The organism is Hydrogenophaga sp. GW823-FHT04C09 (assembly GCF_058796355.1).
In genome coordinates this window covers 54460-109218 of the sequence record NZ_JBXAIO010000003.1, presented here as the reverse complement: position 1 = coordinate 109218, position 54759 = coordinate 54460, and the positions used below count along the sequence as shown (strand labels likewise).

Genomic DNA, 54759 nt, shown 5'->3' with positions numbered 1-54759 from the left:
ACGGGGACGACTACTACGCGCAGTCGCCAGTGGACGACCCGACGGGCCCGGCCGATGGCGTGGTGAAGGTGCGCCGGGGCGGCTCCTGGCACACCTGGCCCTTGTACACGCGGTGCGCGTTCCGCAACTGGAACACGGTGCAGACGCGCTACACACTGGTGGGCATCCGCCTGGTGCGCGAAGCTTCGCGTTGAACGGCGTTACTTTCGATCGCCGGCCAGCTTGTCGGTGATGAGCCTCCAATGCTCAGGGCTCACCGGTGTGATCGAGAGCCGGTTGCCGCGCTTGAGCACCACCAAGTCGGCCAGCTCGGGCGTGTCGCGCAACTCGGGCAGTCCGATCAGCCGCGTCTTGCGCAGGGCCTGCACGTCCAGCAGCAGCCAGCGTGGCGCGTCGGGTTTCGACGCAGCGTCGAAATAGGGCGACTTCGCGTCGAACTGCGTGGGATCAGGCCGCGTGGTGGAGGCCACGCGCGCGATGCCGGCGATGCCTGGCTCGGGGCAGCTGGAGTGGTAGAACAGCACGCCGTCGCCGACTTGCATGGCATCGCGCATGAAGTTGCGGGCCTGGTAGTTGCGCACCCCGGTCCAGGGCACGGTGGCTTTCGGGGCGGCAAGCGCGTCGTCGATCGAACACTCGTCGGGCTCGGATTTCATCAGCCAGTATTGGGTCATGGTGGTGTCCTCTCTCTCTCGGTCTCAATGCAGCTTCACCAGCGGCGTGGCCCGCTTCACCAGAAAACGCGCCACCGCCAGCACGCCGGTGCGCAGCGTGCCAAGCACAGCCTGGTGGTGCATCAGGTGCAGGCTCACGTACATCATGCGGGCGAACATGCCTTGCACGTACCAGGTGGAGCGGAACAGGTTGCCCATGAGGTTGCCGACCGAGGTCTGCGTGCCCAGCGAGACCAGCGAGCCGTGGTCCTTGTAGACGTAGGGCCTGGTGCTCGCGGGCCGGTCGTTGGCGCGGCGCAGCAGCGCGTCAACGAGGTAGCTGGCCTGCTGGTGCGCGGCCTGCGCGCGTGGGGGAACGACGCCACCATCGGCCGTGGGGCAGGCGGCGCAATCACCCAGCGCGTAGAGGTCGGACTGGCCTTTCACCAGCAGGTTGCCTTCCACCTCCAGCAGGCCGGCGCGGGTGGTGGGCAGGCCGAGGGTGCCCAGCACGTCGGGGGCCTTGATGCCGGCGGCCCAGACCACGATGTCGGCCGCGAACACGCGGCCGGTGGCGTCTTCCACCTGCTCGGGCGTGATGCGCGCGACGCGGCAGTCGGTTTCGATGGTGACGTGGCGCTCCCGCAGCAACTGCGCGGCGGCGGCGGAGACCTTTTCCGGCAGCGGCGCCAGGATGCGGGCCGCGCCTTCGAGCAGGGTGATCTGCACGTCGCGGTGCGGGTCGAGCCGGCGAAAGCCGTAGCGCGAGTGCACCACGCTGGCTTCGCGCAGCTCGGCCGCGAGTTCCACGCCGGTGGCGCCGCCGCCGATGATGACCACGCGCACCTGGGCTTGCGAGCCCGCGCTCTTGCGCAGTTCGGCCGCGGTGAGCAGCTTGAGCATGCGCAGGCGGAAGTGTTCGGCGTCGGCCGGGCGGTTGAGCGAGAGCGTGTGTTCGGCCGCGCCGGGCACGTTGAAGTGGTTGGCCGTGCTGCCGACCGCGATCACCAGCTGGTCGAAGGGCAGGGTGCGCTCGGGGATGAGTTCCTCGCCGGTTTCGTCGGTGATGGGCGCCACGGTGAGGGTCTTGCCGGTGGCATCGAGCGCGGTCATGGCGCCGAAGCAGAAGGTGAAGCGGTTGTCGTGCGCGAGCATTTCGTACGACAGGCCTTCCTGGTGGATGTCCAGCGTGCCGGCGGCGACTTCGTGCAGCGAGGGTTTCCAGATGTGGAAGAGCTGCTGGTCGACCAGGGTGACCTGCTCCGCGCCGAGCTTGCGCCCGAGTTTGCAGGCCAGTTCCAGGCCGCCCGCGCCGCCGCCCACGATCACGATTCTTGTGTGCATTCTTTTCGTCCCAGTGGAAGATCGGCTTCCACTGTAGACGACGCGGCCCTCCCTCAGCTTCGCTCGGGCTTGTGGCCGGTCACGAGCACGAACTCGGCCGGCACCGCGTAGCCGGCGCCGCTGCGCCAGGGCGCGAGCGCGTCGAGGTAGCGGGCGAAGGCCCGCGCGCGCGCTTCGTCGCCAAAGCGCGACCAGGCGAGCGCCACCGGGCCACCGGCGAAGGCGGCGCTGCAGGCTTCGTCGCCGCTGGCGTAGTGAAGGCTGGTGTTCAGGCGCTCGGTCCGCAGCCCGGTCGCGCCGGCCTGGCCGCACAGCCGCGCCAGCGCGTCGCCCTGGCCGAGGCGGAAGAACAGCGGGCAGACCTCGGTGGTCACTTCGGCATCGACGATGGGAAACAGCGCCGACCAGCCGCAGCGCGCTCGCTCGCCCCACACCGCCAACCCCAGGCGGCCCCCCGGGCGCAGCACGCGCACCAGTTCTTTCAGGGCCTGCTCGGGTTCGGGCAGGTACATGAGTCCGAAGGCGCACAGCGCGGCGTCGAGGCTGGCATCGGCCAGCGCCAGCTGTTCGGCGTCCATGCGCTCCCAGCGCACGTGGCGCTGCCCGCTGGCCCGCGCGCGGCGCTCGGCGGCCTGCACCATGCGTTCCGAGAGGTCGACCCCGATCGCCTGGCCCTGCGGCCCCACGCTGTGCGCGGCGCGCAGGGTGACCAGGCCGGTGCCGCAGGCCACATCGAGCACGTGTTCACCGGTTTGCAGCGCCATGCGCTCCAGCAGGCGGGCCTGGGCGGGCGCCAACTGGTCCTGCCACAGCGCCTCGTAGTCGTCCGCGGCGAGGTCCCAGCCGTAGCGCTGCACGCGGCGTTGAAGGCGCGCGTCCATGGTGGGCCCTTTCGTCAGCGGCGGGTGATGACGATTTCGAGGTACTCGCTGGGCACCACCAGCGCGGTGGGGCCGCCCCGGTTGAGGCGGTTGAGCAGTTCGGTGAGGTCGCTCTCCAGCGCCTGGGCCTTGTCGGGCGGCAGCGCGGCGAAGGCCTTGTGCACCGGGCCGTACCAGGTGCGGAACACGTCGATGAAGTGCGCGGCCGAGCGGTAACGGAAATTGAACAGCCGGGGCGTGGCGTCGATCTTCGCGGCGGTGGACCCGAAGAGCTCGCGCAGATGTGTCTCCGTGCCCCAGAGCGAGGGCGGCTGCACGCCGGCCGGTGGTGGCAGCTGGCGCCCCAGGGTCTTGAACAGATGGCCGATGAAGCCTTCGGGCGTCCAGTTGGCCAGGCCGATGCGCCCGCCGGGGCGGCAGACGCGCGCCATCTCGGCCGCGCTGCGGGCGTGGTCGGGCGCGAACATCACGCCGAAGGTGGAGAGCACCACGTCGAAGCTGGCATCGTCGAAGGGCAGTTCTTCCACGTCTGCGACCTGGAATTGCACGTCCAGCCGCTCGGCCTGCGCGCGTTCGGCGCCGCGTTCGAGCAGGGTGGGCACGTAGTCGGTGGAGGTGACGCGGGTGCCCCGGCGCGCCGCGGCCAGGGTGGCGTTGCCGTTGCCGGCGGCCACGTCGAGCACGCGCTCGTCCCAGCGCAGGTCGCAGGCCTCGGCGAGCGATTCGCCGACGAGCTGCAGGGTGGTGCCGATGACGGCGTAGTCGCCGCTGGCCCAGGCGGCCTGCTGGCGGGTTTTCAGGGCAATGAAGTCGGTCGGTGCGTTCATGGTGTTTGTCTCGCTGAAGGGTGGCTGGCGTGCGGGCCGCGGTGATCGATGGCCCGGCATGCAGTGGAACGCGAGGGGGTGTGTGGTGTCCTGCCCGAGGCGCGCTCAGGGCTGCCCGATCGTCCGGATCTGACCCCGGGGCGCTGGCGCGGCTGACCGCACGTCCGGAAATGCTGTCCCAGCGTCCGGCCCGGGTGCATGAGCCGACGTGCTGCCTTGGTGCCTGGGGGTAGGGCGCCCATAATGCCTCGGCCCGGAGGTGCACCGTGACGCAACAACACATCGCAGAGGCCCTGCAGCGCGTGCAAGCCGTGCTGCTGCGCCGGCCCGAGAGCGGCTTGCACGAGGACGGCCCGGCCACCGCGCGCTGGACCGGCGGCACGCGCGTGGTGGCCAGCCACGCCAACGGCACCCAGGTGCCTTCCGACATGCCGAGCGAACTCGGCGGTACCGGCGATCTGGTGACGCCGGGCTGGCTGTTCCGCGCGGGACTGGCCTCCTGCGCGACCACCTCCATCGTGATGGCGGCGGCGGCCGAGGGTGTCGAACTCACCAGCCTGGAGGTGAAGGCGACCAGCCGCTCCGACACGCGCGGCCTGCTCGGCATGCGCGATGCCGACGGACAGGCGGTGAACGCCGGGCCAGGGGATGTGCAGTTGGCCGTGCACGTTCAGGCGAACGGGGTGCCACCCGAACGCCTGCGCGCGCTGGTGCAGGCAGCGGTGGGCCGCTCGCCGATTCCCAACGCGTTGCAGGCCGCGACGCCGCTGGCCTTGCGCATCGATGCTGGCTGAGAAGGCATGGACGCCCTGTCCGAAACCCTGCGCGTGGTGCAACTGGTGGGCGCCATCTTTCTCCAGGGCCGCTTCACCGCGCCCTGGTGTTACCAGTCGCCGCGCGCCGACGCGGCCGCGCCGCTGCTGGAGCCGGACGCCGAGCGGGTGGTGATCTTTCACCTGGTCACCGAGGGCGAGTGTTTCGTGGAGCTGGACCACCAGCCGCCGGTGCGGCTGGGTGCGGGGGATGTGATCGTGTTCTCGCAGGGCGATGCGCACCGCATGGGATCGGCCCCCGGCCTCACACCCGCGCCCGCCACGCCGTTGAAGGAACTGCTGCAGCGCCGGCCCCGGCAACTGATGTACGGCGGGGGCGGCGCGCCGACCCGGCTGCTGTGCGGCTACCTGGCCTGCGACGCGCGGCTGGCCCGCCTGCTGCTGGCCGGGCTGCCGCCGCTGGTGCGGGTGAACGTGCGCGGATCGAACGCGGGCACCTGGCTGGAAGCCTCGGTGCGCTACGCGCTGGCCGAGGCGCGCTCGCCCCGGCCGGGCGGTGCGGGCGTGTTGTCCAAGCTGGCCGAGGTGCTGTTCATCGAGGTGCTGCGGCTCTACATCAACGAGCAGAGCGCGGGCCGCACCGGCTGGCTCGCGGGCCTGGGCGACCGCGTGGTGGGCGCCGCGCTCAACGCGCTGCACCAGCGCCCGGCGCACGCCTGGACGCTGGAGGAACTCGCGCGCGAGGCGGGCACTTCGCGCTCGGTGCTGGCCGAACGCTTCCAGCACCTGGTGGGCAGCTCGCCCATGCAGTACCTGATCCAGTGGCGCATGATGCTCGCGGCCAACCTGCTGTGCCGCAGCAAGGCACCGCTCTCGCGCATCGCCGAGGACGTGGGCTACCAGACCGACACGGCGTTCATCCGCGCGTTCCGGCGCGAGTACGGTGTGCCACCGGCCACCTGGCGGCGCCGGCGCGCGGCGCAGGAGGAGTTGACCGAACCGACCTGATCGGCGCGGTTTTCCGCCGGGCGCGGTTCTGGCTACGATGGGCCATGAACATGGTTGACTGGCTCCCCGAAGGTTTCCCCCCGTTTCTCGCCGCCTGGCTGCCCACCCTGGTGCTCGTGCTGCCGCTGTGTCTGCTGGCCGAGCTCGTGTTCCGGGTCGGCCGCCGCGTGGTGCGGCGCGCCGCGCAGCGCGCCCCCATGGTGGCCAGCGTGGGGCGCGCCATCGAGGCGCCGGCGCACCTGGCGCTGCAGCTGCTGGCCCTCAATCTGGCCTGGCAGCAGGGCCCTGAAGGCCTGCCGGGGGTGGATCGCCTGCTCACGCTGCTGCTCATCGGCGTGTTCACCTGGCTGCTGGCGCGCGTGGTGCAGGGCGTGGCGCGGGGCGTGAACGAGGCCAACCCGCTGGCGGTGTCGGACAACCTCTCGGCGCGCCGCATCCAGACCCAGACCATGGTGCTCTCGCGCACCGTGCAGGGGCTGGTGGTGCTGATCGGCGTGTCGCTGATGCTCATGACCTTCCCGGCCGTGCGCCAGATCGGCACCAGCCTGCTGGCTTCGGCGGGCGTGGTGGGCATCGTGGCGGGTTTCGCGGCGCGGCCGGTGCTGGGCAACCTGATCGCGGGCCTGCAGATCGGCCTGAGCCAGCCGATCCGCATCGACGACGTGGTGATCGTGGAGAACGAGTGGGGCGTGATCGAGGAGATCACCGGCACCTACGTGGTGGTGCGCATCTGGGATCAGCGGCGCCTGGTGGTGCCGCTGCAGTACTGGATCGAGAAACCGTTCCAGAACTGGACGCGCCGCACCTCGGAGCTCATCGGCACGGTGTTTCTCTGGGTGGACTACCGCATGCCGCTGGCGCCGCTGCGCGAGGCCTTGCAGGCGGCCTGCGAGAAGTCGCCCCACTGGGACAGGCGCTTCGCGCTGCTGCAGGTGACCGAAGCGGGCGAGAAGGCGATGCAGCTGCGCTGCCTCGTCACGGCCGCCTCGGCCCCCGCGGCGTGGGACCTGCGCTGCCACGTGCGCGAGCACCTGATCGATTTCATCCAGCGCGAGTACCCGGGCTATCTGCCGCGCCACCGGGCCGAGCTCGACCCGCCCGAGCCGGCGGCATCGGGCCCCGTGGTCAACGGACCGCCGCCGGTGGAGGGTGGCGCGGCCGAAATGGAGACGCCCAGCACGCCCAGCCCGCCACCGGGCCGTGGCTGAACACGATTTTTTTGAAAGGAAACCCCATGGACCCGTTCATGCAAGCCGCCATCGACGAAGCCCGGCTGGGCCGCGAGGAAGGGGGCATCCCGATCGGCTCGGTGCTCGTGCACCAGGGCCGCATCATCGGGCGCGGCCACAACCGGCGGGTGCAGCAGGGCAGCGCCATCCTGCACGGCGAGATGGACGCGCTGGAAAACGCAGGCCGGCAGCCCGCGCGGGTCTACCAGGAATCGGTGATCTACACCACGCTCTCGCCGTGCCCGATGTGCAGCGGCGCGATCGCGCTCTACGGCATCCCGAAGGTGGTGGTGGGCGAGAACCAGACCTTCCTGGGCGAGGAAGACTGGCTGCGCGGCCGGGGCGTGGAGGTGCAGGTGCTGCAGGAACCGAGCTGCGTGCACCTGATGCGGGACTTCATCGCCGCCGAGCCCGGGCTCTGGAACGAGGACATTGGCGAGCCCTGAGGCGGCGCGGGGTCAGGGGCTGGCCGTGGCCTCGCCGGTGCCGCGCGGCCTGACCACTTCGCAGTGCCAGCGGTCGTGCCGCAGGATGTGGCCGGCCGCCTCCAGCTGGCGCAGCGAACGCGCGATGGTCTCGCGCGTGGTGGAGAGCAGGGCGGCCAGCGCCACGTGGCTGGGCAGGCGGATCGCCTGGCTGCGCTGCTCGCGCGCGTACAGCTGCAGCGTGGCGAGCAGCTTCTGCTGCAAGCCCTTGATGCGCATGACGCGCGACCAGTCGGCCAGCTGGCCGTGCGCGTCCACGATGTGCGCCTGGATGCAGGCGTGGAACTGGCGGTCCACCACGCCCAGGCGGTAGAAGTCGGGCACGTCCACGCTGCAGACCCGGCCGGTGGAGAGGGCCTGGGCGCCGATCTGCTCCTGGTGCCCATAGACCGCGTAGCCCCCGAGGGTCTTGCCCCGGCCGAGCAGGGCCACCGGGTGCGGCTGCCCGTCCTCGCCCTGTCGGGTGGCCATCACGGCGCCGATCTTGATGATGGAGATGCGCTGCGCCACCACGCCTTCGAGCTGGAGCGCATCGCCCTTGCCGAAGGCCGATTCCTCGATGCACGAGGCCAGCAGCTCGCGCGAGGCGTCCGGCAGACCGCCCATGAGGCAGACCTGCAGCGTGGCGCAATGGCCGCAACGCGTCCGGCAGCGGGGCGGCGGGACAGGCGTGGCATCGGTGGGCGCGGTCGGCTGTTTCATAGGGGCCCCGGGATTTAAACAAGGGTTCCTCCCCAGTAGACGCGAAACAGGGGCCTGGAAACGCGTGCTGCGTCACATCCGTTGCAGATTCCCGGTTTTCTGCTGCGTTTTTTGAGATGCCTCAAGGCCCTTGTGTGCCGAAATGGGGTCACATGCGGTCCTCTGCGGACCGCGGTGCGAGACCCCCACCTCCTTGAGAGCGAGACACTTGCCCATGCGAAACAACCAGCCCGTGACGCAGCAGGAATACGAGTTCGATGAGCGCAGCACCCTGCTGTCGACCACGGACACGCAGAGCCACATCGTTCATGCCAACGCGGCGTTCGTGGAGGTCAGCGGCTTCACCGCCGAAGAGCTCATCGGCCAGCCCCACAACCTGGTGCGCCACCCCGACATGCCGGCCCAGGCCTTCGCCGACATGTGGGCCACGCTGCGCCAGGGCATGCCCTGGTCGGCCCTGGTGAAGAACCGGCGCAAGAACGGCGACCACTACTGGGTGCGCGCCAACGCCGCGCCGGTGATGCGCAACGGCATGCTCACGGGTTACCTCTCGGTGCGCACCAAGCCGGGCCGCGAGGAGGTGCAGGGCGCCGAGGCGCTGTACCGGCGCTTTCGCGAAGGCCGGGCGCAGGGCTGGCGCTTCTTTCGCGGGCTGGTGGTGCGCAGTGGCCCGCTGGCCTGGCTGTCCTGGAACGGCTGGCTCGGCGTGAGCGGGCGCATCCGCCTGGCGCTGCTGCTGCCCGGCCTGGGCATGGCCGCCGCCCTGGCGTTCTCGGGCCTGCCGGCCGGGCGCGCCGCGTGGACCGTGGGCCTCCTGGTGCTGCTGCTGGCGGGGAGCGCGCTGTGGTTGCAGCGGCAACTGGCCGCGCCGCTCAAGCTGGTGCTGCGGCAGGCCCAGCGCGTGGCCAGCGGGCACGCTGGTGGGCTGGCCAGCCTGAACCGGGTGGACGAGATCGGCATGCTGTTGTTGACCGTGAACCAGTCGGCGCTGAACCTGCGCTCGCTGCTGGCCGACATGTCGTCCCAGGCCACCGGGGTCTCGGTGGCCAGCGGCGAGATCGCGCATGGCAACGACGACCTGAGCAGCCGCACCGAACAGACCGCCGCCAACCTGCAGCAGACCGCGTCGTCCATGGAGCAGCTGGTGGCGACCATGCGGCAGAACGCGAGCGCGGCCCAGGACGCGGCCACACTGGCGCGCCAGACCAGCGAGGTGGCGAGCTCGGGCGGCGATGCCATGCGGGCGATGGCGCGCACCATGGAGCAGATCACGCGCTCGAGCCACCGCATCGCCGAGTTCGTGGACGTCGTGGACGGCATCGCCTTCCAGACCAACATCCTGGCGCTCAACGCCGCCGTGGAGGCCGCGCGCGCGGGCGAGCAGGGGCGGGGTTTCGCGGTGGTCTCCACCGAGGTGCGCACGCTGGCGCAGCGCAGCGCGAACGCGGCCAGGGAGATCCGCGAACTGATCGACGGCAGCCTGGCCGGCATCCGCGAGGGCGCCACCCAGGTCGAGGCCACGGGGGCGCGCATGAACGAGATCGTGGCGCAGGTGAGCGACCTCACGCGGCTGATCACCACCGTCAACGCGGCCTCGGTGCAGCAGACCCGCGAGATGGAGCAGCTCAACACCGCCGTGGGGCGGCTCGATGAAATGACGCAGCAGAACGCGGCGCTGGTGGAGCAGAGCGCCGCCGCGGCCAACGCCCTGAACCACCAGTCGCAGAGCATGAAGAGCGCGGTGGGCATCTTTGCCTGAGGAGCAGACCATGTCCCCGACGCCCATGCCCGCCGCCGAAGATGTGATGCGGCGCTTCCAGATGCTGGAGATGATCGTGGAGAACACCTCCAACATGGTGGTGGTGACCGACGAGGAGCGCCGCATCACCTGGGTCAACGCCGCGTATTCGCGCATCACCGGTTGGCGGTTGGACGAATGCGTGGGCCGCCGCCCGGCCGAACTGCTGCACGGGCCGCAGACCAGCGCCCTGTCGCTCTCCCGCCTGGGTGCGATGGTGCGGCAGGGGCAGGCGGTGCGGGACTTCGAGTTGCTGAACTACAAGCGCTCGGGTGAGCCGTACTGGGTGGCGCTCAACATCGAGCCGATCCGGGACGCGGCGGGCCGGCTGACCAGCTACGTGTCGATCCAGACCGACATCACCGAGCGCAAGAAGCGCGAGCTGCTCACCGCCGACCTGCAGCACCGGCTGGAGCTGGCGCAGCGGCTGGCGCGGCTGGGCCGCATCGAACACGACGAGGACACCGGCCGCTCGCGCTGGACCTCGGAGATCTACCGCATCCTCGGTTGCGAACGCGACGAGGAGGCGCGCGGCGTGCAGGCGTTCATGGCGCACGCCCACGAGCAGGACCGGCCGATGCTGCAGGCCGCGCTGGACGCGGCCCTGCGTTCGGGCGACGAGATCGACGTGGAGTTCCGCGTGGTCACCGCCACCGGCGCCTGCCGCTGGGTGCGCTGCCGGGGCGTGCCGCACGTGGGGCCGAACGCGGTCGAGCTGCCGCTCACGTTTTCGGTGCAGGACGTCACGCTGTACAAGAACCTGATCGAGCAGCGCCACCGCCGCAACGAAGACCTGAACCAGCAGGTGCTGATGCGCACGCGCCAGCTGGAGGAGGCCTACGGCTCACTGGAGGAGTTCTCGTACGCGCTTTCGCACGACCTGCGCACGCCGCTGCGCCACATCGCCGGGTTCGCCGAGCTGCTCAAGGAAGAGGTGAGCGCGGGCGACGTGCAGGGCAGCCTGCCGTACTGCGACAAGATCATCCGCGCCGCGGTGCAGATGCGGCACCTCATCGACGGCATGCTGTCGTTCGCGCGCCTGGGTCGCAAGGGCATGAAAGTGGGGGCGGTCGACATGGCCGCGCTGGTGGACGAGACCGTGGCGGCGCTGGCGATCGACGCCGGCATGAAGAAGCTGCGCTGGCGCATTCAGCCCGGCCTGCCCACGGTGCAGGGCGACCCGGTGTTGCTGCGCGAGGTGTGGGTCAACCTGCTGGACAACGCGGTGAAGTACGCGTCCCACCGCGAGGTGATCGAGATCGAGGTGGGCTGGCGCGCGCTGCCCGACGGCACCAAGTTCCACGTGAGCGACAACGGCGTGGGTTTCGAGCCGGGGCAGGCGGAGCGGCTGTTCGGCATGTTCCAGCGCCTGCACAGCGACCCGCGCTTCGAGGGCGCGGGCATCGGGCTGGCGCTGGTGCGCCGCATCGTGGAGTACCACGGCGGGCGCATCTGGGCCGACGCCTGCCCCGACCAGGGGGCCAGCTTCCATGTGTTCCTGCCCTTGACGGTGGCGCCGGACGCCCCCGACGAGGCCCACGGGCGGCCCGAGGACGCGCCGCCCGTGGGCCGCAGCGCCTGAAAAGCGCCTGAACAGGCCTACATCCAGAGCGCGCGCCAGGCCAGCCGGGGCAGGTCGCTCTTGTGCAGCGTCACGCGGGTCTGCCAGCTGCGGTGGTGCTGGGCGGCAATGCCGTCGAGGATGCGCAGGCCGCCTTGCACCACCAGGCGCAGCTCCCAGCCGGCGCGGCCCGGCACGCGGTGCACCAGGGGCGCGCCCTGCTGCATGAGGCCACGCGCGTAGGCGCAGAGCTCGGCCACCACGGCCTGCATGGCCTGTTCCTTGCTGCCATGGTTCGATTCGAAGTCGGCCACGGCCACGCCCTGGCGCCGCAAGGTGTCGGCCGGCAGGTAGCAGCGCCCGCGCGGCAGGTCCACGCTGATGTCCTGCCAGAAGTTGATGAGTTGCAAGGCGCTGCAGATCTGGTCGCTCTGGCGCAGCGAAGCCTCGTCGCGCACCCCATACAGGTGCAGCAGCAGGCGGCCCACCGGGTTGGCCGACAGCCGGCAGTAGGCCAGCAGCTCGGGGGTGTCGGCGTAGCGGTGACCGCTCGCGGTGTGGCGCACGTCTTGCTCGAAGGCGCTGAGCAGGTCGTGCAGGCACGGGGCGGGCAGGGCATGGCGGCGCGCGGCCTTGCCCAGCGCGCGGAAGATGCCGGGCCAGCGCGCTTCGGGCATGTCCAGCGTGGAGCGCGAGGTGGGTTGCAGGCAGCGGTGCAGTTCGGCGCGGTAGGCGGCCAGGTCGGCCAGGCGCTGCGCCGCTTGGGCATCGCCTTCGTCGGCAATGTCGTCGGCCGTGCGGGCGAAGTGATAGATGGCGCCCACGGCCGGACGCAGCGCCGGCGGGCACAGCCAGGAGGCGACGGGGAAGTTCTCGTAGTGCCCGACACCCGAGCCCAGCGGCGTCGCGTCAGCCCCGTTGGATGACGTTTTTGTCATGAAGAAAGTTCATGGATTTGATCTACAATTTTGATTACTAACCGGTCAGTCATTAGTGTAGGGCGCCATGAGCGCTCTTTCACGCTCTCTGTGTTTCCACCCCCGCACCCGCCTGCAACACCATGAAAACACCGCATTTTGTCCTGATCGTGACCGCCGCCCTGGTGCTGTCCGCCTGCTCCCGCCCGCCCGCGCCGCAGGAGCCGATCCGCTCGGTCAAGCTGCTCACCGTGGGCACGGGCAATGTGGTGGCGCGCAGCGAGTACGCCGGTGAGGTCAGGGCGCGCACCGAGTCGCGCCTGGGCTTCCGGGTGGGGGGCAAGCTGGTGCAGCGCCCGGCCGAGGTGGGGCAGCGGGTGAAGCCGGGCCAGTTGCTGGCGCAACTGGACGCGCAGGACCTCGCGCTCTCCAGCCAGGCCGCGCAGGCCCAGGTGAGCGCCGCGCAGACCCAGCGCGACCTCGCCGCCGCCGACCTCAAGCGTTACCAGGACCTGCAGGCCCAGGGCTTCGTGAGCGGCGCCGAGATCGAGCGCCGCCAGGCCACGCTGCAATCGGCCGAGGCCACGCTGCGCCAGGCCAAGGCCCAGGGCGCGGTGCAGGGCAACCAGGCCGGCTACGCGCGCCTGCTGGCCGATGGCGCGGGTGTGGTGCTGTCGGTGGACGCCGAAGTGGGGCAGGTGGTGGCCGCCGGCACGCCGGTGGTGCGGGTGGCGCGCGATGGCGCGCGCGACGTGGTCATTGCCGTGCCCGAAGACCGGGTGGCCCAGATGCGGCCCGGTGCCACGGCGCAGGTGCGGCTGTGGGCCGGCGCGGGCGCGGCCCCCGGTGCCGCGGCGCCGCTGGAGGCGACGGTGCGCGAAGTGGCGGCCAGTGCCGACGTGGCCACGCGCACCTACCAGGTCAAGCTCTCGCTGCCCGATGGAGCGGCCGTGCCGCTGGGCGCCACGGCCTATGTGACGCTGGGCGGCGCGAGCGACGCGCCCGCCGTGATCAAGCTGCCCACCAGCGCGTTGGCGCGTTCCGACCAGGGCGACCGCCAGGGCTCGGCCGTGTGGGTGTTCGACGCCGCCGCCAGCACGGTGCAGCCGCGCCCGGTGCAAGTGGCTGGCGCCGATGGCAACGAGATGGTCATCGTGGCCGGGCTCAAGCCCGGTGAGGAAGTGGTGGCCACCGGGGTGCATGTGCTCTCGCCGGGGCAGAAGGTCACGCGTTTCACCGCCGCCGCCACGCAGTGAGGCCCGGCATGAACGACGCCTCACCGACGACGAACAACGCCGGCGAACCCGCCGGCTCCTGGGTCTCGCGCTTCAACCTGTCGCAATGGGCGCTGGACCACCAGGCCTTCACCCGCTACCTGATGATCGTGCTGATGGTGCTGGGCGTGGCGGCCTACTTCCAGCTCGGCCAGGACGAGGACCCGCCGTTCACCTTCCGCGCCATGGTGGTGCGCGCCTACTGGCCTGGCGCCACCGCCGAGCAGGTCGCCGAGCAAGTGGCCGACCGCATCGAGAAGACGCTGCAGGAAGTGCCCTACGCGGACAAGATCCGCAGCTACTCCAAGCCGGGCGAGACGCTGATCATCTTCCAGCTCAAGGACTCCTCGCCGCCGCAGGAGGTGCCGCAGATCTGGTACACGGCGCGCAAGAAGGTGGGCGACATGCGCGCCACCTTGCCACAGGGTGTGGTGGGCCCGTTCTTCAACGACGAATTCGGCGACGTGTACGGCGTGATCTACGCGCTGCAGGGCGAAGGTTTTTCGCCGGCCGACAAGAAGCAGGTGGCCGACGACGTGCGCCAGCGCCTGCTGCGCGTGAAAGACGTGAGCAAGGTCGAGCTGTTCGGCGTGCAGGACGAGAAGCTCTACATCGAGATCTCGCAGAAGCGCCTGGCCACGCTGGGCCTGAACCTGCAGCAGGTGCTGGACGCGCTGGGGCAGCAGAACGCGGTGGAATCGGCCGGCACGGTGCAGACGCCGCAGGACGTGGTGCAGGTGCGCGTGGCCGGTGCCTTCAACTCGGTGGAGCAGTTGCGCGCCATGCCGATCCGCGCGGCCAACGGCACGCAGATCCGCCTGGGCGACATCGCCAAGATCGGCCTGGGTTACGTGGACCCGCCGCAGGTGCTGGTGCGCCACGAAGGGCAGGACAGCATCGCGCTGGGCATCTCCATGGCCAAGGGGGGTGACATCATCGCCCTGGGCAGGGCGCTCAAGACCACCGTGGCCGGCATCGAGGCCACGCTGCCCGCGGGCATGACGCTGGCCCAGGTGCAGGACCAGCCCAGCGCGGTGACCAATTCGGTCAACGAGTTCGTGAAGGTGCTGATCGAGGCGGTGGTGATCGTGCTCGCGGTGAGTTTCCTGGCGCTGGGCCTGCACCGGCGCCCGGGCGGCCGGGGGCTCAAGCGCTACGTGCTGGACATGCGGCCCGGCCTGGTGGTGTTCATCACCATCCCGCTGGTGCTGGCCATCACCTTCCTGGCCATGAACTACTGGGGCATCGGCCTGCACAAGATTTCGCTGGGCTCGCTCATCATCGCGCTGGGCCTGCTGGTGGACGACGCCATCATCGCGGTGGAGATGATGGTGCGAAAGCTCGAAGAGGGCTACGACATGATGCGCGCGGCCACCTTCACCTGGGACGCCACGGCCATGCCCATGCTGACGGGCACGCTGATCACGGCCGCGGGCTTTCTGCCGATCGGCCTGGCCAATTCCACCACCGGTGAGTACACCTTCGCGATCTTCGCGGTGACGGTGCTGGCGCTGGTGATCTCCTGGGTGGTGGCGGTGCTGTTCGTGCCCTACCTGGGCGTGGTGCTGCTCAAGGTGAAGCCGCACGCCGAGGGCGAGCCGCACGAGGTCTTCGACGGACCGTTCTACGTGCGTTTCCGCGCCGTGGTGGACTGGTGCGTGCAGCACCGCTGGCTGACCATTGGTGCGACCATCCTGACCTTCGTGCTCGGCATCGTCGGCATGGGCTCGGTGCAGCAGCAGTTCTTCCCCGATTCGAGCCGGCCCGAGATCCTGGTGGACATCTGGCTGCCCGAGGGCAGCAGCATGCCCGCCATGGACGAGGTGACGCGCCGCGTGGAAGACCGGTTGGCCAAGGAAGAGGGCGTGCGCAGCGTGACCACCTGGGTGGGCTCGGGCGTGCCGCGCTTCTACCTGCCGCTGGACCAGATCTTCCCGCAGACCAACGTGTCGCAGATGATCGTGCTGCCCCAGGACCTGAAGACGCGCGAGCACCTGCGCAAGGCCTTGCCGGCCTTGCTGGCGACCGAATTCCCCGAGGTGCGCGGCCGCGTGAAGCTGCTGCCCAACGGCCCGCCCGTGCCGTACCCGGTGCAGTTCCGCGTGGTGGGCACCGACCCGCAGGTGCTGCGCGGCCTGGCCGACGAGGTGAAGCAGGCGATGCGCGAGAACCCGAACATGCGCGGCGTGAACGACAACTGGAACGAGTCGGTGAAGAAGCTGCGGCTGGAGGTGGACCAGGCCAAGGCGCGCGCGCTGGGCGTGTCGAGCCAGTCGATCGCGCAGGCCTCGCGCACCTTGCTTTCGGGCACCACGGTGGGCCAGTACCGCGAGGGCGACAAGCTGATCGACATCGTGCTGCGACAGCCGCTGGACGAGCGCGACGCGATCACCAGCCTGGCCAATGCGTATCTGCCCACGGCGAGTGGCCAAGCGATTCCGCTGTTGCAGATCGCCAAGCCGGTGTTCGACTGGGAGCCGGGTGTGTTGTGGCGCGAGAACCGCGACTATGCGATCACGGTGCAGGGTGACGTGGTCGAGGGCTTGCAGGGCGCGACGGTGACGGCCGAGCTGCAGCCGAAGCTCAAGGCGATCAGCGACGGCTGGGCCGCGCGGGGTCTGAGCGCGTACCACATCGAGGTGGCGGGCGCGGTGGAGGAGAGCAGCAAGGGCTCGGCTTCGATCGTGGTGGGCGTGCCTTTGATGTTGTTCATCGTGTTCACGTTGCTGATGCTGCAGTTGCAGAGTTTCAGCCGGTCGATGCTGGTGTTCCTGACCGGTCCGTTGGGCATGGCGGGGGTGGCGGGGGCTTTGTTGTTGTTGAACCGGCCGTTTGGTTTCGTGGCTTTGCTGGGGGTGATTGCCTTGATGGGGATGATCCAGCGCAACTCGGTGATCCTGATCGATCAGATCGAGCAGGATAGGGCGCGCGGTGTGCCGGCCTGGGACGCGATCGTGGAAGCGGCTGTTCGGCGGATGCGGCCCATCGTGTTGACGGCGGCGGCGGCGGTGCTGGCGATGATTCCGCTGTCCCGCAGTGTGTTCTGGGGGCCGATGGCTGTCGCGATCATGGGGGGGCTGATTGTGGCGACGGTGCTGACCTTGCTGGCTTTGCCGGCGATGTACGCGGCCTGGTTCCGGGTTCGACGGCCTGTCTGAGTTTCGTTTCTCTCTCTGAGACCTCGCGGGCCCGGAGGCGGGCGGCGCTCTGCTCCGCGGGTGTCCCCCGGCGGCTGGTGCCGCCTCCTCCTTTACCCCGCTGCGCAGAACGCCACCCACCTCCGGGCTACAAGAGGTCATGGCACACCAACGCTTCGCATGCCCATAGGTCATCGGCGAGGGCGGGGTGAGGGCGCAGCGAAGTAAAGGAGGAGGGGCGGCGAAGCCGACCCGGGGGACATGAGCGGAGCCCTCACCCCGCCCTCGCCGATGACCGCTCCAGCCGGAGAAAAACATCGACAACAATAGGCCGCATGCGCCTAAGACACATCGAAGTTTTCAACGCGGTGATGCTCACCGGCAGCGTGAGCGCCGCCGCCCGCATGATCAACGTCACGCAACCCGCCGTGAGCCGCACGCTGCAGCACGCCGAGATCCAGCTCGGTTTCCAGCTGTTCCAGCGCGTCGGCGGGCGCCTGCGGCCCACCGCCGAAGCGCAAACCCTGTACCCCCACATCGAACGCCTGTTCGCCCAGCTCGACGAAGTGCAACGCCTCTCCGCCAGCCTCAAGGCCGGCCGCGGCAAAGGCGAGCTGCGCGTGCTCACCGTGCTCGCCCTGAGCTACGAAGTCTTCCCGCGCGCCATGCGCCTGTTCCGCGAAAAACACCCCACCGTGCGCGTGCACCACGAAGCGCTGCATTCGCCCCAGATCATCTCCTCCCTCGTGCTGCAGGAAGCCGACGTGGGCTACGTCTTCAGCGCCGTGTCGCACCCCGCACTCGTGCAGGAACAACTGGCCGACCGCCACGTCGTGTGCGTGGTGCCCAAGGGCCTGCTGACCGCGCGCCAGGTCAAGGCCGGCACCATCACGCTGACGCAACTCTCCAGGCTGCCCGTGATCGCCCTCGACGGCCAGGACCCGCTGGGCCTGCTGCTGGCCCACACCGTGCGCGACAGCGGCGCCGGGCTCAAGGAAGTGATGACCGTGCAGACCTACCACGTGGCGCTGGCGCTCGCGCACCACGGCGTGGGCGTGGCCATGGTGGAGAGCTGCACCGCCGCCTCGGCCGATCTCACCAAGGTCGACGTGCTCAAGCTCGAACCCACCGTGCCCACCACGGTGCGCATGCTGCGGCCCACCGCGCGGCCGAATTCGCTGACCACGCGCGCCTTCACGCGCTGCATGCAACAGGCGCTGCTGGAGACGGCGGGCTGAGTTTCAGAGGCCGCTCTGGCGCAGTTGCGCCGCGAGCCGCTGCGCGCTGCCGAAGGCCAGGGTGAAACCCAGGGCACCGTGTCCGGTGTTGAACCACAGGTTGTCGGGCCCGCCGCGCAGCCGCCCCAGCACCGGCAGGCCGGTGGGCGTGGCCGGTCGCAGGCCGGCCCAGGGCCGCAGATCGTCGCTGCAGCGCGCGTCGGGGAACAGGGCCTGGGCGCTGGCCACCAGCGAGTCGATGCGGTCGACGGGGATGTGCGTGTTCTCACCCACCAGTTCGGCCATGCCGGCCACGCGCAGGCGCGAACCCAGGCGCGCGAACACCACCTTGCGCGCGGCATCGGTCACGTTCACACGCGGCGCCGCGCCAGGTGCCTCGCTCACGTCCAGCGTGAGGCTGTAGCCCTTGAGCGGGTATACCGGCACGCGCAGGCCCAGCGTGCGCGCCAGCGGGTGCGAGGCGGTGCCGAGCGCGACCACGAAGGCGTCGGCCTCGATCGGGCCGCGCGGGGTGTCGGCCGCCACGATGCGATCGGCCGAGCGGGTGAGCCGGGTGACCGGCGTGTCGAACGCGAAGCGCACGCCCTGCGCGAGCAACAGGCGCAGCAGCTCCAGGCAGACCTGGTGGCAGTCGGCCGCGCACTCGCTGGGTGTGTGGATGGCGCCCGCGAAGCGCGGCGCGTAGCCCGCCAGCGCGGGTTCGATCGCCACGCATTCGGCGGGCGAGAGCGCGTGCTGCGTTGGGCTGCCGAGTTCGCGCTGCAAGGCCATCTGGCGGCGCGCGGCGGCGAAGCTGGCCTCGTCGGCGCACAGCACCAGCTTGCCGGTGGCGGAGAAGTCGCAGGCGATGCGTTCCTCGGCCATCAGGCGTTCGAAGCCGGCGCGGCTCTCGGCCGCCAGGGCCAGCAGGCTGGCCGTGGTGCGCCGAGACACGCCAGCGCGGCAGGCGGCCAGGAACTGCAGGCCCCAGGCCCATTGGTGCGGGTCGGGCTGCAGGCGCAGCTTCAGCGGTGAATCGGCCGCGAACAGCAGCTTGGGCAACTGGCGCCAGATGCCCGGGTCGGCCAGCGGTTGCACGTAGGCGTAGCTCAGCTGCGCGCCGTTGGCCGCGCTCGCGCCGGTGCCGGCCTGCGCCCGGTCGACCACGGTGACCTCGAAGCCCTCGCGCCGCAACTGCCAGGCCGCCGCCAGCCCGACGATGCCGGCACCGAGCACGCACACGTGGGGGCGCCGTTGGGAGGAAGCGTTCATGGGGCGAACTGTAGGCAAGCCGCGCCAGAGCGAAAAATGCCAATCGCGACAAGGCCCATGCCGCGAACTCATGGACAGGCCATAACCGAAAGGCATGGAACGGGGTGAAAAAGGCATTTTTCCCAGGGCGCCGACGCTGCCTACACTGCGCCTGAATTGCTGTCCCCACCCCGTCCTTCCTGCATGAGTTCCACCCGCGTCTTCCACCGCCAGTTGCACCGCCCCATGCCCTTTGCCGTGAGCGGCCAGGGCATCACCCTGACCGACCAGGCCGGCAAGACCTACCTCGACGCCTCGGGCGGCGCGGCCGTGTCCTGCCTGGGCCATGGGCACCCGGATGTGCTGGCCGCGATGCACGCGCAGATCGACCAGCTGGCCTACGCGCACACCAGTTTCTTCACCACCGAGGTGGCCGAGGAACTGGCGAACGTGCTGATCGATTCGGCGCCGGCGGGCATGAGCCACGTGTATTTCGTGAGCGGCGGTTCCGAGGCGGTGGAGGCCGCGCTGAAGATGGCGCGCCAGTATTTCGTGGAGATCGGCCAGCCGCAGCGGCGGCACTTCATCGCCCGCCACCAGAGTTACCACGGCAACACGCTGGGCGCGCTGGCCGTGGGCGGCAACGCCTGGCGGCGCGAGCAGTTCAAGCCGCTGCTGATCGACGTGACGCACGTCTCGCCGTGCTACGAGTACCGCGACCGCCGGGCCGACGAAACCGCCGAGCAGTACGGCCAGCGGCTGGTGGCCGAGCTGTCCGAGGCCATCGACCGCCTGGGTGGCGAGAACGTGATGGCCTTCGTGGCCGAGACGGTGGGCGGCGCCACGGCGGGTGTGCTCACCGCCGTGCCCGGCTACTTCAAGGGCGTGCGCGAGCTGTGCGACCGCCACGGCATCCTGCTGATCCTGGACGAGGTGATGTGCGGCATGGGGCGCACCGGCACCCTGCATGCCTGCGAGCAGGAGGGTGTAGTGCCGGATCTGATGACGGTGGCCAAGGGCCTGGGCGGTGGCTACCAGCCCATCGGCGCGGTGCTGGCGCAGGGCAGGGTGGTGGACGCCTTCCGGCAGGGCAGCGGCCTGTTCCAGCACGGCCACACCTACCTGGGCCATGCGATCGCCTGCGCGGCCGCGCTCGCGGTGCAGCGCGTGATCCAGCGCGATGGCCTGCTGGCGCAGGTGCGCGAGCGCGGGCAATTGCTGCACGCGCTGTTGCAACAGGCCTTCGGTGAGCACCCGCGCGTGGGCGACATCCGGGGGCGCGGGCTGTTCTGGGGGCTCGAGCTGGTGGCCGACCGCGGCAGCCGGCAGTGGTTCGATCCCGCGCGCAAGCTGCACGCCCGCATCAAGAGCGAGGCCATGGCCGGCGGCCTGATGGTCTACCCCATGGGGGGCACGGTGGATGGGCGCTGCGGCGACCACGTGTTGCTCGCGCCGCCCTTCATCAGCACGCCCGCCGAGCTCGAGCAGATCGTGGCGCGGCTCGCCGGCGCCATCGACCGCGCGGTGGCCGCCTGATGGGGGAAAACCCCGTCGCCGTCGCAGCGGGTCTGCACGAAGCTTGCTTGCTCGTGAAAAGCCTTCGTGCCCGCACCCAGTTTGTTCCACCCCGTCGAAACCTTCAGGAGCCATCCGCATGAAAAAGATCCCCCTCAGCCTGAGCACCCTGGCCGCCGCAGCCGCCCTGATGACGCCCATGGCACCGGCCCAGGCGCAGCAGAAGTTCATGACCATCGGCACCGGCGGCGTGACGGGGGTGTATTACGCGGCGGGCGGCGCGATCTGCCGGCTGGTGAACAAGGACCGCGCCAAGCATGGCATCCGCTGCTCGGTGGAGTCCACCGGCGGCTCGGTGTTCAACGTCAACACCATCAAGGCCGGTGAGTTGGACCTGGGCTTCACCCAGTCCGACGTGCAGTTCAATGCGCTCAAGGGCGTGGGCCAGTTCAAGGACGCGGGCGCCTACGGCGACCTGCGAGCGGTGTTCGCCGTGCACCCCGAGCCCTTCACGGTGGTGGCCCGCAAGGAAGCCAACATCACCAAGTTCGAGGACTTCAAGGGCAAGCGCTTCAACGTCGGCAACCCGGGCTCGGGCACGCGCTCCTCCATGGAAGAGCTGCTGGCCGGCATGGGCTGGAAGCTGAGCGACTTCTCGCTGGCCTCCGAACTCAAGGCCGACGAACACGGCCCGGCGCTGTGCGACGGCAAGATCGACGGCTTCTATTACGCCGTGGGCCACCCGAGCGCCAACATCCAGGATCCCACCACCTCGTGCGGTGCCAAGCTGGTGTCCATCACCGGCCCGGCCGTGGACAAGCTGGTGGCCGAGAAGCCGTATTACGCCAAGGTCACGCTGCCCGGTGGCCTCTACCCGAACAACCCGCAGCCTACCCAGACCTATGGCGTGTCCGCCACCGTGGTGGCCTCGAGCAAGACCTCGCCCGAGACCGTGTACCAGGTGGTCAAGGCGGTGTTCGACAACTTCGACGAGTTCAAGAAGCTGCACCCCGCGCTGGCCAACCTGACGCCCGAGGGCATGGTCAAGGACGGCCTGAGCGCGCCGCTGCACGAAGGCGCGCTGAAGTTCTACAAGGAAAAGGGCTGGGTCAAGTGAGGTGACGCGCCGGGCCGCGTGAGCGGCCCGCCTTGCCATGAAGGGCGAAGGTGCTTCGCCGTTTCTTTTGACCCTCCCCACCGCCGTCCAGGCCCGGAGCGCCCATGAGCACCGACATCGAAAAAGCCCCCGAAGCCCTGCAGCAACTTGTGGCGGACAGCGACACCGGCGGACGCAAGCCCACCGGGTGGACGGCCGGTGTGGTGTTCACCGTGTGCCTGCTCTGGGCGCTGTTCCAGTACTGGTACGCCTCGCCCCTGCCGTTCGAATTCGGCATCGGCATCCTCAACGACACCGAGGCGCGCGCCATCCACCTCGCGTTCGCGCTGTTCCTGGCGTTCCTCGCCTGGCCGGCGTTCAAGCGCTCGCCGCGCAACCGGGTCCCGTGGGTGGACTGGCTGCTGGCCGGCGTGGCGGCCTTTGCCGGTGCCTACGTGATGCTCTTCTATGCCGAGCTCGCCACCCGGCCCGGCACGCCCACCACGGTGGATGTGGCGGTGTCGGTGGTGGGCCTGCTGCTGTTGCTGGAGGCCACGCGTCGCGCGGTGGGCTGGCCCATGGCCGTGCTGGCCGTGATCTTCCTGGCCTACTGCATGCTCGGCCCTTGGCTGCCCGAGGTGATCGCCCACCGGGGCGCCTCGCTCAACCGCCTGATCTCGCACATGTGGCTCACCACCGAAGGCGTGTACGGCATCGCGCTGGGGGTGTCGGCCGGCACCATCTTCGTCTACGTGCTGTTCGGCGCGCTGCTCGACCGGGGCGGCGGCGGCAACTACATGATGCAGGTGAGCTTCGCGGCGCTGGGGCACCTGCGCGGCGGCCCGGCCAAGGTGGCGGTGGTGTCGTCGGCGCTCAACGGCACCATCTCGGGTTCGTCGGTGGCCAACGTGGTCTCCGGCGGCATCTTCACCATCCCGCTCATGAAGAAGGCGGGTTATGGCGGCGTCAAGGCCGGCGCGATCGAAACCATGTCCTCGGTGGACGGCCAGATCATGCCGCCCGTGATGGGCGCCGCGGCCTTCCTGATGGTGGAGTACGTGGGCATCCCGTACTCGGACATCGTCAAGCACGCCTTCCTGCCGGCCATCCTCTCGTACATCGGCCTGTTCTACATCGTGCACCTGGAGGCGCTCAAGCTGGGCATGCAGCCCATCGTCAAGCGCACGCCCACGCCGTTGCGCGACCGCGTCATGCGCAACGCACTCGGTGTGACCGGTACCGTGGTGCTGGTCTGCGCGCTGTACTACCTGATCCTCGGCTTCAAGGCCGTGCTGGGCCCGGCGGCCCCGTATGCCGTGGGTGCGCTGGTGCTGGCGCTCTACCTCGTGGCCGTGTGGCAGGCGGCCAGCTGCCCGGACCTGGCGACCGACATCGACATCGACAACCCCAAACCGCTGCAGACCTGGCCCACGGTGCGCGCCGGCCTGCACTTCATCATGCCCATCGGCATCCTGATCTGGTGCCTGATGGTGGAGGAGATGTCGCCCGCGCTCGCGGCCTTCTGGGCCGTCACCTCGCTGGCGGTGCTCATGGCCACGCAGCACCCGCTGATCGCGCTGTTCCGCCGCCTGCCCATGGGCAACGCCTGGCAGGAGAGCTGGCGCTCGGTGCTCGACGGTTTCCACAACGGCGCGCGCAACATGATCGGCATCGGCGTGGCCACCGCCACGGCGGGCATCGTGGTCGGCGGCATCACGCTCACCGGCCTGGGCCTGCGCATGACCGAGTTCGTTGAGCTGGTCTCGCAGGGCAGCGTGATCCTGATGCTGCTGTTCGTCGCGATCTCCTGCCTCGTCATCGGCCTGGGCGTGCCGACCACGGCCAACTACGTGCTGGTGGCCACGCTGATGGCGCCGGTGGTGGTGGAACTGGGCGCGCAGTCGGGCCTGATCATTCCGCTGATCGCGGTGCACATGTTCGTCTTCTATTACGGGATCATGGCGGACATCACGCCGCCGGTGGGGCTGGCGACCTTCGCGGCCTCGGCGATCTCGGGCGAGGATTCGCTGCAGACCGGCATCCAGGGGTTCATCTACGCCGCCCGCACGCTGATCCTGCCCTTCATCTGGATCTTCAACCCGCAGCTGCTGCTGATCAACGTGGAGGACCTGGCGGAGACGCTGCGCGTGATCGCCGCCAGCATCGTCGCGATGCTGCTGTTCGCGGCGATCACCATGAACTGGTTCCGCATCAAGAGCCGCTGGTGGGAGAACGTGCTGCTCGGCATCGCCGTGGTGCTGCTGTTCCGCCCGGACGTGTTCATGGACCGCCTCGCACCCCCGTACCGCGACGCGCCGCCGGCCGAAGTGTTCGACATCGCGCGCGACAAACCCGAGGATGGCCGCATGGTCTTCGTGCTGCAGGGCACCACGCTGGAAGGGCGCGACCTGACCAAGACCGTGGCCGTGCAGCTGGGCGCCAAGGGCGAGGACGGGCGCAAGCGCCTGGACGAAGCCGGACTGCGCCTGGTCGGGCTGGGCGACCAGTTGCAGGTGGCGCAGGTCAAGTTCGGTTCGCGCGCGGCCAAGTCGGGCTTCGAGCAGGGCTGGGACGTGGTGGCGGTGAAGATGCCCTCGGGCCGGGCCACGCCGCACTGGTTCTACCTGCCCGCGCTGCTGCTGGTGGCGCTGGTCTGGTGGAGCCAGGGCCGGCGCATGGCCGTGCCACGCACCTTGAAGGTGGCCTGACATGCGCATCGCCCTGATCCATGCGCTGGCCCACTCGGTCGCGCCCATCAACGAGGAGCTCGCCCGCGCCTGGCCCGAGGCCGAGCGCATGAACCTGCTCGACGACAGCCTGTCGGCCGACCTGGCGCGCGATGGCAAGGGACTGGACGCGGCCATGCACCAGCGCTTCGAGTCGCTGGCGGCCTACGCCGAAGGCACGGGGGCCAATGCCATCCTGTTCACCTGCTCGGCATTCGGTTCGTGCATCGAGGCGGTGGCGGCGCGGCGCCCGCACATGCCGGTGCTCAAGCCCAACGAAGCCATGGTGGCCGAAGCCGTGGCCGTGGCGCGCGGCGGCCGCATCGGGCTGGTGGCGTCCTTCGCGCCCACCCTGACTTCCATGCCGCCGGAGTTCCCGGCCGGCACCGAACTGGTCACCTGCCTGGCCGAAGGCGCCATGGACGCCCTCAACCGGGGCGACGACGCCGGCCACGACGCGCGCGTCGTCGAGGCCGCGCGCTGGCTGGTGGGGCAGGGCTGCGACGTGATCGCGCTGTCCCAATTCAGCATGGCGCGCGCGCAGCTGGCCGTGCACAAGGCGGTGGGCATGCCGGTGCTCACCACGCCCGGCAGCGCGGTCCGGGCCCTGCGGCACCGCCTGGGGGCCTGAGGCCGTCCGGCCAGGGTGGGCGCTGCAGCTACAATCTAAGGTTGCCGTGAAGTGGACAACCGGCCGTCCAGCGCTGCTTTTGCGCTGCACCGGAAAACCCCCTACGAGGCGCGCGGGTGGCGAAATTGGTAGACGCACCAGGTTTAGGTCCTGACGCCAGCAATGGTGTGGGGGTTCGAGTCCCCCCCCGCGCACCACACCACAGACGAACAGACAGACCCCCCGGGTCGGCCAGACAGGCTGGTTGACCGACACCCTTTTGGAGAAAGCCATGACCGTGAACGTTGAAACCCTGGAAAAGCTCGAGCGCAAGATCACGCTGACGCTGCCGGCCGATGTGATCCAGAAAGAAGTGTCCAACCGCCTCAAGCGCATCGCGCGCGACGTGAAGATGGACGGTTTCCGTCCCGGCAAGGTGCCGATGAACGTCGTGGCCCAGCGCTATGGCTATTCGGTGCACTACGAGGTCATGAACGACAAGGTCGGTGAAGCCTTCGCCACCGCCGCCAACGAAGCCCAGCTGCGCGTGGCCGGCCAGCCCAAGATCACCGAGAAGGAAGGCGCCCCCGAGGGCCAGCTGACCTTCGACGCCGTCTTCGAGGTGTATCCGCAAGTCAAGATCGACGACCTGACCACCGCCGCCGTGGAAAAAGTGGCTGCCGAAGTGGACGACGCCGCCATCGACCGCACGCTCGAGATCCTGCGCAAGCAGCGCCGCACCTTCGCGCAGCGCGCGCAGGACCAGGCCGCCCAGGACGGCGACCGCGTCACCATCGACTTCGCCGGCAAGATCGACGGCGAGCCCTTCGAGGGCGGCAAGGCCGAGGCCTTCCAGTTCATCGTCGGCGACGGCCAGATGCTCAAGGAATTCGAAGACGCCGTGCGTGGCATGAAGACGGGCGAGTCCAAGACCTTCCCGCTGGCCTTCCCCGCCGACTACCACGGCAAGGACGTGGCCGGCAAGACCGCCGACTTCCTGGTCACGGTCAACAAGATCGAAGCTGCCAACCTGCCGGCCGTGGATGAGGCCTTCGCCAAGTCCCTGGGCATCGCCGACGGCACGGTGGAAGGCCTGCGCGCCGACATCCGCAAGAACCTGGAGCGCGAAGTCAAGTTCCGCCTGCAGGCCCGCAACAAGCAGGCCGTGATGGACGCCCTGGTCGCCAAGGCCGAACTGGATCTGCCCAACGCGGTCGTGCAGTCCGAGCTGGAGCGCCTGGTGGAAGGCGCCCGCGCTGACCTGAAGCAGCGCGGCGTGAAGGACGCCGACAAGGCCCCGATCCCCGAAGAGCTGTTCCGCCCGCAGGCCGAGCGCCGCGTGCGCCTGGGTCTGGTGGTGGCCGAGCTGGTGCGCGCCAACGAGCTGCACGCCAAGCCCGAGCAGATCAAGGCCCACATCGAAGAGCTGGCGGCCTCCTACGAGAAGCCGGCCGACGTGGTGCGCTGGTACCAGGGCGACAACCAGCGCATGGCCGAGGTGGAAGCCATCGTGATCGAGAACAACGTCACGGAGTTCGTGCTGTCCAAGGCACAGATCACCGAAAAGTCGGTCAGCTTCGACGAACTGATGGCCCAGGCCTGATTTCCTTCGCGGCGGGATGCTGGAACAGGGCGGAGCGATCCGCCCTTTCTTTTTCGGGTTTGCCCCCCATCTGGAGGTACCTCCCTCCGCCTGTCCTGCGGTCGTCCCGGTCAAGCCACCGGTCGCCGTGGGGCCACATGGGGTTGGTTACAGTAGTGATATGGCAAGCATCAACACACGGAGTAACGCATGAGCGCAATGGACATTCAAGGTTTGGGCATGGTGCCCATGGTCATCGAGCAGTCGGGCCGCGGCGAGCGTGCGTACGACATCTATTCGCGCCTGCTCAAGGAGCGCGTGATCTTCCTGGTGGGCCCGGTCAATGACCAGTCGGCCAACCTGGTGGTGGCGCAGCTGCTGTTCCTGGAAAGCGAAAACCCCGACAAGGACATCTCGTTCTACATCAACTCCCCGGGCGGCTCGGTGAGCGCGGGCATGGCGATCTTCGACACCATGAATTTCATCAAGTCCGACGTGTCCACGCTGTGCATCGGCATGGCCGCGAGCATGGGCGCGTTCCTGCTGGCCGCCGGCGCCAAGGGCAAACGCTTCGCGCTGCCGAACTCCAAGGTCATGATCCACCAGCCGCTGGGCGGCACCCAGGGCCAGGCCACGGAAATCGAGATCCACGCCCGCGAAATCCTCAAGACGCGCGAGCAGCTCAACAAGATCCTCGCGGAGCGCACCGGCCAGCCGCTGGAGAAGATCGAACGCGACACCGAGCGCGATTACTACCTCTCGGCCGCCGAATCGGCCGAGTACGGCCTGATCGACAAGGTCATCGACAAGCGCCCCGGCGCGGTCTGACCCCGTCCAGGCCATGGCCACCCATGGGCCGCCAAACCCGGGAGACGGTGCCAAAACCGGCGCTTTTCCCCCGTTTGGCCCCTATGGGGCTTGAACTATCATTGTTGTTACCGCTTCATCCGAGCCCCCAGACCTATGGCCGACAAAAAAGCCGCCTCCAGTGAAAAAGCGCTCTACTGCTCGTTCTGCGGCAAGAGCCAGCACGAGGTCAAGAAGCTGATCGCCGGCCCCTCGGTGTTCATCTGCGACGAATGCATCGACCTGTGCAACGACATCATCCGTGACGAGTTGCCCGGCCTCGAATCCGTCAAGGCCTCGGGCGACGACGTGCCCACGCCGGCCCAGCTCAAGGCCAACCTGGACAACTACGTCATCGGGCAGCAGAACGCCAAGCGCGCGCTGGCCGTGGCCGTCTACAACCACTACAAGCGCCTGCGCCACAAGGTCGCCGCCCGCAAGGACGACGTCGAGCTGGCCAAGAGCAACATTCTCCTGATCGGACCCACCGGCTCGGGCAAGACGCTGCTGGCCCAGACCATGGCGCGCATGCTCAACGTGCCGTTCGTGATGGCCGACGCCACCACGCTGACCGAAGCCGGTTACGTGGGCGAAGACGTGGAAAACATCGTCGCCAAGCTGCTGCAGAGCTGCAACTACGACGTCGAGCGCGCCCAGCAGGGCATCGTCTACATCGACGAGATCGACAAGATCACGCGCAAGTCCGACAACCCCTCCATCACCCGCGACGTATCGGGTGAGGGTGTGCAGCAGGCCTTGCTCAAGCTGATCGAAGGCACGATGGCCTCGGTGCCGCCGCAGGGCGGGCGCAAGCACCCCAACCAGGACTTCCTGCAGGTCGACACCACCAACATCCTGTTCATCTGCGGCGGCGCGTTTGCCGGCCTGGAGAAGATCATCGAGAACCGCACCGAGGCCTCCGGCATCGGCTTCGGCGCCGTGGTCAAGAGCAAGAAGCAGCGCAGCATCACCGAATCCTTCAAGGAAATCGAGCCCGAAGACCTGATCAAGTTCGGCCTCATCCCCGAGCTGGTGGGCCGTGTGCCGGTGATCGCCGCGCTGTCGGAACTCAGTGAAGACGCGCTGGTCGAAATTCTCACCGAGCCCAAGAACGCGGTCGTCAAGCAGTTCTCCCGCCTGCTGGCGATGGAAGGTGCCGAGCTCGAAGTGCGGCCCGCCGCGCTCAAGGCGATCGCCCGCAAGGCCCTGGCCCGCAAGACGGGCGCGCGAGGCCTGCGCTCGATCCTGGAAAACGCGCTGATCGACACCATGTTCGATCTGCCTGGCATGAGCAATGTGGAGAAGGTGGTGGTCGACGAGTCGACCATCGAGGAAAACAAGCCGCCCTTGCTGGTGTACCGCGAGGCGGCCAAGCAGGCTTGACGCGCCGGCTTCGACCAACCCCGTCACGGATGCGTCCGGTTGAGATCGCTCGCACCGACCCCATTTACCCGTTTTAGTCGAGGTTGAAATGTCCGGACAGACCCCCCTTCCCAGCACGCCGGTCGAACTGCCACTCCTGCCTTTGCGCGATGTGGTGGTGTTCCCGCACATGGTCATCCCGCTGTTCGTGGGCCGGCCCAAGAGCATCAAGGCGCTGGAGTCCGCGATGGAGGCCGAGCGCCGCATCATGCTCGTGGCCCAGAAGGCCGCCGCCAAGGACGAGCCGTCGACCGACGACATGTTCGAAATGGGCTGCGTCGCCACCATCCTGCAGATGCTCAAGCTGCCTGACGGCACCGTCAAGGTGCTGGTCGAAGGTGTGCAGCGCGCCAAGGTGCTGACCATCCGCGATGGAGAAAGCCATTTCATCGCCAGCGTGAGCCCGGTCGACCCGGCCGTGGAGCGGGCCGACACCCAGTCCAACGAACTCGAAGCACTGCGCCGCGCCGTGATGCAGCAGTTCGACCAGTACGTCAAGCTCAACAAGAAGATCCCTTCGGAGATCCTCACCTCGATCTCCAGCATCGACGACCCGGGCCGCCTGGCCGACACGATCGCCGCGCACCTGCCGCTCAAGCTCGAGTCCAAGCAGGTGGTGCTGGACCTCGATCCGGTCAACAAGCGGCTGGAGAACCTGTTCGAACAGCTCGAGCGCGAGGTCGACATCCTCAACGTCGACAAGAAGATCCGCGGGCGCGTGAAGCGCCAGATGGAAAAGAACCAGCGCGACTTTTACCTGAACGAGCAGGTCAAGGCGATCCAGAAGGAACTCGGCGAAGGCGAAGAGGGCGCCGACATCGAAGAGATCGAGAAGAAGATCAAGGCCGCCAAGATGCCCGCGGAAGCGCGCAAGAAGGCCGATGCCGAGTTCAAGAAGCTCAAGCTGATGTCGCCCATGTCGGCCGAGGCCACCGTGGTGCGCAACTACATCGATGCGCTGGTCGGCCTGCCCTGGAGCAAGAAGACCAAGATCAAGCACGACCTCGCGCATGCCGAGGCGGTGCTGAACGAAGACCACTACGGCCTGGAGAAGGTCAAGGACCGCATCCTCGAGTACCTCGCGGTGCAACAGCGCGTGGACAAGGTCAAGGCGCCCATCCTGTGCCTGGTCGGCCCACCCGGTGTCGGCAAGACCTCGCTGGGGCAGTCGGTGGCCAAGGCCACGGGCCGCAAGTACGTGCGCATGGCGCTGGGCGGCATGCGCGACGAAGCCGAGATCCGCGGCCACCGTCGCACCTACATCGGTGCCATGCCGGGCAAGGTGCTGCAGAGCCTGAACAAGGTCGGCACGCGCAACCCGCTGTTCCTGCTCGACGAGATCGACAAGCTGGGCACGGACTTCCGCGGCGATCCTTCGAGCGCGCTGCTGGAGGTGCTGGACCCCGAGCAGAACCACACCTTCGGTGACCACTACATCGAAGTCGACTTCGACCTGTCCGACGTGATGTTCGTCGCCACATCGAACTCGATGAACATTCCCCCGGCCCTGCTGGACCGCATGGAGGTGATCCGCCTCTCGGGCTACACGGAAGACGAGAAGACCAACATCGCGATCCGCTACCTGTTGCCCAAGCAACTCAAGAACAACGGCATCCGCGAAGGCGAGCTGGACGTGCGCGACGACGCCGTGCGCGACATCGTGCGCTACTACACCCGCGAAGCCGGTGTGCGTTCGCTCGAACGCGAGCTCTCCAAGATCTGCCGCAAGGTGGTCAAGGGCCTGCTGCTCAAGAAGTACACGCCCACCGTGGTGGTGAGCGCCGACAACCTCAGCGAATTCCTGGGCGTGCGCAAGTACAGCTACGGCCGTGCCGAGGCGCAGAACCAAGTGGGCCAGGTGGTCGGTCTGGCGTGGACGGAAGTGGGCGGCGATCTGCTGACCATCGAAGTGGCCATCATGCCGGGCAAGGGCGTGATCACGCGCACGGGTTCGCTCGGCGATGTGATGAAGGAATCGGTGGAAGCGGCCCGCACCGTGGTGCGCAGCCGCGCCCGCATGCTGGGCATCAAGGACGAGCAGTTCGACAAGCGCGACATCCACATCCACGTGCCCGATGGCGCCACGCCCAAGGACGGCCCGAGCGCCGGTGCGGCCATGACGACCGCGCTGGTCTCGTCGCTCACGGGCATTCCCGTGCGCGCCGATGTGGCCATGACGGGTGAGATCACGCTGCGCGGTGAAGTCACGGCGATCGGTGGCCTGAAGGAAAAGCTGCTGGCCGCTTTGCGTGGCGGCATCAAGACCGTGATCATCCCGGAAGAGAACGTGAAGGACCTCGCCGAGATTCCCGACAACGTGAAGCAGGGCCTGGAGATCGTGCCGGTGAAATGGATCGACAAGGTCCTCGCCATCGCGCTCGAACGCCAGCCCGTGCCACTCACCGAAGAAGAGGTCGCGGCCCAGATCGCGGCGGCCAGCGTGAGCAAGCCGACGGCGTCTCCCGACGCGGTGAAACATTGATCAAAAAATTTCGGGGGACTTGAAAGAGCCCCTTTTTTCGGGTTAGAATCATGGCTTACCGAAATGCAGCGGCAAACGCAATAGCAGATGCAGCAGCAGGTGGTAAGAAATGCGGGAATAGCTCAGTTGGTAGAGCGCAACCTTGCCAAGGTTGAGGTCGCGAGTTCGAATCTCGTTTCCCGCTCCAAATTCAAAAGGGAAGCTCTGCTTCCCTTTTTTGTCGGAGTTTGAGATCGGTGTCTTTGATGCCGGTCCTGACGGCGCGATAGCAAAGCGGTTATGCCCCGGATTGCAAATCCGGTTAGTCCGGTTCGACTCCGGATCGCGCCTCCAAAAATACCTGATCGAAACATCCAGCTCGCCCATGGCGAGCTTTTTTTCGTCTGCTCGCTGCGGCTTAGCCCTGGAAGTCCAGGGCGTTGGGTTCGAGTGGCAGGTTCTGCGCACCTCGCAGCAGGCCGATCACTTCCGCGAAGGCATGCACCTCGTCACCCAGGCCTTCGGCGCGGAAGCTCGGCCGTTCCTGCCCCACCGCCGCGACGTGCGGCTTGATGGTCTGGGCGGACTTGCCGTCGAAGCTGGTGAAGGCCGCCCGCACGGGCGTTTGCACGACGCAGCGGCGCAGATCGAAGCCGGTCTCGCAGCCGATGAGGTAGATGCGGTCCTTCTGCATCGAGGCCGGCTCCATCGGCACGAACCCCGCCAGGATGCAGTCGCCGGCCCTCACGCCGAAGCCCATGTCCCTGCGGGCGCGGTAATAGCAAAGCTCGGCATCCTGGGTGGCGCGCCCACCGGCCATGTCTTCGGGCAGGCAGATGGCCAGGTCCTCGCCCGGGCCGATGGCCGGGACGACCCGGGTGCCCTGGGGCAGCGCGTCGGCGCTGGGGTCGAGGAAGTAGCCGGGTGATTGCTGGGTCAGCGCGCAAAGGGTGAGCAGGGCCTCGTAGTCCGGGAGCACATCGCCTGTGAGGAAGGCCGAGGCCAGGCTTTCGTCCACCCCGAGCCTGAAGGCCAGTTCGCGACTTTTTTCACGCATGGCGCCCGGAAAGCCCAGGCGATCCAGGCTCATTCTCAATCGAGCCCTAAAGCGCGTGGAAAGATCGCCGATAGACAGAGGTTCAAGACTTGGCATGAGGGCTGGGCGTTGGGGTGTGGGCGTCGCAAATGGCCTGGTGCCATGGTAGACGCCAACCGGCTGGCTGGGAGTAACACAATGCGCCTTTCGGGCGCGTTGGCGACGCAGCTCAAGAACAGACAGGGGAATGTACACAGATGATGACAGCGCTGATGGACTCGCGGATTCAAGGCAATCTGCACCTGCCCACCTATGAAAGGGCCATTCGCGCCGAAAACCTCAAGGCGCTGGCCCGGCGTTGGCACATCGCGCGCAGTTCCGAGCTGGTCGACCCACGTGTCATCGCACGCTGGTTCCCGGGGCAGCGCAACCTGCTGGAGCTGCTGGCCCTGCTGAGCGAGGACGAAGTCATCAAGCTGGCGGACTGCTCGCATCCGCTGTTTTCCATGATGATCCACACGGGGCTGCTGCCCACGACATCGGCGTCCCTGGTGCAGCCGGGTGAATTCGAGGCCGCCAATCGCCAGGAGGCCTTCATGGCGCTGGCGGTGCGCGTCGACAGCATCAAGACCTCGTTCGACGAGGCCTGCGTGCTGTTCGATCTTTCGATGAGCGAAGCCGTGCACGTCCGCCGCTTCGGACCGCATGAACTCTGGGACATCTCGGCCAACCCGGGCCTGGTGATGTTTCCGGTGGCCAGTGACCACTACTTCGAGGCCGCCGCCACGCGCGACCTGACCTCTTCGCAGAAAACGCAGTTCATGGTCATGAGCCGGCGTTCGAAGAACCGCATTCACTGAAACCAGGGACATCACCATGATCAACACCGCAGGCCGAGCCCTTGCTTCTTCTGGACACAAACGCGTCCTCTTCGAGGACCAGGTATCGGACGAGCGATTCGAGGCCCTGATCGAGTTGACCTCGCGCACCAAGCTGATCGTCAAGCTGCTGGGCACCGACGTGAGCGAGCAGCGGATCAAAGAGGAGATGGACCGCCGCCTTGGGCAGTACGGTATCAAGGTCAAGCGGCCCAGAGGCCTGGGACAAACCACTACGGCCAAGACCTTCCTCGACAGCGCGGCGGAGCGCTTCGAGGCCTCGTACCTGATGGCCCTGCATTTCGGATCGCGCGGCATTGGCGAGTACGCCGTGGTCGAGACGAATTTCGGCAAGGCGCTGGATAAGATGATCGAGGTCTACAACAAGTACCGCCGGACGGTGCCGCCCGTGGGCGACAGCCAGCGCATCACGTTCGAGACCTATGCGTTGCTGGTCGAGGGGCTGCAAAGCCGCGAGATCGAAGTCCGGCAGTGCGGCGCCTGCAACACCAAGCACCCGGTGGTCAAGCAGCACCAGGGCCCCGCGCATTGCCCCGCCTGCGCCACGCAGGACCTTCGCATGGACGAAGCGCGCGCCGAGGTGCAGGCCCGCATCGCCGCGTACCGCCAATCGCGCAACCAGATGCCGAAGTTTGGCTGACACCTTCCCTCTACGGGGCAAAACGGCACCGTAGACCGGGCGGCCGCCGAGGCATTGGGTAGAAAAATACCCGGATGCTTGAAACGTGGCTCTCATCTCTCCCGTCGCGGTCCTGGCCGATCCGCTCAGCGCATGATGCGTCCGCGCCTTCCCGCGCGCGCGGCTCGACATGACGCAGATTTTTTCGCTCAACGCGGCGCGCACCCGCCAGGGCAAGGCGGTCCAGGGCGGTGGAGGCACCGCCTACTGGCCCTTGCAGACCCTGGAGTCGGGTGGGCCCGAGCAGTGGATCCACGATGCGCTGGCCGGTCAGCCTTACGAGGGGTTCGGTCTGTCCTGCTGGGCGCAGCAGCCCAACCTCAAGGAGGCCACGCTCAGGCTGGCGTCCTTCATCACACCCTGTTGGCCGTCCGAGGACGGCTCCTCCCTTCTGGTGCGTGCCATCGGGGAAGCGGTCAAACGCTCCGAGGTGGCCGTCGGCAACGGCGAGACCTTCACCGGCCGCTTCGTGGGGGTCTACCTCTACGGCCTGACCATGCACGCGAAGGATGTGGCGCGCGTCTCCATCTCCGGTGTGGACCGGTTCGGCATGGTCCAGCGCTGGCGGCATTTTTCGGAGCCGCTGCAGGCCTGGGCGGTGCGCCATGGCATCGACACGCTGGTCGCCGAGGTGTCCGATCCCTTGCCCGCCGAGGTCACCATCGTGGGCATCCGCACGCACATGGTCGTTCGGGTGTCGGACCCCATCGACACCGGCTACCTCATGAAACACGCGGCCCAGGGGTGATGGCGAGCACCGGTTGCCCATGCACAGCGATGACCACGCCCACCTGTACGGACTGAGCGCACGGCGCGCGCCGCGGCACAACCCGGCGTCCTGTTTCGCGTGCCACAAGTACCTGCTCTCCAGCATCATCCAGGTGCTGCAGGAGCGCGAGCATGCGCCACGGCAGGGGCCTGCCGTGATGCTTCGCGTGGTCCACGCGCATTCGCAGCTCGATGCCGACTCGGGCCCTGGCTCGCTCGATTTCACCGAAACCAGCGCCTGGGGCGAACTGCGCTCCGGAGACCCCCACGAGCCTCGGCCGTTCGCCCTGTCGGTGTTCGACACCATGAGCACCGCGGGTCTGGGCGGCTCACTGGCCGACATGCTCTTTCGGCTGGCGCCCGTTCCATGGGCCCAGACCGCCAGCCTCACCGACGAGGAGGTCGCGCACAACAGCATCGTGCACCTCGCGTTCGCACCGCGCCTGCCGGACGATCCCCTGGTCGTTCACAGTTGCAACGCGGCGGGGCAGGGCGTGACCCACCTGCGCCGGTCGGACCGCTGGCAACGTGTCTCCGGCGAAGAGGTCGTGCGGGCCGCATTGCGGCATGCGCACATCACGGGCAAGGGCCCCTCCCAGTCTGGCAACCCGCGGCAAGCCCGCGATGTGCCCACCGCCATGCCCTCCAGCGAGGCCTTCACCAGCACCAGCGAGATTCTCAAGGCCTTCGATCACATCCTCGTGCGGGCCGCCGTGAGAGAGCTGCAGAACCAGGAGGCGATGGAGAGCGGGCGCAGGAGCGTGTGGTTGTGAGCCGAACACCCGGGAGCGAACCTTGTTGTACCCCCTGAACATCCCTTGCCCGCGCAGTGCCGCCGATCGGGCATCGGCGCCCGCGGCCACCGCCGTGCCCGCCAGGCTCAGCGCCGTCGGGGCCGGTCCCGGTGTCGATCTGGGGGTGGTCGTTCATCTGTGGTCCGAGCACTCCCCGCCCGATGGCAAGGCGCTGTGTGGTGCGCGGCCCAGCGGCATCTTCCATCGATGGCAAGCCCGCTCGGGCGAGCCGGTGTCCTGTGTGAAGTGCCTGGCGGTTCTGGCGGAGGAGAACGCCATGGGCCGCGAGCCTGCCGCCCCCGATGCCCGAACCGTGGAACCGTTTGCTGGAGTCTGTGCACCATGAACCCATCCCTCGTGTCTTCCGCCACACCCGGTTTTCGCCCGCGGGGCGACATTCATCCGGATGACCGCGCTGGCGACGTCATCCCCATGTACCAGCACACGGTCAAGACCCCGCACATGAAAGCCATGCAGGACGTGCTGGACATCACCGCGGTGATCGACTCGGTGCTGGCGCGCGACTTCGGTGGCAAGGGCCGGGGCATCCACTCCAAGCTCGACAGCGTGCGCCACCCGGTGCCGGCCCGGCTGGACCGGCGGCTGCGTTATCTCGCGGCCGTGCGCAACAAGGCCCTCAACGAGCCGGACTGGGAGATTCCGCAGCGCGAGCGCTACCTGGCCGAATGCCGGGCCGCCGCCATCCGCCTGCTCGACATCGGCCGCCGGCGCCAGCGCAGGGCGCACCTGCTGCGCCGCTGGCTGGCGCGCCTGTCGGGCGGCTGAGCGCCGCCCGCGCGATCAGCACCCGAGCGCGGCCAGTCCGGACGCCGCCATCGCCGTTTCCACGGGCAGCGTGAAGTAGACCGCGCAGCCGTGGCCCGGCGTGCTGTCGAGCCAGATGCGGCCGTTGTGGCGCTGCACGATGCGCTGGCACAGGGCCAGGCCCGCGCCGTAGCCCTCGAAGTCCAGCGAGTGGTGCTGGCGCTGGAACATGAGGAACAGGTTGCTGGCCTTGGCGACGTCGAAGCCGGCGCCGTTGTCCACGATGAAGAACAGGCAGGTGCCGTCGCTCTCCGTGCGGCAGCCGATCTGGATCTCGGCCGGCTCGACCTTGCGCGTGAACTTCATGGCGTTGTCCAGCAGCCGCGTGAACAGGTCGTTCACCATCGCCGCGTCGGCCACCACCATCGGCAGATCGGGCTGGATCTCCCACTGGATCTGGCGATCGGGGGCGGCCTGCCGCAGGCGCGAGACCACACCTTCGAGCACGTTCGTCATCGCCAGCCGCTCGGGGTGCAGGTCGATGCGGCCGATGCGCGAGTAGGTCAGCAGGTTCTCGATCATCGCGTTCAGGCGCTGCGAGGCCCGCTTCATGGCATCGCGGAAATGCCGGATCTCTTCGCTGGCGTTCTCGCCCAGTTCCTCGGCGATGAGGCCGGCGAAGGTGTTGATGTGCCGCACCGGCCCACGCAGATCGTGCGTGATGGAGTGGGTGAAGATGTCCAGGTCCTTGTTCGGCACGGTGTGCTGGCGCACCCGCTGGGTCACGCGCCGGTCCAGTTCGGCGTTGAGGTCGTTCATGACCCGGTCCAGGTCTTTCATCGCGGTCATGTCGCGCGTGATGCAGGACAACCCTTCCAGCTCGCCGTTGTCGCCGCGCAGGGCTGTGATCAGGGTCTGGCCCCAGAACGCCTCCGCACCGGCGCGCTTGAGCCAGCCACGGGTTTCCCATTGGCCGCGATCGATGGCCAGCCGGATGGTGTCGTCGATGCCGATCTCCGCCTCTTCACCGACGCGCGGCGCGGCCATGTCGGCCAGGTGCATGTTCCCCACCTGTTCCCGGGAAAAGCCGTGCAGGCGGTGCGCGCTCTCGCTCCATTCGGTGATGCGCCCCACCGGGTCGAGGAAGTAGATGCAGGAGTCCTGCAGCGCATCGGCCATGAGGTCGAAGCGGCGCTTGTTCTGCGCGAGGTCGTCCACGCGCGCTCGCCCGGCGACCTCCTTCGTTTCGACGAAGACCCCCCGGACCACGCCGTCGTGCACGTCGGGCGTGAACGAGGTCTCGGTGAAGGTGTGGGCACCTCCCGGTGTGGACTGCTCCGTGAGCCGCAGCTGTTTCTCGCCACCCAGGGCCTGCATGAAGCGCGGCAGCAGGGCGGGCAGGGCATCCTGGGGAAAACAGTCCTGGAACGGCCGGCCTTCCAGCGCCGAAGGGTCGATGCGCAGGCCGTCGCAGAAGGCCTGGTTGCCAAAGCGGCAGCGCAGATCGAGATCGAAGTGCGCGAGTTGCCATGGCAAGCGGTCGGCAATCGAACGCGCCAGCGCCGCCTGTTCCTGCAACCGCTCGATCGTCAGGGCGCGGGAGGCCTTTTCTGCGGCCTGGGTCGAGGGGGGCGCGGACGGTTCAAGGGTGGGCATGGGGAGAGGTGCTTTCTGTCGGTGGCGCTGCCGTGCGCAGCCTTGCACACCAGCCAACGCCCGGAGATGGGGCGGCGCGTGCGGCGTCAACCATACCAGCAGCCTGTGGCGGCTGTGCGACTCGGCGTTGCGTCCCGCGTCAAACGTCCTCAAATTTTTCCGCCCATTCCGAGCAAATTGACACGCTTGGGCGGCCCCCAATGGAGGGCGCCATCCACACAGGGCCGGGCATGTGTGGCATGGCGCCGCGCTTTAGTTCGAAAGCAGTCGTTTGCCGATGTCGCGCCGCGCGAGGCCGGACCTACGGGGGGATTTGGACTCAAAGAGCGAAGTGGTCGAGGGGGGGCGAGAGCCAAGAATCCACCGGTACCCCAACAGGACCCATCGAATGAATGCACTCAGGCTCATGCGCGACAAGCTGCCCTCGGGGAAAGCCTTGGGCGGCGCCTTGCGTCCTGAACTGGTGTCCCGCCTGCTGCCGGTCGTGCTGCTGGCGATCGGCATCACGGCCCTGGTGATGATGTTCCTGTGGAACGACCAGGCCAGCTACAAGCCGGTGTTCGGTGCGCGCGAGCAGGTGCCGGTGTCGGACATGATGGCCGCGCTGGATGCCGAGGGCATCGCCTACCGGCTGCACCCCGAGTCGGGCCAGGTGCTGGTCTCGTCCTCCGACCTCGGCCGCGCCCGCATGCTGCTGGCGGCCAAGGGCGTCACCGCGCGCCTGCCCGAAGGGCTGGAACTGATGGACAAGAACGACCCGCTGGGCGTCACGCAGTTCGTGCAGGACATCCGCTTTCGCCGCGGCCTGGAAGGCGAGCTGGTGCAGAGCATCACCTCGATGGACGCCGTGCGCTCGGCCCGCGTCCACCTGTCCGTGGCGCGCTCCTCGACCTTCGTGCTCAACGCCCAGGACAAGAGCACCGCCTCGGTGGTGTTGAGCCTGCACCCGGGGCGCACGCTGGGCAACGAACAGATCGCCTCCATCATCCAGCTGGTGGCCGGCAGCGTGTCCAACCTGGACCCGTCCCGCGTGAGCGTGGTCGATCAGGCCGGCCGCCTGCTCTCCGCGCGCGTCGATGTGAAGGACGGCATCGACCAGGGCAGCTTCGCCGACGAGGCGGTGCGCAAGGCACAGAACGACATCCTGCAGAACGCGCACCAGCTGCTGCAGCCGCTGCTGGGCGCGGGCAACTACAACGTGAGCGTGGCGGTCGAACTCGGTCAGGATCGCGTGCAGGAAACCCAGGAGCGCTACGGCGACGCGCCCAAGGTCACCAACGAGGCCTCGCGCGAGGAGAGCAACCGCGACCGCGTGGCCCTCGGTGTGCCGGGCTCGCTCAGCAACCGCCCGGCTACGCCGGCGCCCGACGCGAACGCGGCGCCCAACACCGCCGAGCGCAGCGCTGTCACCCGGCAGTTCGCCTACGACCGCAGCGTCACCACCATCCAGCGCGCGCGTGGCCAGCTCAAGAAACTCAGCGTGGCCGTCGTGCTCAACGACGGCGCCGCGCCCGGCGCGGCGGCCACCGGCTGGACCCCGCAGGACATCGCGCGCATGGAGGGCCTGCTGCGCGGCGGCCTGGGCATCAACGCCGAGCGGGGCGACCAGCTCGTGGTCTCCTCGCTCGCGTTCCCAGGCGCCGCGCCCGCCGTGCCCTGGTACGAGGAACGCGAGACCGTGTTCGAGTTCGTGACCTGGGGCCTGTACGTGCTGGGCGCGCTGCTGTGCTACTTCCTGCTGGCGCGCCCGCTGCTGCGCATCCTGCGCGAGCGCCACAAGCCGCCGGCCGAAGTCGGCATGACCGACCTGATCGCGCTGGAGGGCGGGGCCGGTGCCGCCGCCGCCGAGTCGCCCGCGCTCGCGAACCCGGCGCCGGCCGTCGCGGCGCTGTCCCACAAGGCCCAGGCGGCGAACTCGGGCGCGATGGTGCCGCTGCTCGCCGACTACGACCTGCCACCGCCCGGCTCGCCGGTGGAGGTGCTGGTCAATCACTTGAAGGTGCTGGCCCAGAAGGAGCCGGAGCGCGTCGCCGAAGTTGTCAAACAGTGGGTTCAGAAAAATGCCGCCATCACCTGATCTCGAAGGGGCCGATGCCGGCTCGCTCTCGTCCACCGAACAGGCCGCCATCGTGCTCCTGAGCATGGGCGAGCAACCGGCCGCGGCCGTGTTGCAGCACCTCTCGCGCGAGGAGCTGCTGGATGTCACCCAGGTCATGTCGCGCATGAGCGGGATCAAGGTGGACATGGCGCGCACCGCGCTGCAGCACTTCTTCGACGACTACCGCGAACAAAGCGGCGTGCACGGCGCCTCGCGCGCCTACCTCAAGAGTTCGCTCGACATGGCGCTGGGCGCGAACATCGCCAGCAGCGTGCTCACCCGCATCTATGGCGACGCCATCCGGCCGAAGATGGCGCGGCTGCAGTGGGCCTCGTCGCGCTGGATCGCCGACCGCATCGCGGCCGAGCACGAACACATGCAGGCGGTCTTCCTCGCCTTCCTGCCCTCGGCCCTGGCCAGCGAGGTCATCGAGCGCCTGCCCGAGGACAACCGCGACCTGGTGCTGATGCAGATCGCCCAGCTCGGCCACGTGGAGCACGACATCCTGCGCGAGCTCGAGGTGCTGGTCGACGCCTACCTGGCGAGCCTGGAAACCCAGAGCGCCACGGTGGAGGGCGTGCGCCAGGCCGCCGAGATCATCAACCGCATGCCCGGCAACCGCCAGAAGGTGGTCGAGCAGATGCGGGCGCGCGACCCGGCCGTGGTGGCGCAGATCGAGGTCAGCATGTACGACTTCTTCATCCTCTCGCGCCAGACCGAGGACGTCATCACCCGCATCATCGAAGCCTCGCCGCTGGACCTGTGGGCCGTGGCGCTCAAGGGCGCGGACCCCGAGGTGCGCCGCAAGGTGCTGCAGGCCATGCCGCGGCGCCAGGCGCAGGCCTTCGAAGACACGCTGCGCCGCACCGGGCCGGTGCCGCTCAGCCGCGTCGAGCAGGCGCGCGCCGAGATCATGCGCGAGGTCAAGGCGCTGGTGGACAGCGACGAGATCCAGATCCAGCTGTTCGCGGAGGCGGTGGTCGCATGAAGACCTACCGGCCGCACCGGTTCCCGCCGCTGAGCCGCTTCACACCGGCCCAGGCGGTGTCGCCCGGCGACGCCGAGAGCGCGCAGGCGGCATTGGCCGAAGGCTTCCAGCAGGGCATGGACCGGGGCTACCGCGAGGGCCATGACAGCGGGGTGGAGCGCGGCGTGGCCGAAGGCCGCCTGCAGGGCCTGCGCGAGGGCCGCGACGAAGGACAGGCCGAGGCCCGCGCGGCCGTGCTGGCCCGCTGGCAGGCCTATGCCGCGCCGGTGGACGCCGCGCTCGCGGCCCTGCACCAGGCCCAGGACGACTACCAGAAGGCCTTGCGCAGCGAGGTCGTCGATCTCGTGGGCAAAGTGGCCCGCCAGGTGATCCGCGCCGAGCTCACGCTGCAGCCCACGCAGTTGCTGGCGCTGGTGGAAGAGTCGCTCAAGACCATGCCGCCGGCCACCGGCGAGATCGAGGTGTTCCTCAACCCGGAAGACCTGGAGCGCATCCGCGATCTCGACCCCGTGCGCGCCCGCGCCTGGAAGCTCATGGCCGACAGCCGCCTCGACGCCGGCGAGTGCCGCGTGCACTGCGGCGGCCAGGAGGCCGACGCGGGCTGCCGCCACCGGCTGCAGGCCTGCATGGAGCAGATCGGCGCGCAGCTGCTCGACACCGAACCCCTCGCCGCCGAGCCGGCGCCCGCCACGGAGCTCGCCGCATGATCGCCGAGCGCCTGAAGTCCGTCGAACTCACCGAGGTGCCGGTCTCCGTGCCCACGGGGCGGCTGGTGGGCGCGGCGGGCATGCTGCTGCACGTCAAGGGCTGCCAGCTGCGCATCGGCCAGCGCTGCCGCATCGAGGTGGGGCCGGGCGACTGGGTCGAGGCGCAGGTGGTGGGCTTTCGCGACGAGATGACCTCGGTCATGCCCTTCAAGAAAACCGATGGCCTGAGCGCCGGCGCGCGCGTGCTGCCGATGGCGTCGGACAGCGAACTGCTGATCGGCCCGTCCTGGCTGGGCCGCATCGTCAACGGCCTGGGCGAACCCATGGACGGCCTGGGCCGCCTCGGTGGCGAGCACCGGCTGGGCAGCCAGCCGCCGCGCGTGGACCCGCTGCGCAAGCGGCCCGTGCACGAGCCGCTGGACGTGGGCGTGCGCGCCATCAACGGCCTGCTCACGCTCGGCCGGGGCCAGCGCGTGGGCTTGATGGCCGGCAGCGGCGTGGGCAAGAGCGTGCTGCTGGGCCTCATCACGCGCCAGACCGTGGCCGACGTGGTGGTGGTCGGCCTCATCGGTGAACGCGGCCGCGAGGTGCGCGAGTTCATCGACCTCTCCCTCGGCCCCGCCGGCCTGCGCCGCGCGGTGGTCGTGGTGGCGCCGGCCGACGAGTCGCCGCTGATGCGCCTGCGCGCCACCGAGCTGTGCCACTCCATCGCCGCGCACTACCGCGACCGGGGCCAGAATGTGCTGCTGCTGCTGGACTCGCTCACCCGCTACGCCATGGCGCAGCGCGAGGTGGCGCTCTCGCTCGGTGAGCCGCCGGCCACGCGCGGTTACCCGCCTTCCGTGTTCAGCGCGCTGCCGCAGCTGGTGGAGAGCGCGGGCAACGGCGAAGGCGAGGGCAGCATGTCCGCCATCTACACCGTGCTCGCCGAGGGCGACGACCAGCAGGACCCGGTGGTGGACACCGCGCGCGCCATCCTGGACGGCCACATCGTGCTCTCGCGCGCCCTGGCCGAGCGCGGCCACTACCCGGCGATCGACATCGGCCAGTCCATCAGCCGCTGCATGTCGCTGGTGGCCGAGCCGGCGCACAGCGCCGCCGCGCGCACCATGAAGGCGCTGCTCTCCAGCTACCAGCAGGTGCGCGACCTGCTGCCCATGGGCGCCTACGTGCCCGGCGCCGACCCGCAGGCGGACCGCGCCGTGAGCCTGTACCCGCGCATCGAGGCCTACCTGCACCAGGGGGTGAAGGAGAGCGCCCCCCTGACGGACTGCCTGCGCGACCTGAGCGAGCTGATGGCATGAACCCGCCCACCCACCTCGTTACCCTCGGCCACCTGGTCACCGCGCGCGAGCGCGAGCAGGAGCGCATCGGCGCCGAGCTGAGCCGCCAGCAGTCGGTGCGCGAGCGCATGCAGCGCAGCGTGGATCGGCTGCACGCCATCTGCGACGCCGCCGGGCCTTCGGGCGCCCAGCCCTTCCTGCTGGCCGCCAACTGCGCGGCCTACAAGCAGTCGGTGATGGGTCTGGCGCAGGAGCAGCAGCGCAGCCTGGAGCGCCACAGCGCCGAGGTGGAGGCCACCCGCGTGGCCCTGCACGCCGCCTTTCGCCAGCGCGAAGGTGTGGCCCAGGTGCTGCACAAGCGCGAGCGCGAATGGCGCCTGGCCGGTGAAGTGCGGGCGCGAAAACAGCTGGACGACGTGGCCCTGACCGTCTGGCGCCGCACTGAGCGATGAAAAAAATCCAGCCCCTCCTTCAAAAACCGCTGCTCCCGGTCGCCTTACCGGGCATGGGCGGGGCTTTTCCTGCCTGATCAGGAGCAACCATGGACATCAACCCGACCCAGATGGCGACCCAGCTCGCCACCATCTACACGCAGGGCACGCAGGACATCATCACGCGCGACAGCAAGAGCGCCGATGCCACCAACGCGGGCTACACCCGCCTGCGCTCGGCCCTCGCGGCGTTCAACACCGCGATGGACGCGCTCTCGGGCAAGAAGGGCCTGGTCAAGAACAGCGCGACCGTCGCCGGCAGTTCCGGCGCCACGGGCACCGCCTCCGCCACGGCCCAGCCCGGCACCTACAGCTTCTTCGTGGAGGCCGTGGCCTCCAACCACCAGATCGCCTTCGCCGACCTGCCCGCCGTGCCGGTGGCCACCGGCGGACCGCTGGTGATCCAGCAGGCCGACGGCAGCAGCTTCAACGTCAACCTGCTGATGGCCGACGCCGATGGCAACGGCACCATCTCGCAGACCGAGATCGCGCGCGCCATCAACCAGGCCTCGGGCAACGCGGGCAAGGTGACGGCCCAGGTGGTCAACACCGGCAACGGGTCCCAGCTGATCCTCTCGTCCGGCGCCAGCGGCGAGGACGGTGCGATCACCGTCGACGCCAGCGGCCTGCCCGCCGGGGCCCTCAAGGACGCCCTGAGCGCCACGCCCAACGAGCTGGCGCAGGCGCGCGACGCGGTGGTGTGGCTGGGCGACCAGGGCACGGGCGTGCGCATCCAGCAGGCCAGCAACACCGTGACCGCCATCGACGGTGTGACCCTCAGCCTCACCCGCGCCATGTCCACGGGCGACGCCCCCGCCACGCTGACCGTGGCCGCCGACGAGGCCGGCACCGCCGACAACGTGCGCAGCTTCGTGACCGCCTTCAACACCTTGCAAGGCATCATCAACGACCTCACCAAGACCGACATCAACGCGGCCTCGCGCGGCGTCTTCGCCAGCGACAGCAGCGTTCGCGCGCTGCGCACCCGCCTCAACGACATCGTGCGCCAGGACTTCGGCGGTGTGCGCCTGTCCGAGCTGGGCGTCTCCACCGACCGCCAGGGCGCGCTGACCTTCGACGCGGCCAAGCTGAAGAAGACGCTGGACGTCAAGCCCGACGCGCTGGACAAGGCCTTCGGCTCGTCCAGCCTGTCCGCGCCCTCGGGCTTGCTGGGCTCGATGAACACCTACCTCAAGACCTGGCTCGACTCGGGCAACGGCCAGATCAAGCGCCGCCAGGACTCGGTGCAGACCCTGCAGCGCGACATCACCAACCGCCAGGCGCGCCTGGACGAGCAGTTCGCGATGTCCTACGAGCGCTACCTGCTGCAGTTCACCCAACTTCAATCCCTGATGGGCCAGCTCAACCAGACCTCGGGCATGTTCGGATCGTCCACCTCGGCCACCGCCTGAGGACCGACCGCACCGCCCGTCATCACCCCCGACGAGGACTTCCTTGACATACGACGCATACGAGAGCTACGCCCAGGTCGACCTGGGCGCCCAGACCGCACAGGCCTCGTCCGTGCAGCTGGTGCTCATCCTGATGAACGGCCTGCAGGACGAGCTGGCGCGCGCGCGCGCGCACATCGAAGGCAGCCGCTTCGAGGCCAAGGCGCGCAGCCTCGACAAATGCGTCGGCATGCTCAATGGCCTGTCCAGCTCGCTGGACACGGACGCCGGTGGCGAGGTGGTCGCGCAGGTCGCGGAGGTCTACGACTACTGCGCCCGCCGCCTGCACGAGGCCGGGGTGCGGCTCGACGTGGGCATGGTCGACGAAGTGGGCCGGCTGCTGCGCACGCTGCAGGAAGGCTGGGAAGGCATGCAGGCCCACCATGGATAAGCGCCAAGCGTTCCTGGACCTGGCGGCGCGCCTGCGCCACGAGACGCAGGCCGCCGACTGGGCCGCGCTGGCCCGCACCGATCAACAGCTCGCCGCGCTGCTCGCCCGCCTGCCCGCCGTGGCGGCCCTGAGCGCGCCGGAGCAGGCCGCGCACCACGCGCTGCGCCAGGCGCACGAGGCCGCGCGCACCGCCTGCGCGCAGGCCCATGCCCAGGCCCACGAGCGCCTTCAGGCGCTGTGCGACCAGCGCACCGGCTGGACCGCCTACGCCCTGAGCACCGACCTGCAGGAGGTCTTGCCATGAACGCCGCATCCCCCGTCCTCAACCTCGCCCCCGCCGCGTCCGCACCGATCGGTGCCGCGCCGATCGCGCCGCCGGCCGATGGACAGGCCGCGCCGCCGGGCGATTTCGCCGACCTGTTGGCCGTGGGCGAAGGCGCGGAACCCATCGACGCCGCCGACCCCACGCTCCCCACCGAGATCGGCCTGCTCGATGAAGAGCCGGCGGCCGATGACGACGGTGAACAGGCGCGCGACGACGGCCCGGCCGAACCCACGGAGGCGATGCTGTCCGCCGCCCTGGCCACGGTGCAGTGGACGGTGGGTGTGGAGCGCGCGCTGCAGCTGGCGCTGCGCTCCTCGCAGGCCGCGCCCGCCGCGCCGCCGCCGGGCGCCGCGCCCGTGGCCCTGTTCCATACCAGCCCGGCACCCCCGACGTCCCTTGCGGCGGTGCCCGTGCCCGCCGACCCCGCCGTGTCCGATGCCTCGGCGCCGTTGCCGGCGGCCGCACCGGCCGGGCAGGGCAGCACCACGGCCGATGCCGGCGCGCGCGCGCCGCGCTTCGAACTGCCGCCGGTGCAGGCCGGCCCCGCCGCCGCGACCGCGCCGGCCACGGGCAACGCCTTCGTGCTCGAAGGCGACAGCGTGCGCCTGTCCGCCGCCGAGCCCGACCTGTGGCAGCGCCCGCTCGCGCAGGCGCTGGGCGATCGGCTGCAGGTGCAGGCCTCGCAAGGCATCGAGCAGGCGCGCATCCGGCTGGAGCCGCCGGCCCTGGGCCGCATCGAAATCGTGCTGCGCCAGGAGGCCGGCCAGCTGCAGGTGCAGCTCAGCGCGTCCCACCACGACGTGGTGCGCCAGCTGCAGGCCATGGGCGAAGGCCTGCGGCAGGAACTCACGCACAAGCAGGGCAGCCCCGTCACGGTGCAGGTGTTCGAAGACCGCGCGCTCGCCGACGGCCGCTCCCCGCACCGCGAACGCCAACACCCACCGCAGCAGGAAGACCGGCCCGGCCAGGGCCTGCTGAGTGAATCGAAGGCCGACCGGCGCGCCTTCACCCTGGCCTGAAGCGCCACCGACCGACCGCCACCGAGCCTGCCCGCATGAAAAAAGTCCAACTGATCTCCCTCGTCGTCGGCGTCGCGCTGCTCACCGCCGCGGGCGGCGGCGCGGCGGCCTACTGGCTGCTGCGCCCGGCCAAGCCGGCCGTGGCCGGCGCTCCGGCGCCCGACAAGCGCGAGTACCGCTACGTCACGCTGGACAAGGTCATCGTGATGCTGCGCGGGCGCGAAGGCGGCCCGCTGACCAACTACCTCGCGGTGGACCTGGTGTTCAAGACCCCCGTGGCCGACGAGGCGCAGACCAAGCAGCAACTGCCCAAGCTGCGCTCGATCGCGGTCCGCTCGCTCTCCGAGTTCACGCTCGAACAGGCCGGCATGCTCACCATCCCCGCGCTCTCCGACCATGTGCAGAAGGCCTATGTGGAGAGCTTCAAGGCCGAGGCGCGGACCATGCCTTTCGGTGAAGTGATGATCGGCAAGCTCATCATCGAGTGAGCGACGGCATGTACGGCGGTTACACCGAAATGGCCAGCGTGGCCGCGGCCGAGCTCGGCGCGGCGGACGAGCAGAAGCACCTGCTGGCGTTCACGCCGCTGGTGCGGCGCACCGTGCGCCAGCTCAGCTCGCAGGTCGGTGGCACCATGGACCGCGACGACATGATGCAGATCGGCCTCATGGGCCTGCTCGAGGCCCTGCGCCGCTACGGCGAGCCCGACGACCGTTTCCCCGCCTTCGCCAGCCTGCGGGTGCGCGGCGCCATCCTGGACGAGCTGCGCCGCCAGGACTGGCGGCCGCGCTCGGTGCGCCAGGAGAGCTTTCGCCTCAAGACCGAGGTGCGCGAACTCACGAAGCGCATGGGGCGCGAACCCACCGAGGCCGAGGTGCTGGCCGGGCTGGACATCAGCCCCGAGGCCTACCTGGCCTACCAGCAGGACAGCAACGCCGAGACCCTGGCCAGCTTCGACGACATGTTCGACGCGCTGTCCAACGAGGCGTCCGCCCAGCGCTCGCCAGAAGCCGAACTGGTGCTCAAACGAAGCCTACAGCAGGCTTTGGGCACGTTGAGCGAGCGTGAACAGCGCGTCATTCAGCTCTACTACGAATACGAACTGAGCCTCAAGGAGATCGCGGCGGTGCTGGGCTTGACCGAAGCCCGCATCTGCCAGATCAACAAGGCCGCCCTGCAGAAGATGAAAACCGTCCTGCAGACCGACTGACCGATTTTTCAAAGCCCAGCCATGCAACTCTTCGTCGGCGCCCTTGTCATCCTCCTCACCGTCTTCGGCGGCTTCCTGCTGGGCGGCGGAGACCTCGCGGTGGTCTGGGAACCGGTGGAACTGCTGATCATCGGCGGCGCCGGCCTGGGCGCCATCATCGTCGGCAACCCACGGCACGTGCTCAGCGAGATGGGCATCCAGCTGCGCAAGCTGGTCGGCTCGCGCAAGCAGGGCGAGGAGTTCCAGCGCCAGCTGCTGCTGCTGATGTACGAGCTGCTGCAGACGGCCGCCGGCGGCATCAAGGCCCTGGACGCCCACGTGGAAGAGCCGCACAAGAGCGCGATCTTCATGAAGTACCCGCTGGTGCTCGACGAACCCAAGCTGCTGCACTTCATCGTCGACAACTTCCGCCTGATGGCCATCGGCAAGATCAACGCCCACGAGCTGGAGGGCGTGCTGGAGCAGGAGCTCGAGACCATCCACGAGGAACTGAACCAGCCGGCGAAGTCGCTGCACAAGATCGCCGAGGCCATGCCCGGCTTCGGCATCCTGGCCGCCGTGCTGGGCATCGTGATGGCGATGAACTCGGTGGGCGCCGGTGCCGGCGCGGGCGAGATCGCGGCCAAGGTGGCCGCGGCCATGGTCGGCACCTTCATCGGCATCTTCCTGTGCTACGCCGTGCTCGACCCCATCAGCAACATGATGAAGCAGCTGGTGAAGGAGGAGATGTCGCACATGGAAGCCGTCAAGGTGGTGCTGGTCACCCATGTGTCGGGCAAGGTCGCGCTGCTGGCGATCGACGCCGGGCGCCGCCTGGTGCAGCTCAACATCAAGCCCAGCTTCTCCAAGCTGGAGTCCTGGATCAACGCGCTGGAGGGCCGCGAAGAGGAGCCCAAGCAAGAGTTCAATCGACGCGCGGGGGATCGCCGTGTCCAAGCTTGACCACGCCACCATCGTCAAGCGCGCCTCGCGGCGCCACGACGAAGAGGCGCACGGCGGGGCCTGGAAGGTGGCCTTCGCCGATTTCGTGCTCGCGCTCATGTGCCTGTTCATGGTGCTGTGGGTGCTCGCCGCGCGCGACAAGGAAGAGCTCAGCGGCCTGATGACCGCCAGCGGCGGGCACGTGGTCAACGAAGGTCGCGGCCCCCGCGTCGAAACCGTGGGTGGGCCGCGCGGCAGCCTGATCGAGCGTTTTCCCATGCCGGCCAGGGGGTCGGGCGGTGGCCCGATGGCGGGCGAGCAGGTGGGCGAGGTGCAGCCGCGCGAACCGGGCCAGCGCGTGCGCTACGAAACGCCCGCGCAGCTGCAGGACCTGGCCGAGCTGCTCAAGCTGATGAGCGAGCAAGCGGGCCTGCAGGCCAACCTGCAGACCATCGTCACGCCCTACGGGCTGCGCATCATGCTGCACGACACCGACCGCGAAGGCATGTTCCAGCTCGGCAGCGCGACGCCCGGCGCGAAATTCAAGGACATGCTGCGGCGCATGGGCCCGCTGTTCGCGAAGATCGAAAACAGCATGCTCATCGTCGGCCACACCGATGCCAGGCCCTATGCCGGCGCGGGCCCGCACACCGCATCGAACTGGACGCTCTCGAGCGACCGCGCCGCCGCCGCGCGCGCGCACCTGATGGATGGCGGCATGCCCGCGCGCAACGTGTTGCAGGTGGTCGGCATGGCCGATCGCGCGCCCTTCGAAACCGGGGACGCTCACGCCAGCGTGAACCGGCGCATCGAATTGCTCGTGCTCACCGAAGGCCAGAGCGGGGCCATCGCCGCCATGTTCGGCGCGCCCACGGACCAGCACCCACTGGTGCCCGGCGTGCAGACCGAGATGCCCAGCCTGGACGTGCTCGCGGCGCTGCGCGCGTCCCTGCTCAAGGCCAGCCAGGGCATCCCCGGCCTGCAGCAGGTGATGGACCGCGGCGCCAACCACCCCCCCGTCACCCCATGAACGCCCTTCAGGCCGCAGGCGAATGCAAACCCGACGAACGCGAGGAGATCGCATGAGAATTTCCGGCAACCCCGGCACCGAGCCTGCCGCCGCGGCGCGCGCCGCCGACGCGCCCCGCACCGAGGCGGCCAGCGCCGGCGCGCCCTCGGTGGCCACCGCGCCGGCCGCGCTGGCCTCGGGCGTCATGCAGCCCGCCATGGACGCGCTGCGCGGCATGTCGGACGTGGACACGGCCCGCGTCGCCGAGATCCGCGAAGCCCTGGCGCGCGGCGAGATCCGCTTCGACGCCGGCAAGCTCGCCAGCCTCATCACGCGCTACCACGGGAGCCGGCCGTGAGCGTGCGGCGCGAGTGCGTGGCCTTCCTGGAGCTGGTGCGCGACGACCAGACCGACTTCCAGGCCATGCGCGACCTGCTGCAGGCGCAGTTCGACGCCGCGCTGCGCCACGACCCCGTGCGCGTGGCGGCCGTCTGCGAATCCATTTCGGCACTGACCGAGCGCATCACCCAACGCGGCCACGAACGGCTCGCGCTGGCGCGGCGCATCAGCGGCGCCGACGGCCACGCGGCCTACGAGATGGTGCAGCAGGCCTTGCCGCACGGCGTGCGCGCCACCGTGAAGCAGTGGTACACCGACCTGCAGGCGATGGTGACCGAGTGCCAGCGCCTCAACGCGCGCAACTGCGACCTGCTGATGGGCCAGTACGAGATCATGCAGCGCGTGCTCAACGACGAGGTGCACACCTATGCGCCTGCCTGACGCGCGCTTCGCGGCGGTGTCGCCCGCCATGGCGATGGACGGCATGGCGCCGCTGCCGCGCGCGGGCGCGGGTGGCTTCAGCGCGCTCATGCGCTCGGTGGACGGCGAGGTGCGCCGCTTCATCGCCCAGGGCTCGGGCGCCAGCCTGCCGGGCGGGCTCACGCCCGAGGCCGCGTCGCTGCGCCTGCGGATGGCCACCGTCGAGGCGCCGGGCGTCCGCCCTGCTTCGGGCGAGGGGGTGCCCGAGGCCGAACGCGCCGCCTTTCTCAACCGCATCGCGCCCTGGGCCGAAAGCGCTGGCCGTGCGCTGGGCGTGGCGCCCGAACTGGTCGCGGCCCACGCGGCGCTCGAATCGGGCTGGGGCCGGCAACCGCTGCGCGCGGCCGACGGCAGCGACACGCACAACCTGTTCGGCCTCAAGGCCACGGGCGGCTGGAAGGGCGGCACCACCGACGCGCTCACCACCGAGTTCAGCGAGGGCGAGGCCCACAAGACCACCGAGCGCTTCCGCGCCTACGCCGATCCGGGCGAGGCCTTCCAGGACTACACGCGCCTGCTGCGCGACAACCCGCGCTACCGGGGCGCGGTCAACGCGGGCCAGGACGCGCGGGCCTTCGCCCAGGGCCTGGCGGCGGGCGGCTATGCCACCGACCCGGCCTACGCCGGCAAGCTGGAGCAGGTGGCCCGTCAGATCCAGGGAGCCAACCGATGAGGCGCCAGCGCTATTCGGCGGGTTCGACCACGCCCTCGTCGACGACGCGCGCGCTCAGCGTCTTGCCCGACGCGGTGTTGCGCACCCGCACCAGCTCGCCGAGCGAGCCGGCCTGCAGGCTCTCGCCCGCGTTCTCCACCGACACGCCGCCCTGGCGCGCGACGATGCGCACGGCCGCCCCGCGCTTGACCAGCACGGCCTTGTTCAGCAGGCGCGCCTGCAGCACCTGGCCTTCGCGCAGCGCGCGCCGGCTCGACTGCCCCACCGCGTTCTCGACGATGCCCAGGGCATCGGCCATCTGCGTCACATCGCGCCGCTCGGGCCGCACGTCCGCGGCGGTGAGTGCCTTGCCGGCGGCGATCGCCCCGGCGCTGACCAGCACCTCGGCCTCGAGCGCCACGCGCGCCACGAACTCGTGCGTCCAGCCCGGTGTGTCCGGGCAGCTCACCTTGAGCGGCATGCGGGTCGGGTGGCGGGCGTCGCCCAGGTCCACCGCGACCGGGCTGGCGCACTGCAGATTCGCGGGCGCGCGGCTGCCCAGCTTCACGCTCACTTCAGGGGCTTTCCAGCCCAGGTCTTCGGCGTGGGCAAGCCAGTGCGCGCGCACCGCCTGCTCGACCTGCGGCAGCACGGGCGCCGCCACCGCGAGCGCGGGCAGGGCGCCGAACCAGACAAGCAACTTCAAACAGAAAGGACTGCGCATGGGTATCGATATCGGGCAAGTGATCGCGGTGCATGCCGACGCACTGCAGTTGCGGGCGGAGCGGACCAAGGTGCTGGCCTCCAACCTCGCCAACGTGAACACCCCGGGCTACCAGGCCCGCGACATCGACTTCGCCGCCAGCCTGGAACGGGTGATGAGCGAAGGCGGGGAGGGGCTTGAAACGGGCGATGGCGGCGAGCTGATGTACCGCGTGCCGCACCACCCTTCGGCGGATGGTAACACCGTGGAATTGGGCGTCGAGCAGGCGGCTTTCGCGCAGAACGCGGTCGGTTTCCAGACCAGCCTGACCTTCGTCCAGATGAAATTCAAGGGCCTGGCGCAGGCCATCGCGGGGCAGTAAACATGTCGTTCGAAAGCATCAGCCGCATCGCGGGCTCGGCCATGTCGGCCCAGACTGTGCGCCTCAACACCATCGCCAGCAACCTCGCCAACGCCGAGGCCGCCTCGGGCGTGGAGGGCGACACCTACCGCGCGCGCAAGCCGGTCTTCGCCACGATTTACGACAACGGCGGCAACGGCGCCACGCCCGGCGCCAGCGTGCAGGTGCTCGACGTGATCCAGAGCGACGAGCCGCTGCGCCGCATGCACCAGCCCGACCACCCGCTGGCCAACGAGGCCGGCGACATCTACCTGCCCAACGTGAACCCCGTGGCCGAGATGACCGACATGATGTCGGCCTCGCGCGCCTTTGAAACCAGCGTCGAGGTGCTGACCCGCACCCGCCAGATGCAGATGGCCGTGCTGCGGCTGGGAGAGTCCTGACTATGGAAGCCATCACCGATCTGACCCAGAAGTCGGCGCAGACCGCCGCCGAAGCGCCGGTGGCCGCGAACGCGGACGCCGGCACCAAGGACATGTTCCTCAAGCTGCTGGTGGCGCAGGTGCGCAACCAGAACCCGCTGGAGCCCAGCGACCCGGCCGAGTTCGTCAACCAGCTCACGCAGCTCAGCCAGACCGAAGCCATGCAGAACGTGGTGGCGCAGACGCGCAACAGCGCCTCCATGCTGGAGAGCCTGCAGGTGCTCTCGCTCGGCGCCCAGGTGGGCAGCCAGGTGTCCGTGGTCACCGAGTCGGTGATCCTCGGCACCGAGAAGGTCTCGGGCAGTTTCGAGCTCGACGCCGCGAATTCCAACCTGGCGGTGGTGCTCACGGCGCCAGATGGTCAGAAACACCGCGTAGAGCTGGGTGCCCAGAGCGCCGGCACCGTGTATTTTTCAGTGGACCCCCAGGCGCTGGGCCTGCCGGGTGGCAGCTACGACATCGCCATCGATGGCGGCGAAGGCGTGTCCCCCGATGTGGAGATCCAGAGCGAACTCACCAGCGTGAAGCTCTCGCCCACCGGCGGTGTGCTGCTTCAGGTGGCGCACCTGGGGGACGTGCCTTCCCATGCCATCACCGGCTTTTTCGGCCGCCCGAAGACCTCCAACAGTTGATTTAAGGACCTCCTTCCATGAGCTTCAACATTGCCCTCGGCGGCGTCAACGCCATCAACACCCAGCTGGAAGCGATCAGCAACAACATCGCCAACGCCGGCACCTACGGCTTCAAGTCCAGCCGCGCCAACTTCGCCTCGATGTACGCCGATGGCCAGGCCATCGGTGTGGAGGTCGGCTCCATGTCGCAGACCATAGGCACCAGCGGCGGCGCGCTCAACACCGGCCGCAGCATGGACGCCGCGATCCAGGGCAAGGGCTTCTTCGTCACCAAGGACACCAACGGCGAGACCCTGTTCACCCGCGTGGGCATCTTCGGCGCCGACAAGGACGGCTACGTCACCGACAGCTTCGGCCGCCGCGTGCAGGGCTATGCCGCCGTGCCCGGCAGCACCGCGCTCGGCGCCCTGGGCGACATGCAGATCGAAAAGGGGCAGCTGCCGGCGCAGGCCAGCAGCACGCTCGACTACGTGGGCAACCTCTCGGCCGACTGGCCCAACCCGGCCGTGGCGCCGTTCTCGCCGACCGACCCGCAGTCGTACAACGGTTCCATGGTCTCGGTGGTCTACGACTCGCAAGGCACCAAGCACACGGTGACGCAGTACTTCGTGAAGACCAACCCGAACGAAGTCACGGTGCACTACACCTTCAACGGCGCGGCCTTGCCCGCGGGCTCGCAGACCGTGCTGCAGTTCAGCACCGCCGGCCAGCTGCTGACCCCGGCCACGCCGGTGACCAAGAACCTGCCGGTGCCGGCCACGGTGGCGCCGATCGCGCTGGCCGTGAACTACAACGGCACGACGCAGTTCGCGGGCCAGGCCACCACCACCGTCAACGCCAGCAACGGCTACGCCTCGGGCTCCTTCGTGGGCGTGGCGCTGGACAAGGACGGCTCGGTGCTGGCCCAGTACAGCAACGGCCTGAAGCAGCGCGTGGGCACCATCGCCCTGGCCAACTTCCCCAACGAAGACGGCCTGGTGCCGGTGAGCGACACCAGCTGGGCCGTCTCCAACGCCAGCGGCGAGCCGCTGTACGACGTGCCCGGCGCGGGCCAGGCCGGCACCATCAGCCCCGGCTCGCTGGAGCAGTCCAACGTCGACATGACCGGTGAGCTGGTGGGCCTGATGACCGCGCAGCGCAACTACCAGGCCAACACCAAGGTGTTCTCCACCCAGCAGGCCATGACCCAGGCCCTGATGCAGGCCGTCTGAGCCCCTTGCCATGGATGCCCTGATCTACACGGCCATGAGCGGCGCGGAGCGCACGCTGCGCGAGCAGCAGGTGCGCGCCAACAACCTGGCCAAC

General features: G+C 69.0%; 55 protein-coding genes and 3 tRNA genes (2 of these 58 cut by a window edge). 48 read left to right on the top strand and 10 right to left on the bottom strand.

The features are described from left to right. Positions 1-194 carry the 3' portion of a formylglycine-generating enzyme family protein gene (locus tag AC1Q9M_RS09575; RefSeq protein ID WP_492433498.1) on the top strand. Its footprint begins 811 nt before the window's first position, so the window shows 194 of its 1005 coding nt (coding positions 812-1005); the start codon falls outside the window, past its left edge; its stop codon occupies positions 192-194. Positions 195-200: 6 nt separating this feature from the next. Here the strand turns inward: AC1Q9M_RS09575 and AC1Q9M_RS09570 are convergent, their stop codons facing one another. From AC1Q9M_RS09570 to AC1Q9M_RS09555, 4 genes are read right to left on the bottom strand one after another with little or no spacing between them, the layout of a single operon-like run. Then, positions 201-674, bottom strand: coding sequence for an EVE domain-containing protein (locus tag AC1Q9M_RS09570; protein ID WP_492433496.1), 474 nt, complete (start codon positions 672-674; stop codon positions 201-203). A gap of 24 nt (positions 675-698) precedes the next feature. Beyond that, positions 699-1997, bottom strand: a complete 1299-nt coding sequence (locus AC1Q9M_RS09565) for an NAD(P)/FAD-dependent oxidoreductase (protein ID WP_492433494.1) — start codon at positions 1995-1997, stop codon at positions 699-701. A 53-nt stretch (positions 1998-2050) separates the two neighbouring features. Next, entirely contained in the window at positions 2051-2878 is an 828-nt protein-coding gene (locus tag AC1Q9M_RS09560) for a class I SAM-dependent methyltransferase (RefSeq protein WP_492433492.1), read from the bottom strand. A gap of 14 nt (positions 2879-2892) precedes the next feature. Next, positions 2893-3705 (bottom strand): class I SAM-dependent methyltransferase, encoded by an 813-nt coding sequence (locus AC1Q9M_RS09555; RefSeq protein ID WP_492433490.1) that lies wholly within the window; start codon positions 3703-3705, stop codon positions 2893-2895. A 266-nt stretch (positions 3706-3971) separates the two neighbouring features. On the opposite strand from AC1Q9M_RS09555, the gene AC1Q9M_RS09550 reads away from it, so the two are divergent. From AC1Q9M_RS09550 to AC1Q9M_RS09535, 4 genes are read left to right on the top strand one after another with little or no spacing between them, the layout of a single operon-like run. Next, positions 3972-4499, top strand: a complete 528-nt coding sequence (locus tag AC1Q9M_RS09550) for an OsmC family protein (RefSeq protein WP_492433488.1) — start codon at positions 3972-3974, stop codon at positions 4497-4499. Between the two features lie 6 nt (positions 4500-4505). Further along, positions 4506-5486 carry an AraC family transcriptional regulator gene (locus AC1Q9M_RS09545; protein ID WP_444686791.1) on the top strand — a complete coding sequence of 327 codons (981 nt, stop codon included), beginning with the start codon at positions 4506-4508 and terminating at the stop codon, positions 5484-5486. A gap of 44 nt (positions 5487-5530) precedes the next feature. Further along, complete coding sequence (locus tag AC1Q9M_RS09540) at positions 5531-6694, top strand: mechanosensitive ion channel family protein (protein WP_382157117.1); 1164 nt, start codon at positions 5531-5533, stop codon at positions 6692-6694. A gap of 26 nt (positions 6695-6720) precedes the next feature. After that, a complete protein-coding gene (locus AC1Q9M_RS09535; RefSeq protein ID WP_382325394.1) occupies positions 6721-7161 on the top strand; it encodes a nucleoside deaminase in 441 nt (146 codons plus the stop codon). 12 nt (positions 7162-7173) lie between these two features. Here the strand turns inward: AC1Q9M_RS09535 and AC1Q9M_RS09530 are convergent, their stop codons facing one another. Then, entirely contained in the window at positions 7174-7902 is a 729-nt protein-coding gene (locus tag AC1Q9M_RS09530; RefSeq protein ID WP_492433485.1) for a Crp/Fnr family transcriptional regulator, read from the bottom strand. Positions 7903-8116: 214 nt separating this feature from the next. Between AC1Q9M_RS09530 and AC1Q9M_RS09525 the strand changes: the two genes are divergently transcribed. Then, a complete protein-coding gene (locus AC1Q9M_RS09525) occupies positions 8117-9661 on the top strand; it encodes a methyl-accepting chemotaxis protein (RefSeq protein WP_492433483.1) in 1545 nt (514 codons plus the stop codon). Between the two features lie 10 nt (positions 9662-9671). Continuing rightward, positions 9672-11282 (top strand): sensor histidine kinase, encoded by a 1611-nt coding sequence (locus tag AC1Q9M_RS09520; RefSeq protein WP_492433481.1) that lies wholly within the window; start codon positions 9672-9674, stop codon positions 11280-11282. Positions 11283-11299: 17 nt separating this feature from the next. Here the strand turns inward: AC1Q9M_RS09520 and hpnC are convergent, their stop codons facing one another. Then, entirely contained in the window at positions 11300-12199 is a 900-nt protein-coding gene (hpnC, locus tag AC1Q9M_RS09515) for a squalene synthase HpnC (RefSeq protein ID WP_382325388.1), read from the bottom strand. Between the two features lie 122 nt (positions 12200-12321). On the opposite strand from hpnC, the gene AC1Q9M_RS09510 reads away from it, so the two are divergent. The 3 genes from AC1Q9M_RS09510 (at position 12322) to AC1Q9M_RS09500 (ending at position 17827) form a co-directional block, all read left to right on the top strand. Continuing rightward, positions 12322-13434 (top strand): efflux RND transporter periplasmic adaptor subunit, encoded by a 1113-nt coding sequence (locus AC1Q9M_RS09510; protein ID WP_444686787.1) that lies wholly within the window; start codon positions 12322-12324, stop codon positions 13432-13434. An 8-nt stretch (positions 13435-13442) separates the two neighbouring features. Next, a complete protein-coding gene (locus AC1Q9M_RS09505; protein ID WP_492433478.1) occupies positions 13443-16610 on the top strand; it encodes an efflux RND transporter permease subunit in 3168 nt (1055 codons plus the stop codon). Between the two features lie 314 nt (positions 16611-16924). Beyond that, entirely contained in the window at positions 16925-17827 is a 903-nt protein-coding gene (locus tag AC1Q9M_RS09500; RefSeq protein WP_492433476.1) for a LysR family transcriptional regulator, read from the top strand. 3 nt (positions 17828-17830) lie between these two features. Here the strand turns inward: AC1Q9M_RS09500 and AC1Q9M_RS09495 are convergent, their stop codons facing one another. Next, on the bottom strand, positions 17831-19078 hold the full coding sequence (locus AC1Q9M_RS09495; protein ID WP_382326490.1) for a D-amino acid dehydrogenase: 1248 nt from the start codon (positions 19076-19078) through the stop codon (positions 17831-17833). A gap of 183 nt (positions 19079-19261) precedes the next feature. Here AC1Q9M_RS09495 and AC1Q9M_RS09490 point away from each other — a divergent pair, with 183 nt between their 5' ends. From AC1Q9M_RS09490 to AC1Q9M_RS09440, 11 genes are all read left to right on the top strand, one after another. After that, positions 19262-20593 carry an aspartate aminotransferase family protein gene (locus AC1Q9M_RS09490; protein ID WP_382325384.1) on the top strand — a complete coding sequence of 444 codons (1332 nt, stop codon included), beginning with the start codon at positions 19262-19264 and terminating at the stop codon, positions 20591-20593. A gap of 118 nt (positions 20594-20711) precedes the next feature. Beyond that, positions 20712-21689 carry a TAXI family TRAP transporter solute-binding subunit gene (locus tag AC1Q9M_RS09485; protein WP_382325382.1) on the top strand — a complete coding sequence of 326 codons (978 nt, stop codon included), beginning with the start codon at positions 20712-20714 and terminating at the stop codon, positions 21687-21689. 104 nt (positions 21690-21793) lie between these two features. Next, complete coding sequence (locus tag AC1Q9M_RS09480; protein WP_382326492.1) at positions 21794-24376, top strand: TRAP transporter permease; 2583 nt, start codon at positions 21794-21796, stop codon at positions 24374-24376. Position 24377: 1 nt separating this feature from the next. Beyond that, complete coding sequence (locus tag AC1Q9M_RS09475) at positions 24378-25025, top strand: aspartate/glutamate racemase family protein (protein WP_382325378.1); 648 nt, start codon at positions 24378-24380, stop codon at positions 25023-25025. Between the two features lie 110 nt (positions 25026-25135). Beyond that, a tRNA-Leu gene (locus AC1Q9M_RS09470) sits at positions 25136-25222 on the top strand. A 74-nt stretch (positions 25223-25296) separates the two neighbouring features. Next, positions 25297-26607, top strand: coding sequence for a trigger factor (gene tig, locus AC1Q9M_RS09465; protein ID WP_382157143.1), 1311 nt, complete (start codon positions 25297-25299; stop codon positions 26605-26607). 189 nt (positions 26608-26796) lie between these two features. Next, positions 26797-27414 (top strand): ATP-dependent Clp endopeptidase proteolytic subunit ClpP, encoded by a 618-nt coding sequence (clpP, locus tag AC1Q9M_RS09460; RefSeq protein ID WP_137916933.1) that lies wholly within the window; start codon positions 26797-26799, stop codon positions 27412-27414. Between the two features lie 135 nt (positions 27415-27549). After that, positions 27550-28815, top strand: a complete 1266-nt coding sequence (clpX, locus tag AC1Q9M_RS09455) for an ATP-dependent Clp protease ATP-binding subunit ClpX (RefSeq protein ID WP_382157145.1) — start codon at positions 27550-27552, stop codon at positions 28813-28815. Between the two features lie 88 nt (positions 28816-28903). Beyond that, positions 28904-31336, top strand: coding sequence for an endopeptidase La (gene lon / locus AC1Q9M_RS09450; protein WP_382157147.1), 2433 nt, complete (start codon positions 28904-28906; stop codon positions 31334-31336). A 111-nt stretch (positions 31337-31447) separates the two neighbouring features. Beyond that, positions 31448-31523: transfer RNA gene (locus tag AC1Q9M_RS09445), tRNA-Gly, on the top strand. 72 nt (positions 31524-31595) lie between these two features. Then, positions 31596-31669 (top strand) — tRNA-Cys (locus AC1Q9M_RS09440). Between the two features lie 64 nt (positions 31670-31733). Here the strand turns inward: AC1Q9M_RS09440 and AC1Q9M_RS09435 are convergent. Beyond that, complete coding sequence (locus AC1Q9M_RS09435; RefSeq protein ID WP_444686782.1) at positions 31734-32405, bottom strand: hypothetical protein; 672 nt, start codon at positions 32403-32405, stop codon at positions 31734-31736. Positions 32406-32623: 218 nt separating this feature from the next. Between AC1Q9M_RS09435 and AC1Q9M_RS09430 the strand changes: the two genes are divergently transcribed. The 6 genes from AC1Q9M_RS09430 to AC1Q9M_RS09405 all read left to right on the top strand — a co-directional run bounded on the left by AC1Q9M_RS09430 (position 32624) and on the right by AC1Q9M_RS09405 (position 36277). Next, positions 32624-33211, top strand: coding sequence for a hypothetical protein (locus AC1Q9M_RS09430; protein ID WP_291112465.1), 588 nt, complete (start codon positions 32624-32626; stop codon positions 33209-33211). Positions 33212-33227: 16 nt separating this feature from the next. Further along, on the top strand, positions 33228-33890 hold the full coding sequence (locus AC1Q9M_RS09425) for a hypothetical protein (protein ID WP_382157151.1): 663 nt from the start codon (positions 33228-33230) through the stop codon (positions 33888-33890). Between the two features lie 169 nt (positions 33891-34059). Further along, complete coding sequence (locus tag AC1Q9M_RS09420; protein ID WP_492433471.1) at positions 34060-34677, top strand: hypothetical protein; 618 nt, start codon at positions 34060-34062, stop codon at positions 34675-34677. A gap of 19 nt (positions 34678-34696) precedes the next feature. Continuing rightward, on the top strand, positions 34697-35470 hold the full coding sequence (locus AC1Q9M_RS09415; protein WP_382157155.1) for a hypothetical protein: 774 nt from the start codon (positions 34697-34699) through the stop codon (positions 35468-35470). A 22-nt stretch (positions 35471-35492) separates the two neighbouring features. Beyond that, entirely contained in the window at positions 35493-35837 is a 345-nt protein-coding gene (locus AC1Q9M_RS09410) for a PTS sugar transporter subunit IIA (RefSeq protein WP_444686780.1), read from the top strand. Continuing rightward, a complete protein-coding gene (locus AC1Q9M_RS09405) occupies positions 35834-36277 on the top strand; it encodes a hypothetical protein (RefSeq protein ID WP_382157157.1) in 444 nt (147 codons plus the stop codon). Before AC1Q9M_RS09410 ends, AC1Q9M_RS09405 begins: the two co-directional genes overlap by 4 nt. Positions 36278-36292: 15 nt before the next feature. On the opposite strand, the gene AC1Q9M_RS09400 is transcribed toward AC1Q9M_RS09405, so the two are convergent. Next, positions 36293-37912 carry a sensor histidine kinase gene (locus AC1Q9M_RS09400; protein WP_382325370.1) on the bottom strand — a complete coding sequence of 540 codons (1620 nt, stop codon included), beginning with the start codon at positions 37910-37912 and terminating at the stop codon, positions 36293-36295. 388 nt (positions 37913-38300) lie between these two features. Between AC1Q9M_RS09400 and fliF the strand changes: the two genes are divergently transcribed. The 16 genes from fliF (at position 38301) to AC1Q9M_RS09320 (ending at position 51297) form a co-directional block, all read left to right on the top strand. Beyond that, positions 38301-39989 (top strand): flagellar basal-body MS-ring/collar protein FliF, encoded by a 1689-nt coding sequence (gene fliF, locus AC1Q9M_RS09395; protein ID WP_444686777.1) that lies wholly within the window; start codon positions 38301-38303, stop codon positions 39987-39989. After that, entirely contained in the window at positions 39973-40998 is a 1026-nt protein-coding gene (locus AC1Q9M_RS09390) for a FliG C-terminal domain-containing protein (RefSeq protein ID WP_444686776.1), read from the top strand. The genes fliF and AC1Q9M_RS09390 overlap by 17 nt, the downstream gene beginning before the upstream one ends. Further along, the gene (fliH, locus tag AC1Q9M_RS09385; RefSeq protein ID WP_382325364.1) at positions 40995-41705 is read left to right on the top strand and encodes a flagellar assembly protein FliH; all 711 of its coding nucleotides are present in this window, start codon (positions 40995-40997) and stop codon (positions 41703-41705) included. Before AC1Q9M_RS09390 ends, fliH begins: the two co-directional genes overlap by 4 nt. Further along, a complete protein-coding gene (gene fliI / locus AC1Q9M_RS09380) occupies positions 41702-43009 on the top strand; it encodes a flagellar protein export ATPase FliI (RefSeq protein WP_382325362.1) in 1308 nt (435 codons plus the stop codon). Before fliH ends, fliI begins: the two co-directional genes overlap by 4 nt. Then, positions 43006-43440 (top strand): flagellar FliJ family protein, encoded by a 435-nt coding sequence (locus AC1Q9M_RS09375; RefSeq protein WP_382157169.1) that lies wholly within the window; start codon positions 43006-43008, stop codon positions 43438-43440. Before fliI ends, AC1Q9M_RS09375 begins: the two co-directional genes overlap by 4 nt. Positions 43441-43529: 89 nt before the next feature. Continuing rightward, positions 43530-44891, top strand: coding sequence for a flagellar filament capping protein FliD (fliD, locus tag AC1Q9M_RS09370; RefSeq protein ID WP_444686774.1), 1362 nt, complete (start codon positions 43530-43532; stop codon positions 44889-44891). 43 nt (positions 44892-44934) lie between these two features. After that, complete coding sequence (gene fliS / locus AC1Q9M_RS09365; protein WP_382157173.1) at positions 44935-45321, top strand: flagellar export chaperone FliS; 387 nt, start codon at positions 44935-44937, stop codon at positions 45319-45321. Continuing rightward, a complete protein-coding gene (locus AC1Q9M_RS09360) occupies positions 45314-45625 on the top strand; it encodes a hypothetical protein (RefSeq protein WP_382325358.1) in 312 nt (103 codons plus the stop codon). The genes fliS and AC1Q9M_RS09360 overlap by 8 nt, the downstream gene beginning before the upstream one ends. Then, on the top strand, positions 45622-46665 hold the full coding sequence (locus AC1Q9M_RS09355; RefSeq protein WP_382325356.1) for a flagellar hook-length control protein FliK: 1044 nt from the start codon (positions 45622-45624) through the stop codon (positions 46663-46665). The genes AC1Q9M_RS09360 and AC1Q9M_RS09355 overlap by 4 nt, the downstream gene beginning before the upstream one ends. 35 nt (positions 46666-46700) lie before the next feature. Further along, positions 46701-47153 (top strand): flagellar basal body protein, encoded by a 453-nt coding sequence (locus AC1Q9M_RS09350; protein ID WP_382325354.1) that lies wholly within the window; start codon positions 46701-46703, stop codon positions 47151-47153. Between the two features lie 8 nt (positions 47154-47161). After that, positions 47162-47875 carry an RNA polymerase sigma factor FliA gene (gene fliA, locus AC1Q9M_RS09345; RefSeq protein ID WP_382163946.1) on the top strand — a complete coding sequence of 238 codons (714 nt, stop codon included), beginning with the start codon at positions 47162-47164 and terminating at the stop codon, positions 47873-47875. Between the two features lie 21 nt (positions 47876-47896). Continuing rightward, a complete protein-coding gene (gene motA / locus AC1Q9M_RS09340; RefSeq protein ID WP_382325352.1) occupies positions 47897-48817 on the top strand; it encodes a flagellar motor stator protein MotA in 921 nt (306 codons plus the stop codon). Further along, complete coding sequence (locus tag AC1Q9M_RS09335) at positions 48804-49826, top strand: flagellar motor protein MotB (protein WP_382325350.1); 1023 nt, start codon at positions 48804-48806, stop codon at positions 49824-49826. The genes motA and AC1Q9M_RS09335 overlap by 14 nt, the downstream gene beginning before the upstream one ends. Before the next feature lie 52 nt (positions 49827-49878). Beyond that, the gene (flgM, locus tag AC1Q9M_RS09330) at positions 49879-50163 is read left to right on the top strand and encodes a flagellar biosynthesis anti-sigma factor FlgM (protein ID WP_492433463.1); all 285 of its coding nucleotides are present in this window, start codon (positions 49879-49881) and stop codon (positions 50161-50163) included. After that, positions 50160-50585, top strand: a complete 426-nt coding sequence (gene flgN, locus AC1Q9M_RS09325) for a flagellar export chaperone FlgN (protein WP_382157183.1) — start codon at positions 50160-50162, stop codon at positions 50583-50585. The genes flgM and flgN overlap by 4 nt, the downstream gene beginning before the upstream one ends. Then, on the top strand, positions 50572-51297 hold the full coding sequence (locus AC1Q9M_RS09320) for a glycoside hydrolase family 73 protein (protein WP_382326502.1): 726 nt from the start codon (positions 50572-50574) through the stop codon (positions 51295-51297). The genes flgN and AC1Q9M_RS09320 overlap by 14 nt, the downstream gene beginning before the upstream one ends. A gap of 10 nt (positions 51298-51307) precedes the next feature. Here AC1Q9M_RS09320 and flgA read toward each other — a convergent pair whose 3' ends face one another. Continuing rightward, positions 51308-51982, bottom strand: a complete 675-nt coding sequence (gene flgA, locus AC1Q9M_RS09315) for a flagellar basal body P-ring formation chaperone FlgA (RefSeq protein ID WP_382325344.1) — start codon at positions 51980-51982, stop codon at positions 51308-51310. 16 nt (positions 51983-51998) lie between these two features. Here flgA and flgB point away from each other — a divergent pair, with 16 nt between their 5' ends. The 5 genes in view from flgB to AC1Q9M_RS09290 are tightly spaced (at most 17 nt apart) and all read left to right on the top strand, a layout consistent with a single transcriptional unit that may run on beyond the window. Continuing rightward, a complete protein-coding gene (flgB, locus tag AC1Q9M_RS09310; protein ID WP_382157188.1) occupies positions 51999-52361 on the top strand; it encodes a flagellar basal body rod protein FlgB in 363 nt (120 codons plus the stop codon). 2 nt (positions 52362-52363) lie between these two features. Continuing rightward, positions 52364-52783 (top strand): flagellar basal body rod protein FlgC, encoded by a 420-nt coding sequence (gene flgC / locus AC1Q9M_RS09305; protein WP_382325342.1) that lies wholly within the window; start codon positions 52364-52366, stop codon positions 52781-52783. Between the two features lie 2 nt (positions 52784-52785). After that, complete coding sequence (locus AC1Q9M_RS09300; protein ID WP_382325340.1) at positions 52786-53454, top strand: flagellar hook capping FlgD N-terminal domain-containing protein; 669 nt, start codon at positions 52786-52788, stop codon at positions 53452-53454. 17 nt (positions 53455-53471) lie between these two features. Continuing rightward, a complete protein-coding gene (locus AC1Q9M_RS09295) occupies positions 53472-54665 on the top strand; it encodes a flagellar hook protein FlgE (RefSeq protein WP_382157194.1) in 1194 nt (397 codons plus the stop codon). 10 nt (positions 54666-54675) lie between these two features. Further along, positions 54676-54759, top strand: the 5' end (the start) of a protein-coding gene (locus AC1Q9M_RS09290; RefSeq protein WP_444686767.1) for a flagellar basal body rod protein FlgF. It continues 645 nt past the right edge of the window; only the first 84 of its 729 coding nucleotides appear in the window; its start codon is at positions 54676-54678; the stop codon falls past the right edge of the window.

Excerpts from the sequence above, each read along its gene's own strand:
- AC1Q9M_RS09570 (WP_492433496.1), bottom strand. The coding sequence starts at position 674 with ATGACCCAATACTGGCTGATGAAATCCGAGCCCGACGAGTGTTCGATC.
- AC1Q9M_RS09565 (WP_492433494.1), bottom strand. The coding sequence starts at position 1,997 with ATGCACACAAGAATCGTGATCGTGGGCGGCGGCGCGGGCGGCCTGGAA.
- AC1Q9M_RS09560 (WP_492433492.1), bottom strand. The coding sequence starts at position 2,878 with ATGGACGCGCGCCTTCAACGCCGCGTGCAGCGCTACGGCTGGGACCTC.
- AC1Q9M_RS09555 (WP_492433490.1), bottom strand. The coding sequence starts at position 3,705 with ATGAACGCACCGACCGACTTCATTGCCCTGAAAACCCGCCAGCAGGCC.
- AC1Q9M_RS09545 (WP_444686791.1), top strand. The coding sequence starts at position 4,506 with ATGGACGCCCTGTCCGAAACCCTGCGCGTGGTGCAACTGGTGGGCGCC.
- AC1Q9M_RS09540 (WP_382157117.1), top strand. The coding sequence starts at position 5,531 with ATGAACATGGTTGACTGGCTCCCCGAAGGTTTCCCCCCGTTTCTCGCC.
- AC1Q9M_RS09535 (WP_382325394.1), top strand. The coding sequence starts at position 6,721 with ATGGACCCGTTCATGCAAGCCGCCATCGACGAAGCCCGGCTGGGCCGC.
- AC1Q9M_RS09530 (WP_492433485.1), bottom strand. The coding sequence starts at position 7,902 with ATGAAACAGCCGACCGCGCCCACCGATGCCACGCCTGTCCCGCCGCCC.
- AC1Q9M_RS09525 (WP_492433483.1), top strand. The coding sequence starts at position 8,117 with ATGCGAAACAACCAGCCCGTGACGCAGCAGGAATACGAGTTCGATGAG.
- AC1Q9M_RS09520 (WP_492433481.1), top strand. The coding sequence starts at position 9,672 with ATGTCCCCGACGCCCATGCCCGCCGCCGAAGATGTGATGCGGCGCTTC.
- hpnC (WP_382325388.1), bottom strand. The coding sequence starts at position 12,199 with ATGACAAAAACGTCATCCAACGGGGCTGACGCGACGCCGCTGGGCTCG.
- AC1Q9M_RS09510 (WP_444686787.1), top strand. The coding sequence starts at position 12,322 with ATGAAAACACCGCATTTTGTCCTGATCGTGACCGCCGCCCTGGTGCTG.
- AC1Q9M_RS09505 (WP_492433478.1), top strand. The coding sequence starts at position 13,443 with ATGAACGACGCCTCACCGACGACGAACAACGCCGGCGAACCCGCCGGC.
- AC1Q9M_RS09500 (WP_492433476.1), top strand. The coding sequence starts at position 16,925 with ATGCGCCTAAGACACATCGAAGTTTTCAACGCGGTGATGCTCACCGGC.
- AC1Q9M_RS09495 (WP_382326490.1), bottom strand. The coding sequence starts at position 19,078 with ATGAACGCTTCCTCCCAACGGCGCCCCCACGTGTGCGTGCTCGGTGCC.
- AC1Q9M_RS09490 (WP_382325384.1), top strand. The coding sequence starts at position 19,262 with ATGAGTTCCACCCGCGTCTTCCACCGCCAGTTGCACCGCCCCATGCCC.
- AC1Q9M_RS09485 (WP_382325382.1), top strand. The coding sequence starts at position 20,712 with ATGAAAAAGATCCCCCTCAGCCTGAGCACCCTGGCCGCCGCAGCCGCC.
- AC1Q9M_RS09480 (WP_382326492.1), top strand. The coding sequence starts at position 21,794 with ATGAGCACCGACATCGAAAAAGCCCCCGAAGCCCTGCAGCAACTTGTG.
- AC1Q9M_RS09475 (WP_382325378.1), top strand. The coding sequence starts at position 24,378 with ATGCGCATCGCCCTGATCCATGCGCTGGCCCACTCGGTCGCGCCCATC.
- tig (WP_382157143.1), top strand. The coding sequence starts at position 25,297 with ATGACCGTGAACGTTGAAACCCTGGAAAAGCTCGAGCGCAAGATCACG.
- clpP (WP_137916933.1), top strand. The coding sequence starts at position 26,797 with ATGAGCGCAATGGACATTCAAGGTTTGGGCATGGTGCCCATGGTCATC.
- clpX (WP_382157145.1), top strand. The coding sequence starts at position 27,550 with ATGGCCGACAAAAAAGCCGCCTCCAGTGAAAAAGCGCTCTACTGCTCG.
- lon (WP_382157147.1), top strand. The coding sequence starts at position 28,904 with ATGTCCGGACAGACCCCCCTTCCCAGCACGCCGGTCGAACTGCCACTC.
- AC1Q9M_RS09435 (WP_444686782.1), bottom strand. The coding sequence starts at position 32,405 with ATGAGCCTGGATCGCCTGGGCTTTCCGGGCGCCATGCGTGAAAAAAGT.
- AC1Q9M_RS09430 (WP_291112465.1), top strand. The coding sequence starts at position 32,624 with ATGGACTCGCGGATTCAAGGCAATCTGCACCTGCCCACCTATGAAAGG.
- AC1Q9M_RS09425 (WP_382157151.1), top strand. The coding sequence starts at position 33,228 with ATGATCAACACCGCAGGCCGAGCCCTTGCTTCTTCTGGACACAAACGC.
- AC1Q9M_RS09420 (WP_492433471.1), top strand. The coding sequence starts at position 34,060 with ATGACGCAGATTTTTTCGCTCAACGCGGCGCGCACCCGCCAGGGCAAG.
- AC1Q9M_RS09415 (WP_382157155.1), top strand. The coding sequence starts at position 34,697 with ATGCACAGCGATGACCACGCCCACCTGTACGGACTGAGCGCACGGCGC.
- AC1Q9M_RS09405 (WP_382157157.1), top strand. The coding sequence starts at position 35,834 with ATGAACCCATCCCTCGTGTCTTCCGCCACACCCGGTTTTCGCCCGCGG.
- AC1Q9M_RS09400 (WP_382325370.1), bottom strand. The coding sequence starts at position 37,912 with ATGCCCACCCTTGAACCGTCCGCGCCCCCCTCGACCCAGGCCGCAGAA.
- fliF (WP_444686777.1), top strand. The coding sequence starts at position 38,301 with ATGAATGCACTCAGGCTCATGCGCGACAAGCTGCCCTCGGGGAAAGCC.
- AC1Q9M_RS09390 (WP_444686776.1), top strand. The coding sequence starts at position 39,973 with ATGCCGCCATCACCTGATCTCGAAGGGGCCGATGCCGGCTCGCTCTCG.
- fliH (WP_382325364.1), top strand. The coding sequence starts at position 40,995 with ATGAAGACCTACCGGCCGCACCGGTTCCCGCCGCTGAGCCGCTTCACA.
- fliI (WP_382325362.1), top strand. The coding sequence starts at position 41,702 with ATGATCGCCGAGCGCCTGAAGTCCGTCGAACTCACCGAGGTGCCGGTC.
- AC1Q9M_RS09375 (WP_382157169.1), top strand. The coding sequence starts at position 43,006 with ATGAACCCGCCCACCCACCTCGTTACCCTCGGCCACCTGGTCACCGCG.
- fliD (WP_444686774.1), top strand. The coding sequence starts at position 43,530 with ATGGACATCAACCCGACCCAGATGGCGACCCAGCTCGCCACCATCTAC.
- AC1Q9M_RS09360 (WP_382325358.1), top strand. The coding sequence starts at position 45,314 with ATGGATAAGCGCCAAGCGTTCCTGGACCTGGCGGCGCGCCTGCGCCAC.
- AC1Q9M_RS09355 (WP_382325356.1), top strand. The coding sequence starts at position 45,622 with ATGAACGCCGCATCCCCCGTCCTCAACCTCGCCCCCGCCGCGTCCGCA.
- AC1Q9M_RS09350 (WP_382325354.1), top strand. The coding sequence starts at position 46,701 with ATGAAAAAAGTCCAACTGATCTCCCTCGTCGTCGGCGTCGCGCTGCTC.
- fliA (WP_382163946.1), top strand. The coding sequence starts at position 47,162 with ATGTACGGCGGTTACACCGAAATGGCCAGCGTGGCCGCGGCCGAGCTC.
- motA (WP_382325352.1), top strand. The coding sequence starts at position 47,897 with ATGCAACTCTTCGTCGGCGCCCTTGTCATCCTCCTCACCGTCTTCGGC.
- flgM (WP_492433463.1), top strand. The coding sequence starts at position 49,879 with ATGAGAATTTCCGGCAACCCCGGCACCGAGCCTGCCGCCGCGGCGCGC.
- AC1Q9M_RS09320 (WP_382326502.1), top strand. The coding sequence starts at position 50,572 with ATGCGCCTGCCTGACGCGCGCTTCGCGGCGGTGTCGCCCGCCATGGCG.
- flgB (WP_382157188.1), top strand. The coding sequence starts at position 51,999 with ATGGGTATCGATATCGGGCAAGTGATCGCGGTGCATGCCGACGCACTG.
- flgC (WP_382325342.1), top strand. The coding sequence starts at position 52,364 with ATGTCGTTCGAAAGCATCAGCCGCATCGCGGGCTCGGCCATGTCGGCC.
- AC1Q9M_RS09300 (WP_382325340.1), top strand. The coding sequence starts at position 52,786 with ATGGAAGCCATCACCGATCTGACCCAGAAGTCGGCGCAGACCGCCGCC.
- AC1Q9M_RS09295 (WP_382157194.1), top strand. The coding sequence starts at position 53,472 with ATGAGCTTCAACATTGCCCTCGGCGGCGTCAACGCCATCAACACCCAG.